The organism is Pseudomonas sp. MF7453 (assembly GCF_016405455.1).
GTDB lineage: Bacteria > Pseudomonadota > Gammaproteobacteria > Pseudomonadales > Pseudomonadaceae > Aquipseudomonas > Aquipseudomonas paralactis.
In genome coordinates this window covers 230,687-288,357 of record NZ_JAEKCN010000004.1, presented here as the reverse complement: position 1 = coordinate 288,357, position 57,671 = coordinate 230,687, and the positions used below count along the sequence as shown (strand labels likewise).

Below are 57,671 nucleotides of genomic sequence, written 5' to 3'. Positions count from 1 at the left end.
TGGTGGTCGGCGATGAGCGTGAACTGACCGACGTCAGCGCGTTCTTCGGTGCCCTGCTGCAATACCCGGCCAGCAACGGCGATGTATTCGATTACCGCGAGCTGACCGAGCGCTTCCACGCTGCCAACGCCCTGGTCGCCGTAGCCGCCGACCTGCTGGCCCTGACCCTGCTGACTCCGCCCGGTGAGTTCGGCGCCGACGTCGCCATTGGCAGCGCACAACGCTTCGGCGTGCCGCTGGGCTTTGGTGGCCCGCACGCGGCGTACTTCTCCACCAAGGATGCGTTCAAGCGCGACATGCCAGGCCGTCTGGTCGGTGTTTCCGTCGACCGCTTCGGCAAGCCGGCCCTGCGCCTGGCCATGCAGACTCGCGAGCAACATATCCGCCGCGAGAAAGCCACCAGCAACATCTGCACCGCCCAAGTGCTGCTGGCCAACATCGCCAGCATGTACGCCGTGTACCACGGCCCCAAGGGCCTGACCCAGATCGCCCAGCGCATTCACCAGCTGACCGCGATCCTGGCCAAGGGCTTGACGGCCCTGGGCTTGAAAGTCGAACAGCAACACTTCTTCGACACCCTGACAATCCACACCGGCGCCCACACCGCAGCCCTGCACGACAAGGCCCGCGCCCAGCGCATCAACTTGCGCGTGGTGGATGGCGAACGCGTTGGCCTGTCGGTCGACGAAACCACCACCCAGGCCGATATCCAAGCCTTGTGGGCCATCTTCGCCGACGGCAAAACCCTGCCAGCCTTTGCTGCAACCGAAAGCACGCTGCCGAACGCATTGCTGCGCCAGTCGCCGATCCTCAGCCACCCGGTGTTCAACCGCTATCACTCGGAAACCGAGCTGATGCGCTACCTGCGCAAGCTGGCCGACAAGGACCTGGCCCTGGACCGCACCATGATCCCGCTGGGCTCGTGCACCATGAAGCTCAACGCCGCCAGCGAAATGATCCCGGTGACCTGGGCCGAGTTCGGCGCCCTGCACCCATTCGCCCCCGCCGCGCAAAGCGCCGGCTACCTGCAACTGACCACCGAACTGGAAGCCATGCTCTGCGCGGCCACCGGTTACGACGCGATCTCCCTGCAACCCAACGCCGGTTCCCAGGGTGAGTACGCAGGCCTCTTGGCCATCCGTGCCTATCACCAGAGCCGTGGCGAAGAACGTCGCGACATCTGCCTGATCCCGTCGTCGGCCCACGGCACCAACCCCGCCACTGCCAACATGGCCGGTATGCGTGTGGTGGTGACCGCTTGCGATGCGCGCGGCAACGTCGATATCGAAGACCTGCGCGCCAAGGCCATCGAGCACCGCGAGCACCTCGCGGCGCTGATGATCACCTACCCGTCCACCCACGGCGTGTTCGAGGAAGGTATCCGCGAAATCTGCGGCATCATTCATGACAACGGCGGCCAGGTGTACATCGACGGCGCCAATATGAACGCGATGGTCGGCCTGTGCGCACCGGGCAAGTTCGGCGGCGACGTGTCCCACCTGAACCTGCACAAGACCTTCTGCATTCCCCACGGCGGTGGCGGCCCGGGCGTTGGCCCGATTGGCGTCAAGTCGCACCTCACGCCGTTCCTGCCCGGCCACGCCGCCATGGAACGCAAGGAGGGCGCGGTGTGCGCCGCGCCGTTCGGCAGCGCGAGCATTTTGCCGATCACCTGGATGTACATCAGCATGATGGGCGGCGCCGGCCTCAAGCGTGCGTCGCAGTTGGCGATCCTGAATGCCAACTACATTTCCCGTCGCCTGGAAGAGCACTACCCGGTGCTGTACACCGGCAGCAATGGCCTGGTGGCCCACGAATGCATCCTGGACCTGCGCCCGTTGAAAGACAGCAGCGGCATCAGCGTGGACGACGTGGCCAAGCGCCTGATCGACTTTGGTTTCCACGCGCCGACCATGTCGTTCCCGGTGGCCGGCACCTTGATGATCGAGCCGACCGAAAGTGAATCCAAGGAAGAACTGGACCGCTTCTGCGATGCCATGATCGCCATCCGCGAAGAGATCCGTGCAGTGGAAAACGGCACGTTGGACAAGGACGACAACCCGCTGAAAAACGCACCACACACCGCGGCTGAATTGGTGAGCGAGTGGACGCATCCATACACCCGCGAACAAGCGGTGTACCCGGTGCCGTCATTGATCGAAGGCAAATACTGGCCACCGGTTGGCCGGGTCGACAACGTGTTTGGCGATCGCAACCTCGTCTGCGCGTGCCCGTCGATCGAGAGCTACGCGTAATAATGCCCTGCTTGTAGGAGCGAGCTTGCTCGCGAAGAACCTGAGATCGCCGCTTTATCCTGATTGAACGTGGCGCCTATGAGTTTTTCGCGAGCAAGCTCGCTCCTACAGGGAAGCGGTTTTCCAATAATAAGAAACCGGAGAACAACCATGTCCCTTAGCGTGTTCGACCTGTTCAAGATTGGCATCGGCCCCTCCAGCTCCCACACCGTCGGCCCGATGCGTGCCGCCGCTCGATTCGTCGAGGGGCTCAAGCGTGACAACCTGCTCAACGCCACCTGCGGCATCAAGGTGGAACTCTATGGCTCGCTGGGCGCCACCGGCAAAGGCCACGGCAGCGACAAGGCCGTACTGCTGGGCCTGGAAGGCGAACACCCGGACACCGTCAATACCGAAACCGTGGCTGCACGCCTGGCGCAGATGCGCAGTGACGGGCGCCTCAACCTGCTCGGCGAACACAGCATTGCGTTCAACGAGAAAGAACACCTGGCGATGATTCGCAAACCCCTCGCCTACCATCCCAACGGCATGATCTTCCGCGCCTTTGACGCCGCCGGTATTCAGATTCGCAGCCGCGAGTATTACTCGGTCGGTGGTGGGTTTGTGGTGGATGAAGACGCGGCGGGCGCCGACCGTATCGTCGAAGACGCCACACCCCTGACCTTCCCGTTCAAACACGCCAAGGACTTGCTCGGCCATTGCGCCACCTATGGCCTGTCTATCAGCCAGGTGATGCTGACCAATGAAAGTGCCTGGCGCCCGGAAGCCGAAACCCGCAGCGGGTTGTTGAAGATCTGGCAGGTCATGCAGGACTGCGTCGATGCCGGCTGTCGCAACGAAGGTATCTTGCCCGGAGGCTTGAAGGTCAAGCGCCGGGCGGCGGCCTTGCATCGGCAGTTGTGCAAGAACCCGGAGTCGGCGCTGCGCGACCCGCTGTCGGTGCTCGATTGGGTCAACCTGTATGCGCTGGCAGTCAACGAAGAAAACGCCAATGGCGGGCGCGTGGTCACTGCGCCCACCAATGGCGCGGCTGGGATCATTCCCGCCGTGCTGCACTACTACATGCGCTTCATCCCCGGCGCGAACGAAGACGGTGTGGTGCGCTTTTTGCTCACCGCCGCCGCCATCGGCATCCTCTATAAGGAAAACGCTTCGATCTCGGGCGCCGAAGTCGGCTGCCAGGGCGAAGTGGGCGTGGCCTGTTCCATGGCTGCCGGGGCCTTGTGCGAAGTGCTGGGCGGCAGCGTGTCCCAAGTGGAAAACGCCGCCGAGATCGGCATGGAACACAACCTCGGCCTGACCTGCGACCCGATTGGCGGCCTGGTGCAGGTGCCCTGCATCGAGCGCAATGCGATGGGCTCGGTGAAGGCGATCAATGCCGTGCGCATGGCCCTGCGCGGCGACGGCCAGCATTTTGTGTCCCTCGACAAGGTCATCCGCACCATGCGCCAGACCGGCGCCGACATGAAAAGCAAATACAAGGAAACCGCCCGTGGCGGTTTGGCGGTCAACATTATCGAGTGCTGACGCCCACAAGCGCGTCGGCACGTTTTTCAGGAGCTGAATATGTCCACCGAAACCCTGTTGAAAACCCCATTGCATGCCCTGCACCTGGAGCTGGGCGCACGCATGGTGCCCTTCGCCGGCTACGACATGCCAGTGCAGTACCCATTGGGCGTGATGAAAGAACACCTGCATACCCGTGAACAGGCCGGGCTGTTCGATGTTTCCCACATGGGCCAGATTCGCCTCACTGGCGCGAATGCCGCCAAGGCCCTGGAAACCCTGGTGCCCGTCGATATCATCGACCTGCCGGTGGGTATGCAACGCTACGCGATGTTCACCAACGAGCAAGGCGGCATTCTCGACGACCTGATGGTCGCCAACCTGGGCAACGATGAACTGTTCCTGGTGGTCAACGCCGCCTGCAAGGACCAGGACCTGGCGCACCTGCGCGCACATATCGGCGACCAATGCACCATCGAACCACTGTTCGAAGAACGCGCCCTGCTGGCCCTGCAAGGCCCGGCGGCAGTGAAAGTATTGGCGCGCCTGGCACCTGAAGTCACCCAGATGACGTTCATGCAATTTGCCACCCTGCGTTTGCTGGGCGTGGAGTGCTACGTCAGCCGCTCCGGCTACACCGGTGAAGACGGTTTTGAAATCTCCGTACCGGCGGCCAATGCCGAGAGCCTGGCCCGCAGCCTGCTGGCCGAAACCGAAGTACAGGCTATCGGCCTGGGCGCCCGCGATTCGCTGCGCCTGGAAGCCGGCCTGTGCCTGTACGGCCACGACATGAACACCGACACCACGCCAATCGAAGCCAGCCTGTTGTGGGCGATTTCCAAGGCTCGGCGTGCCGATGGCGCACGAGCCGGCGGCTTCCCTGGCGCCGACCGCATCTTCACCCAGCAGCAAACCGGTGTGGCGCGCAAACGCGTGGGCCTGCTGCCGCAGGAGCGTACCCCGGTGCGTGAAGGCGCTGAAATTGTCGATGCCCAGGGCACCGTAATCGGCAGCGTGTGCAGCGGCGGTTTTGGCCCGAGCCTGGGCGGCCCGCTGGCCATGGGTTATCTGGACACGGCCTTTACCGCACTGGAGACCGAAGTGTCTGCGTTGGTGCGTGGGAAAAAGGTGCCACTACGTGTAAGTAAAATGCCATTTGTACCGCAACGTTACTATCGCGGCTGATTGGTTGTTTCTATAAGTAACGCGGTTGCGTTAACGTGCACTAAACTGTAACGCAACCGCCATAAAACAGTGCATGTACGATAGCCATTTTTATAGGAAAACCCCTATAACAAGTGAACTACTCTATCGAATAAGTCAGCAGCCCTGCATTCAACAAAGTGTCATACGCCCCAGTAAAACCGGGGCCTGGCGTAGGGCTTGTTTTTTTCATATTAGTTGGCGTAGAGTTTGCCCACTGTGTTTGCATGGGTCGCTTGGAACCTGGACCTGGGCAGTAGCTCAAGTAGTTTGCTACAACCCGTTCGACGTCTCTTACTTTCCTGCAACCCAGCCCAGTACTCTTTCGTGTGAAAGAGGCTGTCATTAATTTTTAGCGTCAAAGGAAAGAAGAAAATGGCTGAGCGTCAGAGCGGTACCGTCAAGTGGTTCAACGACGAAAAAGGCTTTGGTTTTATCACTCCTGAAAGCGGCCCGGATCTGTTCGTGCATTTCCGCGCTATTCAGGGCAACGGCTTCAAAAGCCTGAAGGAAGGCCAGAAGGTCACCTTCGTTTCAGTTCAAGGCCAGAAAGGCCTGCAGGCTGACGAAGTACAAGCAGAAGGCTGATCCTTCCTGCGACAAAAAGCCCCTGATATGACATCAGGGGCTTTTTTATGGGCGCCATTGCGTAAACTGCGTGCTTTCTCCAGAGAGCCCTGCCATGTCCAAACCCCTGTTGAGCCCCCAGGGCGAATTTCCCGCCGTTGGCCTGGGCCGCCGCCTGGCAGCGATGTTCTACGATTTCCTGCTGTGCACCGCCCTGCTGATCGTCACGGCGTTCATCTACAAGCTGGTGTGGATCGCCTTCGTCGGCGAAGCGAAGATGCGCACCCTTACCGAGTCCGGCGCGCTGGACGGTGACCCGTTGCTGTCGACGATCCTGTTGTTTGTGCTGTTCGGGTTCTTCGCCAAGTTCTGGACCCATTCCGGGCAAACCCTGGGCATGCAGGTGTGGGGCGTGCGCGTGCAAAACGCCGACGGCTCGCGGATCAGCCTGTGGCAGGCATTGTTGCGTTTTGTGGTATCGATTGCGTCATGGTTGTGTGTGGGGTTGGGGTTTATCTGGTCGTTGTTCGATAAACAAAAACGCAGCTGGCATGACATCTATTCGGATACCCAACTGGTGCGGATCCCGAAGCAAAAGAAGTAACTCAAGTGTGGGAGCTGGCTTGCCTGCGATAGCCATAGGTATCTACACAATTTCGGTACGACGCTGGACCTGTGGCGAGGGAGCTTGCTCCCGCGACGGCCTGGCAGCCGCCCCTGATATAACTGATGCCCCGCGATCCAATGTGGGAGCTGGCTTGCCTGCGAAGGCGGTTTGTCGGGGTACATATCCATTCCTGCGGTAACGGCCACTTAGGGTTCCGCTTTTACAGCGGGTCACTTTGGAAAAGAGCCGGAATGCCGGCCCAGCCCAAAGTAACCAAAGGGCTCTTGCCCCACCACTCGGCACCTCGCTTAGGCTCGGTGTGCCCGTAATCCGCCAGTGATTTGGGGGGCCGCCGCCACGCGCCATCCATGGCGCGGGGCGGCTAAACCGGCATCCCTGCCGGTTTACCCCCCAAATCCCTGTCGAATTCCGGCCAGCGTGGTTTGACGGGGCGCTTAAGATCAAAAGCGGCTCGCTTCGCATCGTGGTTACCGTTGATCGCTACAGAGTTGTGTAGATACCTATGGCTATCGCACGCAAGCCTGCTCCCACATTTTGATTTGTGTTCAGGCGTTGCCGGCCAGTTTCAACCGTGCAGACTGGGTGAAGTCGAGCATACGCTTGAGCGGTCGCACCGCCTGCGGAATCACCGAAGGTTCGACGAAGATCTCATTACTACCCTCACGCAAACACTGCAGCGTACGCTCCAGCGTGTTCATCGCCATCCACGGGCAGTGCGCGCAGCTGCGGCAGGCTGCGCCGTTACCGGCGGTGGGCGCTTCGACGAAGACTTTGTCCGGGCACAGCTGCTGCATCTTGTAGAAGATGCCGCGATCAGTCGCCACGATGAAGGTCTTGTTCGGCAAGCGCTGCGCCGCAGCGATCAGTTGGCTGGTGGAACCCACCGCGTCCGCCAATTCGATCACCGAAGTCGGTGACTCCGGGTGCACCAGGATTGCCGCATCCGGGTACAGCGCCTTCATGTCTTCCAGCTGCTTGGATTTGAACTCTTCGTGCACGATGCAGGCACCGTCCCACAGCAGCATGTCGGCCCCGGTCTGACGCTGGATGTAGGTGCCCAGGTGTTTGTCCGGGCCCCAGATAATGGTCTCGCCGTTGTCCATCAGGCTCTCGACGATTTCCAATGCGCAGCTGGAGGTCACCACCCAATCGGCACGGGCTTTGACCGCGGCCGAGGTGTTGGCATACACCACCACGGTGCGCTCGGGATGTTGATCACAAAATGCGGAAAACTCATCCACCGGGCAACCCAGGTCCAGGGAGCAGGTCGCTTCCAGGGTCGGCATCAGGATGCGTTTTTCCGGGGTGAGGATCTTGGCGGTCTCCCCCATGAATCGCACACCGGCCACCAGCACGGTCTTGGCTGGGTGGGCAGCGCCGAAGCGGGCCATTTCCAGGGAGTCGGAAACACAGCCGCCGGTCTCTTCGGCCAGGGCCTGAATCACCGGATCGCAATAGAAGTGGGCGACCAGCACCGCGTCCTGAGCCTTGAGCTCGGCGGCGATGGCAGTGCGCAAGCTTGCCTCCTCAGCAGCGCTGAGCACCTTGGGCTGTTTGGCGTCGAGGTGGGCTTGAACCAGTAGGCGTTCGGAAATGTGCGTCATGTTCGCAAGACCTGCAGGCGCAGTAGCGCGAAAGTCGAGTGTACCACCGGCTCGGGAGCCCTTCGGGCGCCGCCGGACGAAGTGTTTTTGTTCATCAAGCACGGGTAAAGCTTAAAGCTGCGCAAGGCTACAGAATATCCAATGGATTCAAAAGCCTAATCTGGCAACGAAGCAAGCTGCCGTGCCTCGATCGCACCGCGACGATTAAGCGCCTTCTGAACAACAATCAAAGCTTCCCCTTCCCCACTCAGGCTTCTCGAAACTCAGGAATATCGGGCCTGAACGACTCACCTCGCACCAAAAATGTGCACAAAGACACTTAATTACACGACCTTTCTTACGTTTTGTGTGATAAATCCTACAACGATGTAACAAACCGTCTACCACTCACTCAAGTGTGGCAAGCCCCGCTGAGTTCACCGTTTGGCTCGGGCGGATGCATCGCGTGTATTTCTACGTTTAAGGAAGTCGAGTGCCACATCAGCTCTCAACCGCACACCTGTGTTGTACCCGGAAACTGGGCCTCGCCCTGCTCTGCCTGTGGGCGCTGCCGGTGGCTGCCGCCGATGGCCCGCAGCCCGGCCAGGAAGCGCTGCGCTTGCAGCAGCAACAGCAGCGCGATTTGCAGCAATTACAACTGGAGCAACGCCAGCGTCAAATGCAGCGCGGCAGTTTCGGCACGCAACCGGCCACACCGGCCTTGCCAAAAGAGGCTGCCAAGGATGAACGTTGCTGGCCCCTGAACGGTACGCGTCTGGCCGGCGTTACGCTGTTCACCCGCAGCGAGCTGGATAAACACATCGAGCCCTACGTGGCCGCTTGCATGGGCGTCACACAGATCAACCGCCTGCTGGCGCAGATCACCCAGCTGTACGTCGACGCGGGTTATATCGCCAGCCGGCCGTACCTGATCAGTGCGCCGGCCGCCGGGCAACCCTTGGATATTCATGTCGAAGAAGGCTACCTGGAGGCCATCGAGCTGGCCGACCAAAGCCTGCCGGTGTCGCTGGGCGGGGCATTCCCCGGGATGCTCGGCAAGCCGCTGAACCTGCGCGACCTGGAGCAGGGGCTGGACCAGCTCAACCGCCTGCGCTCGGTGGACCTGACCGCGGACATCGCCCCCGGCAGCACAGCGGGCGCCTCGCGCATCATCCTGCGCTCGCGCAGCAGTGCCTCGCGCTGGGCGCTCGGGCTTGGGGTGGATAACCTCGGCAGCGCCGGCACCGGGCGTGATCGCAACGCCATCAGCTTGAGCCTGGACAGCCCGTTGCAAATCAACGATTCGCTCAATCTGAGCTTCAGCGACACGCTCAACCATGGGCCGCGCTACAGCCGCAGCCACAGCCTGTTCTACTCCCTCCCTTACGGTTACTGGACCTACAGCCTGTTCGCCAGCCATGCCGAATACCGTTCACCGTTCAAGCTCAGCCGTACGACGCTTTACAACAGTGGCCGCACCGATCAGCTCAGCCTGCGCAGCGACCGCGTGCTGTGGCGCGACCAGGGCCATCAACTGAGCGCCAACCTGCAACTGGCGTACAAAGACGTCGACAGTTACCTGCAAAAGGCTCGCCTGGACATTCAGAGCCCGACGCTGACGGTAGCCGAAGCGGGCCTGAACCTGTTCTGGCTCAACAGTGCGGTGTGGAACCTGGACGTCAATTACGCCCAGGGCCTGACCTGGTTCGGCGCCGATCGGGATGCCGACCAGGTACAGAAAAACCGCCCCAAGGCGCAGTTCCACAAGTACCGCGCCAACCTCACCCAATGGCGCAACGGCCAATGGTCAGCGCAGCCGTGGCAGTGGCAAAGCCAGCTGTCGGTGCAGTACAGCCCGGATGCACTACCTGCCATCGAACAGCTGCTGATCACCGATGACTCGGCCGTGCGTGGCTACCGCGAAAACAGCAGCTCCGGCGCCATTGGCGCGGTGTGGCGCAACACCTTGCGCCTGCCGCTGAACACGAACTTGCCAGTGAAGATCACCCCGCGCCTGGGCCTGGACAACGCTTGGGTCAAGCACGAATACGGCGCCCGGAGCCAACGCCTGAGCGGCGCCAGCGCGGGGCTCAACCTGAGCTGGAAGAACGTGCAACTGGACTTCGATTACCAACGCAACCTCAACACCCCCACAGGTTTTCGCCAGGAGCCGGAGGTCTGGCTGACACGCCTGAGCCTGCAAATATGAACCACCGCTGTTTTTAGCCTGAGACAACCGCCGTACCTGACCACCACAGCAGCGTTGCAACGAACAACGCACGTCGCGGATCAGCCAACACAGAGCGAGAATATTTATGCCGACTACTTCACACAGCTTTCACCTCTCCCCCCAGGGCAAACTGCGCTGGGCCATTGCCAGCCTGTTTCTGCTGCCACAGCTGGTACTGGCTGGCGGCGTGACCGTCGTCACAGGCCCCGGCGGCACGCCGCAGCTGCAAGACCAGGGCGGTGTACCCATCGTCAACATCGTCGCGCCGAATGCCGGCGGCCTGTCCCATAACCAGTTTCTGGACTACAACGTCGACCGCCAGGGCCTGGTGTTGAACAACGCCTTGCAGGCCGGCCAGTCCCAACTGGCCGGGCAACTGGCGGCCAACCCGCAGTTCCAGGGCCAGGCGGCGAGCGTGATCCTCAACGAAGTGATCAGCCGCAATGCCTCGGCCCTCAACGGCGCCCAGGAAATTTTCGGCCAGGCTGCCGATTATGTGCTGGCCAACCCCAACGGCATTTCGGTCAATGGCGGCAGTTTCATCAACACCCCGAATGCCAACCTGGTGGTGGGCCGCCCGGAGCTCAACGATGGCAAGCTGCAAGCCTTGAGCACCCGCGATGCCAATGGCCAACTGACGATTCAGGGCCAGGGCCTGCACAACCGCGAGGGTTCCATCAACCTGATCGCGCCACGCATCGACAGCGAGGGTCGCCTCAGTGCTCGTGACCAATTGAACCTCACGGTCGGTCGCAACCAGGTGGATTTCGCCAGCGGCGAGGTACGTCAGGTCGACCCGGCCGGCAAGACCCAGGACCAACGCATCGACGCGCGCCTGTTCGGGGCGATGCAGGCCGGGCGGATCAATATCATCAGTACCGCCGAAGGGGCCGGGGTGCGTGTGGGTGGCGTGCAGGTGCAAGGCACTGACGGGGTGAAAATCCGTTCGGCGGGCGACCTCGACATCAGCGGCCAGGTGCATGCCAACAGCCTCGACGCCACCCGCGCCGGGGTACAGAGCCGCCAGGGCGATATCGACTTGCACAGCGCCAAGGACTTGAACCTCGCCGCCACCGACGTGAGCGGGCGCAACGTCAAACTCGATGCCGGGCGCAACCTCACCCTCAGCAGCCTGGAAAGCCGCAAGCTGCAGGAAAAACGCGAACAGTGGAACAACAGCAACTTCCTGTTCACCTACGAAACCTACGACCGCACCACCACCGACAAGGATTCGCGCCAGCACGGCAACACGCTCGTCGCGCAACAGGACGCGGCGCTGTCTTCCGGCGCCAAGGCCGACATCAAAGCCAGCCACGTCGAAGCAGGCAACAACTTGCGCGTCAACAGCGGCGCCGACCTTCAGGTGAACGCCGCTACCGAAACCCATGAGACCCGTGATCAGGGCAACCACCGCAAGCACCTGTGGAAAGCCAACTGGGACAAATCCAGCAGCGAACAGCGCAGCATCACCAGCAGCCTCAAGGCCGGCAACACGCTGGCGCTGACCAGTAAACAGACACTGCAATTGCAGGGCGCCGAGCTGAAAACCCCAGGGGACATTCAGTTGGCAGGCCGCAAGGTGGAGATCGCCAGCGCCAGCCGCACCCAAAACAGCAGCGACAACACCTACGCAGGCGACCTCACCGGCGGCAGCTTCTTCGGCAAGAACGGCGACGGCAACCAGGGCAAGACCTTGAACACCGCCAGCAAGGTGAATGCCGACGGCAAGCTGATCGTTCGGGCCGACGATGTGCGCATCAGCGGCAGCCAGGCCCGAGGCGGCAAGCAGGCCAGTGTCATCAGCGACAAAGGCTCGCTGGTGATCGACGGCGTACAAGACACCTCCCATGACAACCGCTACAGCAACGACAGTAAGTTCTTCGGCATCTCCAAGGATGAAAGCCGCAAAAACCTCAAAGACAGCACCGTGGTTGCCAGCAACCTGCGCTCAGACAGCAACCTCAAGCTGCAAAGCGCCAGGGACATCACCGTAAGCGGCTCTCAGGTGAGCGCCGCAGGTGAACTGCAAGCGGATGCCAAGGGCGATATCAAGGTCGTTGCGGCGCAGAACACTGCCCACGACACCACCAGCACCCATACCCGGGGCTTCGATGGCTACGCCAAGCAAACTGAAGGTGTCAGCCGCCAGTACCGTGCGGGCCTGAGCTATGAAGACCAGCAGCAAACCCGTCAGACCGACACCACCGGGCAGCAGGCGTCCAGCCTCAACGGCGCCAGTGTGGCGGTTAACGCCAGTGGCGATGTCAGCATCACCGGATCCCACCTCAAGGCCACCGAAGGCGATGCGAGCCTGAGCGGCAAAAACGTCGAGCTGTTGGCTGCCCACGACAAGCGCAGCGAAGCCATCGACAAAACCACCACCGGCGGCAGTTTCTACTACACCGGCGGCATTGATCGGGCAGGCAATGGCGCTCAGTTCAGCCACCAGAGCAGCCACGACACCACTGAAAAAACCACCGCGCAAACCAGCACCGTAGCCGCGGCCGGCAAGCTGACCATCAACGCTGGCAACACCTTCACCAGCGAGGGCGCACAAGCCAAGGCCGGCACCGAGTTGCGCGTCAACGCAGGCCGGATCGACAACCTGGCCGCCCAGTCCACCGAGACCAGCACCCACAAGCAAAACGGCTGGAGCGCCGATGTCGGCGCCAACGTGGAATACAAAGGCATTACCCGCCCGATCGAAAAAGCCGTCGAAGGCGTGGCCCAGGCCAAGTTCCACCAGCCGGGTTTGCTGGACGCATTCGAACAGCCCAACGTCGGGCTGGATGTGGAAGTGGGGCATACCCACAGCACCCGCACACAACAGGACAGCACCGCCTTGGTCAGCCAGTTCAGTGGTGCCACGGTGCAGGTCGATAGCGCCGGCAAGTTGCAGGATGAGGGCACGCAATACCGCGCCACTGATGGCGGGCTGACCATCAATGCGGGCGAGCATGTGGCCAAGGCGGCTGCCAATACCCACAGCAGCAGCGAGCAAGGCGTGGACGCCAAGGTCGGCGTGCGGGTCTACACCACCACCGGAGAGGATGTGAATGTACGCGGCAGCGGCAGCGGCGGCAGCCGTGATATACGCCAAGCCGGCAGCACGGCGGTGGTCGGCAGCTACGCGGGCACCCAGGGCGTGAGCATCCAGACCCAGGGCGATGCGAGTTATGAAGGCAGCCAGTTCAACGGCGGCCAGGCAGGCGTCAACCTCAAGACCGGCGGCGAGTTGGCGCTCAACCAGGCCAACGACACCCAGAGCAACACCAGCAGCACATTGCGCGGTAACGCGTCACTGACCGTGGGCACCGCGCCCGGCGCCAATGGCACCAACATCAACCTCGGTGCCGGTGTGCAATTGGATAACCAGCGCCTGGACACCCAAGACAGCCAGGCCCACGTCGCGACGCTCCAGGGCAACGGGCCGATCCAACTCGGCAGCGGCGGCGACATGACCCTGCAAGGCACGCAGATCGGCAGCGCCGCCGCCAAGACCGGCGATATCAGCCTCAATGCCGGCGGTAAGTTGGACCTGCAAGCCGCCACCAACCGCCACGTCAGCAGCGGCAGCAACCTGGGCGGCGGCCTGACCGTTGGCGCCGGCAAGACCAGCAGCGCCGAAAGCAGCAGCAAGACCGGCAGCCTCAGCGCCAATTTCAACATTGGCAAAGTGGCGGAAAACGACCAGAGCGCCGTCGTCGGGCAGTTGCACAGCAGCGGCAAGGTCAGCCTCGCCAGCGGCGCTGATGCAACCGATGCCATCCACTTGCAGGGCACTCAGGTCAGCGCAGCCAGCGTTAGCCTCGATGCGCAAAACGGCGGCATCCTGCAAGAGTCTGCGCAATCGACCCAGGCCCATGGCAACTGGGGCGTGACCCTGGGCGCAGGGGGCAGCGTCGGCAAAACCACCTTGGCCGAAGCCGGTGAACACGAGACACCCAAGACCCAGCGCGGCATCAATGGGCGGGTCAAGGTCGATGTGGATCACGTGCAAGGCAACACCCAGCACAACAGCGTAATCACGGCGGGTGACGTCACCCTCAACAGTGCTGGCGATACCCATCTGGCCGGTGCGCGTATCGACGCCGATCAGGTGTACGGCACGGTGGGCGGCGACCTCGTCGTCGAAAGCCGCAAGGATCAGGTCAACAGCACCCAGGTAAATGTCGACGCCAGGCTGGATGTCGAAAAAAACCAGCCGGGGGTGGTGGATAAGCTGGCCAAAGCCAGCGGCCCACTGAAGGACAAGGTACAAGCCAAGGCTGAAGCCGCGTTCGACAAGCATCGCGACAAGCTGGAGAACGTCGTCGACAAAGGCACCGGGCACCTGGCTTCGGCCAAGGACAGCGTGGTCAACAGCGTGGTCAATGCCAAGGAGCGCCTGGGCGAAAAACTCACCCGCAGTGGCAGCTACGACGTGAACCCGGAACCCCGTGGCGCCTTCGGTACTCGCGTGGACAAGGCCAAGGCTTACCTGGCAGACAAGACCGATGCCCTGGGCACGCGCTTGTCTGGCTTCAAGGATAAGGTCTGGCCAAAAACCAGCGACAGCTACACCGTGAGTGGCAAAGACACCACCGGCAGCAAGGTGGCCAATACCGCCGAAAGCGTGTTGTTCGGCGACAAGAGCGGCAACACCAGCTACACCCCAACCCTGTATCTGGATGTCAGCCAGGTGGCCAAGGACAGCGTCGCCCAGGCGTCAGGTATTCGGGGCAGCCAGGGCGTCAACGTGCAGGTGAAGGGTGATACGCAGCTCACGGGCGCGCGGATCAGTGCCCCCAATGGCAAGGTCGAGCTGGGTGGCTCCAAGGTCACCGCAACCACACTGGCCGGCAGCGACTACCGCGCCGATGTCGGGCTGAACGTTTCGAAGTCACCGGTCAACCTGGCCCTGGGCGCCAAGGACGAACTGACCCAGAAACACGACGACGCCACGCGCAAGGATCAAGCCTTCAACCTGGGCCTGCTGCGAGCCGGCGGGCACAGTGAAAGCCAAACCTTGCAGGCGGGGATTGATCAAGCCATCAACTAACGATAATGCCCCCCCACTGTAGGAGCGAGCTTGCTCGCGAAGAACGTAAACGATGACGCCGGCATGTTTGGAGTACGCGGCGCCCTCAGGTTTTTCGCGAGCAAGCTCGCTCCTACACATCAGTTGAAGAGTGCCTGTAGGTTCTTCATTGCGTCATCGGCAAAGCCTTGCAGGAAGGCTTCGAACGCCGGTACGTCTTCCTTGCCGCCCGTGTACGGCTGAGCAATGATGGTCCAGGTCGCCAGGCTCTGGTTCGAGCCTTGTGGCACCACTTCCATCAGCGCCCACAGGTTGCCAATGTTCAGCGAGGTGTAAATCAGCGACCAGGTCATGGTCATGGCTTGGTCGTCATAGCTGTTGAGTTGCTCAACCACCACATTGCCATCCTTGAACAGCTTCTTGCGGACCGAACGCACGCCCTCGCCCGTCATTTCGATATGGGACAACGCCGGAATAAACTTCGCGAAACCGGCGAAATCTCCGACGATGCTCCACACGCTGCGCGCATCGCCATTCACGCTGACGCGGGCGACCACAGGGTTACCGACCGGGTTACGCACCAGGGTATCGGGTTCAAAACCTTGCACGAGAAAGCTCCTTCTTTGTTCAGATGATCTCGATTGTTCGAGGCGGCTATTGTGGCACTGCGCTCCTCTGCCAATCGTGACGACCTCGACGTGGTGCTGTAGGCAATAGCGGAATATTGGCGCGGCGTCGACGGTTTCGAGCTCAGTTCTTTGCCGGTTGCCGTAATGCCAGGGCAGCCACGCCACACAGGATCAAAGCAACACAGGACACATAGAACGCATCGCTGTAGGCCATCAGGTACGCCTCGCGACGCACGGTGTGGAGCAACCCCTCGATAACCTGCTGTTGAGCGGGCAACAACTGATTGAAGATGAAGTCCTCGCTGTCAGCCATGCTGGTGCGCAGGCGCTCCTGCAAGGACGGGGAAAACAGCGTGATCGACTCCCCTACCCGCTCGGAATGAAAGCGTTCGCGCAGGGCGACGATCTGCGTCAGGCCCGCCGTGCCAACGGCGCCGCCAAGGTTACGCAGCATGGAGAACAACGCCGAGGCAGAGCCGGCTTCGTCTTTGGCCAGGCCAGACACCGCCAGTACCGACAGCGCCACCATGATCAGCGGCTGCCCGATGCCCCGCACCACGGTGGAAGGAATAATCACGCTGGCGGCGCTGTTCACGTCCAGGTGCGCGCCAAGGTAGCACCCCAGGGCCATGATGAAAAAACCACTGGCGACCATCAGTTTCGGGTTGAGCCACTTCATCAGGCGCGGCATGAACGGCGCCAGTACCAGTTGCACCATGCCGTAGGCGATCAGGCTGATGCCAATCTCCCGCGCGTTGTAACCCTGCAACTGGGACAGGTAATTGGGCACCAGGAACACCAGGCCGAAAGTGGCCCCGCCGAAGATGAACATCGCTGCGCTGGCCACGCCGAAGTTGTAGCTCTTGAGCAGGCGCAGGTTGATGAAGGAGCGACTGCCATACAACTGCGACAGCACGAAGTACACCAGGGCCACGCCGGCGATCAGCGACATCCACACAATGAAATCGGAGCCGAACCAGTCCTTGCGGCCACCTTCTTCCAGCACGATCTGCAAGCCACCCAGGCCGACGATCATGGCGATGATCCCGCCCCAGTCGCCGCGTTTGAGCAGGCTCAACTGCATGGGCTTGGCATCGATGGACCATGCCACCGCCAACAGCAAAAGAACGCCGGGAGCCAGTTGCAGGTAGAAGATCCAGCGCCAGGAATAGGCATCGGTCAGCCAGCCGCCAATGGACGGCCCGGCGGCCTGGGCGACGCTGTTGGACAACGCGAACAAGGCCATGCCCATCGCGATCTTGCTGGGCGGCAGCTCGGTGATGATCAACTGGAATGACAACGGGATCAGCACCGCGCCGGCAGCGCCCTGGATCACCCGAATGATGATCATCACTTCCAGGTTGGGCGCCCAGGAGCAGGCAATCGACGCCACCAGAAACACGAACGAGCCGACGAGCATCACCCGACGCAGGGAGAACACCTGCACCAGCCATGCGGTCAGCGGAATCATCACGATCTCCGCGACCAGGTAAGCGGTGGAAATCCATGAGCCTTCCTCGAACGTCGCCCCCAGTGAACCCTCGATTTCCGGCAGTGCGGCGCTGGTCACGTGTACGTTCATGCCGGCCATGAAACAGCCGAACAGCCCGCCGATCACCGCCACCCAGGCGCGAAACGAAACGTTTTTTTCAGCCGCTTCAGTCATGTGCAACGCCCTGATTAGCTGGGCGGGTGTCCACCGTGGTGATCACCGACATACCCGGCAGAATAGGCCCGCCTTCGTCATGCTCATCAATGACGATCTTCACGGGAAAGCGCTGCACGATTTTGGTGAAGTTGCCGGTAGCGTTGTCCGACGGCAACAGTGCGAACACCGCCCCGGAACCTGGCGAGAAACTCATCACATGGCCTTTGAGCTTGCGCCCCGAATAGCTGTCGACGCTGATAGCCACCGGTTGGCCGGCACGCATATCGCGCAGCTGGGTTTCCTTGTAGTTGGCCACCACATAAGCCTGTTGCACGGGCACCACAGCCAGCAGCGGCAAACCTGGCGCGACGTATTGACGGGTGCGCACTTTGCGCTGCCCCACCACCCCGTCGATGGGCGAGCGGATCAAGGTGTCCTCCAGGGCATGAGTCGCCAGGTTCAACTGCGCCTCGGCCTGGCTGCGCCGTGCTATCTGCTGCTGGAGCGAGGCTTGGGCCAACTGGCGTCGGGTGACGGCCACGGTCAAGCGGGTGTCCTGTTGGCGTTGCATCGCGTTGGCAATTTCCACCGCGGCAGTGGCCTGACTGTAACGGGCGGCGGCGGTTTCCAGACGCTGGGCGCTGGCGGCGTGGTCGCGCACCAAGCCTTCGTAGCGGCGCTGGTCGAGGCTTGCGCGGCGCAGTTCGGCGGCCACACTGCGGGCGTGAGCCTGAGCCTGGTCAACGCCGGCTTTTTGCTGGGCGATCAGGCTGTCAGTGACTTTCATGTTGGCCTCTTGCGCTGCCACCGAGGCCTGAGTCTCGGCCAGTTCTGCGCGGGCTTGTGCCAAGCGGGCCTGGTAGTCACGGTCCTCGATGCGCACCAGCACATCCCCTGCCTTGACCGGCTGATCATCCTCTACCATCACCTCGGCCACGTAGCCTGAGACCTTCGGGCTGATGGGAATCCAGTCGGCCCGCACATAGGCATCATCGGTTTGCTCCAGATAGCGGCCGACCGTCATCCAGTACACGCCGAACACCACTGCCGCGATCAACAGCACAGCACCGCCCAGCAGGAGCAGACGTCGTTTGCGGCTTGGGTTACGCGTGTGTGCCTGTTCGTCCTGGACAGCAGTTTTTTCATCAACAGCGATATTCATGGCTGGGTACCGGAAAAAGTGGTGTAAGCGTGGGTGGGCGCTGAAGGCTGCCAACCACCGCCAAGCGCCCGAAACAGGCCGATCTGGCGTTGCAGCAACCGGCCATCGGCGTCGGCGCGGGTGGCCTGCAAGCGGATCAGCTCACGCTCGCTGTCCAGCACGTCGAGAAAGTCGATAGCCCCCGCGTCATAGTTGAATTGGGCCAACCTGTAGGCGTGACGGCTGCTCTCCAGCGCCTGGCTCAAGGCCGCGTGGCGCTGGCGCTCGCCGTCGTATAACGCCAGGGCCTGACGCACCTCCTTGAGCGCCTTGAGCACGCTGGCCTCGAACTGCGCCACCTCCACTTGCTCAAGCGCCCGCGCCTGCATGACCCGCGCGCGGTTGGCCTGCCAATTCGGGAACTGCCAGGTGATCAGCGGGCCGATGCCGAACATCAGCGCGCTGCTGTCGCCCAGCTCATGGGGTTTATTGGCCGAGGAGGACACTGAAGCGCCGAAGGTGACCTTGGGGTACAGGTCGGCCTGGACGATATCCACTTGCAGCGTGGCCGCCTGCAACGCTCTCTCGGCCTGCCGGATATCGGGGCGGCGCGCCAATAATTGCCAGCCATCGCCCACCGGCAACTCGGCATTGAGTTGGGGCACCTCTTCACAGGTGGCGGCGCCTTCGCCTTGGTCCAGATCAGCCACGCCGGTCAGCATTGCCAGCTCGTACAGCGCGGCTTGTCGACGCGCCTCCAGCATCGGCAGCAGCGCCTGGGTTTCGCCTTGCAACGCTTGCATACGGCTGTATTCAAGGTCGGTCACCACTCCGGCCTGTCGCTGGCGATCAATCAACGCCAGGCTGCGCCCGACCACTTGCAGCGAGTGGCGCTGAACCTGGGCACGCGCGCCCAAGGCGCAGGCATTCACATAAGCGCGGGTGGTTTGCGCCGCGACCGTGATGCGCAGCAGGTCTTCGGCATCCTGCGCCGCTGCGGCTTGTACCTGGGCTCGTTCGATGGTGCGCTGAACCTGGCCCCACACATCCACTTGATAGGCCAGCTCCAAGCCTGGGTTGAACGCCCACTCCGACGGCGCATGACTATCGGTGGCCCTGGCCAGGGTTTGATCATCGGCGGTCTTGCCGTAAGCCGCGCCCAGTGACGCCTGGGTGGACGGCCAGCGCTCGGCATCAGCCTGCATGATCCCGGCCAGCATCGCCTGCACATGGGCCTGGGCTGCTGCCAGATCACGGTTGTGCAACAACGCCTGTTGCACCAGCGCATCGAGTTGCGGATCGTTGTACAGCTGCCACCAACGCTCGGGTAATGCCTGGGCCGAAACGCCTAGCGGCAGACGACTCAGGGCATTGATGCGTTCCGGATGAGGCTGTGCCGGTGTATGCGCGACCCAGGATGAACACCCCGCCAACAACGCCACCGCCACGCCAAACAGCGAGAGACGGCCATGCCGTGGGGAAAAAGAAGGCGAACCCATCGAAAAAATCCAGAAGGCCAAGTAGAGACGCAGGGTAAAAGCGCAACGGGGTACGCATCTCCCGAGTTCTGGACAACCATCGTTTCGATTGGGACAAGGTGGGGCGGCGCTTCTGAATCGCGCGTCAAACTCGTTCAGAAATGTGGGAGCGGGCTTGCCCGCGAAGGCGGTGTGTCAGTCGGTGCATCTGTTGCTGCACTACCGCTTTCGCAGGCAAGCCACCTCCCACATTGGACCTTCGTCGCCCCTCGCCAAAGTGCCAGTCACGGCTACCGCTGTGAATTCAGACCAGGCGGCAGTGACTCGGCGTGTAACCCAGGGTGCGCTTGAACATCGCGGTAAATGCACTCGGGCTTTGGTAACCGTGCTCCAGGGCCACCTCTAAAATGGAGGCCCCACAGGCCAGCCGCTGCATGCTGAGCAGCAACCGCGTGCGCTTGCGCCACTCGCCGTAACTCATGCCCAGTTCTTTCTGGAACAGCCGAGCGAGGGTGCGTGAACTCATATTCAGTTGTGCCGCCCAATGCTCCAGTTTCGATTCCCGGGAAGGGTCGTCGATAAAGTCCGCGCACAGCGCCTTAAGCCTGGGCTCATCCGGAATCGACACATGCGCCAGTACCCGCTGCGCACGGTCAAGCTCCGAGATAATCAGCTCGACAATCTGCACATGACGCAACGACGCCGGCTGGCTGTCAGGCTCATCGCCCGCAGCCACAATCAGCTCGCGCAGCAAGGGTGAAACCCTGATGACCTCACACTCCTGCGCCAACCGACCGTGCGCCCCCGGCGAGATCAGCAAGGTGCGCATACGCACCTCGCCGGTCATGCGGATCTGATGCTCCACCGCCGGGGGCACCCATAGGGCGTGCCCGGAAGGCAGCACCCAGGTTGCCTGCTGCACCGACACCAGCATCACACCGTTGATGGCATAGACCAGTTGGCCCTCGTCATGTCGATGGGCAGCCACGATGTCGCCGTGAAGATAGTTACCGGCGAGCGCTGCCAATGGGGTATGCGCGTTCATTTCAGCAAGCCGCGAACAGGTTAGGTCGGCCACTGTTGGAAGGATCCTTGGGCATCATGTCGCTTCTCCTTTTTTTGAACAGCGTGACCCATTGGGGCTCAGTGGCCACTGGACTCAATACTAAACAAAGAAAGGGTGCGGGTAATTGCGTATTGATGTGGGTACTGTGAAAAAACGTCGAGTAAAAATTAAAAAAACCGGAATATCGGCGAGTGGATTTCAACAAAGAAAGATTATTGCTTGTGGGGATAACAGGGGCTCTTGAAGAGCCCCTGTTCGGGTTTAACCCTAAAACGCGTAACGCGCCTTGACCATCACACCATCAGCATCAAACCCGCTACGCGCCTGGCGGGTATAGCTGGCGCCTACCGTCAGCGCCGACACCTGATAATTCAGGCCCAGGCTGGCTTCGTAACTGTCACGTGCGACCGAAGCGCCCGTGACGGTAAACGCCGAACCACCCAGCACAAAGCTGGAGGTTTGCGCGACGCGGTCGCCCATCAGGTCGTGATAAGCCATCAAGGTGGCTTCCGGTTGCAGGCTGCCGGTGGCCAACGGGAAATTGCCGGCCAAGCGCACACCCGCACCCAACTCGCCAACCTCATAGCATTGCGAGCCGGTGCTCAGCGCCGCTGAAGAGCCCTTCTCGGTAAAGCTGTCCATGTGCACGTTGGAATAACGCGCCGCCACTCGCGGCTCTATCACGGCAGCATCCGACAGCTTGAAGCTGTAGCCGCCCAGTACGCTGGCCGACAACACATTGCTGTCGTAGCTGCCCTTGGCGGTAGTACCCGCCACACGGCGCTTGCTGTCATTGTCGTTATGGCCGTAGCTCAAGCTGCCGTCGACAAACCAGTTCTGCAGCGACCAGTTGCCGTACAACGACAGCGCATGGCCCTGCACGTCGGTCTTGTTACCCAAGTCCGAATGGATGTTGGAATTGAGATAGCTGTACGCCACACCCACCGTGGTGCTGTCGTTCAAACGACCATCCACACCCACCGCCATGCCGCTGCTGTTGGCTGAATAACCGTTGTCGCCGCCACGACCATCCTGATCCATGTTGCTGCTCAAGCCTTGCAACCACGCACCCACGGCTTCGCGATTATCACGCTGGCCCGAGAGGCGATTGAGGATCGCGCCATTGATCACCGTCTGGCCCGACAAGGCCACGTCCAGCGCACCACGGTTGACGTCCGGCTTGAGTTGCTCGCCCACCTGCGCCAACTGCTGCGCGGTGCCTGCGTTGGCCAGGGCCTGGAACACCGGATCATCCGTTGCCAACTGCCCGAGCACGTCATTTTTTGCTTCGTTGACCACAGTGACAACCGGTTCAGTGGCGCCCGCGCCGGTCAGTTCCTCTTGCACTTGCTGATTGCTCTTCAAGCCCACCACGGCCTTGACCGTTTGCGCGTCGGCCGAATAACTGAGCACGTCCAGCAACGACGAAGTGCTGGCAACCGACAGGCCGTTGTTCTGCACACTGCTGGCTTGCAGCAAGGTGTATTCGGTGCCGCTCGGCACGGGGGTGAAATCGCCTGGGTTGGCGCTCAAGGTTACTTTCGATGCCTGAGCAAAATTCGCCGCACCGTTGACCGTCAGGTATGGCGTGGTCGGCACCACGCTGTTGGCCAGGCGCATATCAATGCCTGCACCGCTGGCGATGTTGAGGTCACCGGTGAGCACCGTGCCCGGGGCCGCAAGGTTTAAGGAGCCCGAGTTGATCGACACCGGCGCGATGATGCGGCTGCCGGAAAAGTCAGCCTGGCCGGCAATGTTCACCGCGCTGACGTTGAGCACATCGCCGACGATTTTGCCGCCGGTCCAGTTCAGGCTGGCGCGGTTGGCTGCGTCGATGGCGATGCCGGAGTTGCTGCGGATTTCACCGGCTTGCTGGTTGATTTCGAAGGTGGAGGTTTGCTCGGCTGCGTCAACAGAGATGGCCGTGCCATCGGCGATGATCGTGCCGCGGTTGATGATGCCGCGAGAGCCGGTGGGGCTGTTTTGGGTGAAGGTGGCGCCCAGGAGATCGATTGCTTTGCCGTTAGTGCCTTGGGCTTGGAGCGTGCCGGTGTTGAGGATGGAGTCGACGGTACCTGCATAAAAAATGAGTCCGGCTGAATCAGAGCCATTCACGGAAACCAGTCCACTGTTTTCGATGCGCAGCGCACTGGTGGTGGTTTCAACCTCTATGCCCCAGGCGCGCTGGCCCGTTGCGGTGATGGTACCGGAGTTGATGATTTTTCCGCCGATATTGATCGGGTACGCTCGCGGGCCATCCACCGCCAGACCCACCACCTCATCACCCGCCATTTCGATCACGCCTGTGTTAGCCACGTCGCCTGCCACTTGGGAGTTATGCAGGAACATGCCCTCGCCGCCAAACGTGCCATTGACAGCAGAGACGTCCGATACAACAGGCGTTGATTTGATAGTGCCAGAGTTGATAACACTGCCACCAATCACTGCATTACCAATCTCAAAACCTTCGTAACCGCCATTGTTCATGGTGATGTTACCGGCCTGAATCACATCGCCCGTAATCGTACTGGGGGTCGAGCCGTCATTTGCAAAACCGAATGGGTCCACGGCAAACGCCCGGATGTAACGTCCGTCGGAGGTCATCACAATATCAGCACGATTGATCAGCGAACCTTGAATGCTGGTACTGGAAACACTCACGCCCATCAACATAGTAGTGCCAGAGTCGGGGGTGGGCGTTTGATTTGTCGCCTCAGTCAGCCTTCCGGTGAAAATCAGAGACTCATTGAACGCCTCGCCCTTCCACGAGGTTTTACCTTGACCCAGATCCACTTCAACGGCCATTGCCTGGCTGCTGATTGCACCGACCACTACGGCCAACAGTTTTTGCTTGAACGGATTTTGCTTCATTTGAAAACTCCATGTACGACAGAAGGCATCGCCCATAAACCCTGGCGATTACAGATATAAAACCAATGACTACAACAAGCGCCGCTGCACCGCCTCATCCAACGTGCTGCGGGTCAGGGCCTGCACCACCTCTTGGGTGTCCTGGCGGAAAGGCACGGCAACGATCAACAGCAATTGCATCCAGGTACGCAGCGACTCGCTCTTGCGCACACGGCCCAGCTCCTTGCCGTCCTTGTCCTTGAATACGGTCTCCAGGGTGAAGGTGTTCTTTGCGGTAGAAGGGATAATGAAGAACGTCACCCCGGTGATGATGGCCGACGCCATGCTGAACTGTTCGTTGTTGTACAAGGTGGCCTCAACATAAAGATCCGCCTCGGCCTTATCCGTACTCACCCACGCAAAACGCCCCGACTCACGAAAGCCCTCGGCAACCGTCGCTTCCCCAACCGCTGCTGCAGCCCCCGCAGCCGTATTGGCCGGCCCACCGTTGACCTGATTCATGACCGTGGTGCGCACGAACACCTTCGGCTTCTGCTGCGGCGCATTGGCCGTGGGTGGCCACGTCTGAACGGGAGGCAACTCGTTTTGCGAATACGTCACGCAGCCAGACAACAGAACCGCAGCGAGCACCACACAGTGCTTGATTGAACCGATCATTTTTGTTCTTCCTTAAGTTGTGGTTGTGCCAACTTCGCCGTGGCGTTATCGAGCAGCGTTGAAACCAGTTCATTCAACTTCTTGACCCCCATCACCGGCGACCAATACTCCCGCCCGTAAAGCCCCACGTTGTGCTCAAACTTGATCTGCTCCTTGGCGGCGGCCAGTTCTTTACCGTTACGGTCAACGATCGCCAGATCACCGGCCATATCGAAACTGTCGACGTAGATGGGCCCGTTTACCCAAATCCAGATCGTCAGGGTCAATAAAGCCCCCGGGATGTAAGCAGGGTGCGGCGCGCGATGGCCCTTGAGCGATGTCATGTTGAACTTGAGCACCACGTCGTTCTCGCCCAGGCGCACCGGGTATTCGGTGACATCCTTGAAATAGCCACCGGCTTTGACGTATTGGTTGAGCTGATGGGTGAGTGAACGGCTGATGGCGGTGCGGGTGGCGTCGTCAGCGTCAGGGATAGCAACGGAAACATCGGCGATTTGTGCGGCTCGGGGGCTGCTGACTTTCGCGGGATGGGGAGGAGCGCTCAATGGACCGGTGACGGTGTAGGAGACGCAGCCGGTCAGGGACAATGCCGTGAGGAGTGCGGCGGTTTTGAGGAGGGTTTGGAGCACGGAATGTCCTTATTGGGGGGATCTGGTTGGTCTGAATGTAACTTTTGGGAAAGCGGAATAAGAGGTTCGCCGGGGGGATGCCATACTCTCTGTATGTGCAGCTTTTATAGACAGAAGGGGCCGATTTTAGAAACGTGGATAATCGTGGACGTTAAGTAAGTGCTATTCAAATCTGCCCCCCCTTTTCTCAACGCCCCTTTTTCTACCTGATCGACAACCGACAATTTAAAACTCAGCGTGCAGCCACGCTGACTACGCTTTTTACTTGATTCCATTGAACCATCTGAAAGGCAGATCAGAAGTTGTGAAACTTATTCAGGATGAGACATAAGCCTACTTTAGGACTAGACAGGATGTGCGCTCGCAGCTACCACCGTAGAACAAGTCCAACTTTTTTCATTTTTTGCAGCTACATCAGCCAGCTAGCTAACCGCTAAGTAAGTGCTATTCCTGGCTGACTCTTTACTCCTTTAAACTCCGCCACATATCATTTAAAACAATTAACACCCTAGAATAGATCAGCAACTGAACCTCAAAAACCAAAACACCCTCCGAAAGATGAATTTCTAAAGGAATTGAAATATTCACATCTTGGGTCGCCGAAGCCTGCGAAAATACCGCCGCAGATAGATGACTAGTAATATTTAATATATCAGAATAAAGAACACCAACACTTTTTTCCTCAAACTTTACAACCACACCCTTTTCAAAAACACTTAAGGCGCAGTCATCTAAACGAACCTCATATACGCCCCGACCCAGTTCGGGGTCACTACTGAAAGGTATAAAGCCTCCATAACCAGATACATTAAGGCTTTTCAGATGCTTGCTCACTGACTTTGGATGGCTCACTACTTTAGCCCCTTCAAAAAATCTCTAAGTCCTTCTTTGGTAGCAGGAAAACTAAAAGAGAATTGCTCGCCCACTTTCCCCGCCCCTAATGCTGCGCCTTCCTCTGACGCGTAATAACCTTTAAGGGTAACTGTCTTAGCTCCCTGAGACTGAGTGTATTCTAGAAGTTTCTTAAGCGGCCCCACTAATTCCGAAGCCCCGTCCGGACCATAGCCAATAAAACCTTTCGATGTACCTACAGCAAAGTCGTCAAATATAACCTCACCGGCATTCATTGTCACTTTCGGGGAGTATATGGTTCCGACCCCGTTAGCAGCATCAAATGAAACTTTCCCAAGATCGGTTGCCACAGGCAAGGTTGTTTTGGAACCAGGAATCAACAGCGGTCGAGAAAACGCCTTGCTATAAGAGCCTACTTCACTTACCCCGTCCGGGTAAACAACCTTCATAGCATCATCAGAAACGGTAACGACACTCCCCTTCGGCAAAATATTGCCATTGGCTAATGTCACCGTCTCACTCAATTGCACCGTGGTATTGGCCTGAACAACCTTGCTCTCGACGTAAGTCGCACTACCACGCAATACCGCACCACCCGCTTGTTCGGCGAGCTCAGCCTCAACAGTAACCGCGACCTTGCGACCCAACACAACAACCCGCCCAATCGGCATGACGTCGAGTAAAGTAACGTCCTTCAGCCCTCCGACAGTCGCATCCTTAACACGCTCGCGAGTGCTATCCGATGCATCACTTGATCCATCAAACACACTGATTTCTGGATGCCGATTTACTGCGGCATTAACACCAAAACGATTGGCATCGGCCTGAAGCGTTCCGCCTGTCGGCCCATAAGACCCGGCACCGTTAGCGGCAAATAATCCGCTGTCGGCCTTTTGCTGGGCGGTAGCCTGGAAAGCTATTACCGGTTTGCCATACGCAGTCACAACCGAGCCGTCTTTCCATCGCAGCGGGGTGCCCTGGGCGCTCATCTGGGTTACAACGGCTTGGGCTACAGCCATATCGTTGGAGAACTTTCCAACCAGCGGATTTCCCTGCTGAGTGCCTTGATTCAACTGGGCACGCAAAGCCTCATATTTTTGTGCCGTCGCGTTATCCAGTTGGCTGTCGCTGGCCAGTGTCAGAAGCTCTTCCCAACTGAATCCCGACAGCGTTGGCTGCTGTCGCTCACGAGTGAGTTGAGCCGCTTTTTCCTTTAGCAGACGCTTCTCTTCAGGATGCAGTTGACGGTTATACGCCGTGGCGTCTTTGGCGATATCGATCCCGGTTTGCAGATCGCCGCCAACTATCGCTGCTGCCGTAAGTCCCACCAACTGCGACGCAGCCAGCTCCAGCTGTTTGTCACCCTTCACCAGCGTGCTTAGGCGTTCGCTCAACGCCTCGTTTGCCCCCGCGGCCATCGCCCCCGTAACAAACCCTTCGCCTGCCGCCTCACTGAGCAAGCCACCGACCAGCGCGTGCAGCGTCGTTTTTTCAACGCTCGCGTTATCCCACTCTTTATGATCCGCAAAGTCGCCGACCGCATTGAAGGCAACCCCGCGCAGAACACCTTGCGCCTGGGAGACCAGCGATTGTTTGAGGTTGTCACCAAGGCTGCCACCTTGTAGCGCGGTACCAAAGCCCGCCTGTGCTGCGCCCTGAGCCCCTGAATAAGCCGCAAACTTGCCGACATCCGATGCGGAACCTGGGTGACCAGCCTTTGCGGCCTAGCCTCCGTAGAAGCGGAATAAATCGTTATGGTTGATTAGAAACTGAATTTTTCGAAGCCTTTCTACCGTATTACCGAGCTTCGGAACTTTCCCACGGCCTGACGAGGTTGAGCCTTGGGAAGTAACTTGGCTAGGATTCGCCGTCGCAGTAAATCCTGTGGCCGGGTGTCGCAACCTGAAGTAGTCTGAGGCGCGGTAGCGCCATAGCTCTGTAGCAGGCGCTTTTTTATGCCTGCTTACCGCATCTATGGTGGACCGTGTGAGGCGGGCTTTTGCCCGGCCGGTACCCTCGGACACCGGTTTGCGACCCTCGCACGGTCCACCACCCACTCGTGTCGCAACGAAGGTGGTGGCCTCTTAACTGTCTGAGGATCGAGTGGATGTCTTCTACAAATCGAAATTGTCGAGATATTGAAGTAAAGGTCGTGGTGAGGTGTTTGCACTCTGCCGTTAACGCTCACTCAATGTGTGGTGCATTGGAGTGTTGCTCATGAAAACACAAATAGATGATGACGATATGACTAACAGTGTTTTCAATGTGAGGCCAGGCTTGAGCTCCGAAGAAGCATTAGTAAATGCAAGTGAGCTTTTAGCTTCGGCGTCAGCCATGGCTAATGAACAGGCGTTTTCCTCAAGCGGATCACAGCGGCTTCAAACCTTCGGGTTGGCCCAGTTAATCGGAAGCGCACACCTTTTAGTAAATGACGCTTTGAAAAAAACGAGTCCAGTAAGCTTTGATCTTAATACATAGGATTAGGTAAGGGTAGATCGCCTCGTCTTTAATCGAAAATCGTGATCTACCCCATCTAACGCTTTAATTTTACAAACATGCACTTTTCATAAATAAATTGATGCTGGCTAGCCAGCATCAAGCTACCGCGCACAAAAAACAAAGCCACATTATTAAAGAGCTAGCCGCCATCATAGAAAAATAAAAGCGTCATACTTTCAAGTCAACCACCATTGCAAACAGGCTTAACAAATAAATTCGCCGCTTTCCCGCTCAAATAAATCCGCCCACTTTTCTGGAACAATATGCGCTCCGTTCTTACCCAAATGTATTGTTCCATATCTTGTCGCCAAGCCCGATGAGCCATCAACACCAATATTTTTTGCAAAATCAACTATTGGCTGCCCTCTTGAACCTTAACCGACGACACGAAACTCTCCCGCCTGAGCGCCATTCAACAGTTATTTGAGGATCGCCCCCTCATTAAGATGGCTGCGTCTTGGAAGAAAATTGTTATGCCCCAGAATATGCTTGCCTTGCTGACCAGCATGGATGCTACTAGCTACGTTGTCCAGCGACGTACCTGTCGCTTTTGCACCAATGATTCGAGAGAAACTCTCGGGGTTTCTCCCAAACTATTTACACTATGTAACCCGCAGATCTCATCTGCGCAAGCACTGCCTCATCGAATTGCCGATCAGATATACCTCTAATCGACTTGGCACTCTTCCATTTCCATATTACAGGAAGGATTCTACTATCCAAACGATAAAACTCTTCCAAAAAAATATCTGCTAAAGCGTATTTATCTAAATCAGGAACGACCTCCAGCATCATGTTCAACACAATGCTTGGCGACTTTCCGTCCAGTATGTGCGCTAACAAATGTCTATTTTCCGAAAGTGACATAGATAATTCCGCCAATGGTGTCAATTTTTTCGACCTTCGTATATCCGTATTTCTGGGATATTTGGCCTGTCCAAGTACTCAAAGCAGCATTTTCTTTTGACATCCCATTGGCAATATTCTGCAGATACTGAGCAGTATTAACGCTGTCAGTACCCGCCTCCCAAGCCCCACGGATTTGATTGACCTGAATGCCTTCATTGTCGAGGCGTTGCATTGCGCTGGCGAACATATCAGTGCCCGATGCATCGTAAAAGGGATGATTCTGTGCTGCCCGAATCTCAAATCCCAGCACTCCCGCTTTATCCACATTCAGGACCAATCCTGCTACACCCTCAGGATTGCCGTACCTAAGAGTAGTCCCCCCATTGGACACACTCATCATAAAATCATTTGTGACATCTACTTTGGGAATGGGTGGCTCAATTCTCCCCAATTCTCCTTTTGCACCTGATCCAACAATTCCCTTCGAGGCGTCCACAACCGCTGCCTCACCCGCAATCGTAGCCTCTTTGACTGCAACCTTGCCAAAAATTGACCCAATGAGCTTTCCGACCCAAGACGTCGGTACTGGGGCGACCGAAGCTGCCAGCAGTATATCTTGGGCGGCTTTCGCATTTACCGCATTTTCCCACCGCATCGTTTCAGGATCACTGCGGTCTATATTGGCTCCACTCGCCACACATGATGCATCCGCACAAGGAAGGCTACGGGGCGTAAATACTTTGCCATCTACTACGACAGATGTGCGGTAGCCACCCTGGGCATCCAACTCCCGGCCGGAGAGCCGGTCACGTTGCGCGTCACTGATAGAAGGCGTTTTGCTCCAATCCGGATTAGGTGTTGCCGGGAATGCAGCCCAGCTGTATGCGTTGGTCGACTCCTTAATATAGGCAACGACATCCAGGTCAAGCTTGGCGAATTGCTGTAGATACTGTCCGTTATCCAACTTGATCCACTTTGCAGCGGGATCGTAGATCTGATCCCTCGAGGCAACTATGTCAGTAGCCGGGCCAATATCGGTGCCATTGACATGAGAAAGTCTCAGTTGCTCCTCGATTTGATCAGCGGTGTATTTTCCACCACTTCTATCAGCCAGCTGCTTTGCGAGCTTGGTGTCGTTCGTGTGTAACTGCCGATTGTAGGCAGTCGCGTCTTTTGCAATATTGATCCCTGTTTGCAGATCCCCCCCAACTAACGCGGCTGTCGTAAGCCCCACCAACTGCGAGGCTGCCAGTTCCAACTGCGTATTGCCTTTCACTAGGGTGCTCAATCGCTCGCTCAACGCCTCGTTTGCCCCCGCGGCCATCGCCCCTGTGACAAACCCTTCGCCTGCCGCCTCACTGAGCAAGCCACCAACCAGCGCGTGCAGCGTCGTTTTCTCAACGCTCGCGTTATCCCATTCTTTATGTTCCGCAAAGTCGCCAACCGCATTGAAGGCAACCCCGCGCAGAACACCTTGCGCCTGGGAGACCAGCGATTGTTTGAGGTTGTCACCAAGGCTGCCACCTTGTAGCGCGGTACCAAAGCCCGCCTGTGCTGCGCCCTGAGCGCCTGAATAAGCCGCAAACTTGCCGACATCCGATGCGGAGCTGAGATTAAAGCCTTTGGTGACTCTGTTGACGTTATCGCCCGTAACCCCGAATGCCGGATCCAAAACCCCAGCAGTGAACCCTGCCGTCAATGCTCCAGAAGCATATTTTTTCAGACTGCTACTTGAAGTTATGTCCTTAAACGTCGATCCAATGTTTCCTCCATTATTGATAAAGCTGACGGCGCTGTTGCTCGCCACCGACGACAATGCGGTGGTGGCCATGACATTGCCCCACCCTGCAGCCGCTGTCCCGGCTGCTGTACCTGCTGATACCATCGCCGAACTACCGGCCGCCGCCATCGCGGTGCCAGAGCCCGCAGACCCGGCTCCCGCAAACGCGGTACCGAGCGGACCGCTAGCCGCTCCAGCCGTCAACACCGATACAATGATAATGATCGCCAGCATCGCCCCTTGCCCGAGGCTAGAGTTGCTGTATTTAAAGCTCTCGTGAACCTCCTTTACCTGGCGCCAATCCACGTCCCCACGCTTTTCAGCATCCTTCAACCAAGCCAACTGCGGATCAGCCTTGACCATCACATTAATCGTCTGGCTAACGGTTTGCTGGTCGATCTGCTTGATGTCGATCTTGAGCCCATCTACCGCCTTGATTGCGAGTTTCCCCTGCGCCACCATTTCCGTCTGGCGTAACGTCTCATCGGTGTTACCCCGGCCTTTGGCACTGGTCCAGGCGAAGCTGCTTTTGCTCTTCTCATGGCTTTCCTGATGAAGGTCTTTTACCCCTTCAAACTCCACCGCTCCGCCGCTGACGAGAGTAAGGTCATCACCGCTGTTGAGTTTGGCAACCTGATACTTCTGGTCCCCCACACTCTGTAGCGTGAGATCACCACCGGTCTTGATCTCACTGCCAATATTGGTGACATTGGTCACTTCATCGCGCTGGGATTTCCCCGATCCCAAGCCTCCCTTTTTCTTCATGTCGTACAACGAGTAATCACTGTCTTCAGCAGCGAGAAGACCAAGATTATTACCGGCCACCAAGTACGCCTCGTCACCTGCGGTTATACGACTCGCGATCAGCGCCAAATCCTTGCCAGCGCTGAGCGCAACATCGCCACCGGCTGTCAATGTGGTAGAGACCTGGCTGACATGATCTTCCTGGCGCTTGGTGCTTGATGTCTTTTTATAGGAGTGCTCTTCGTCAGCGCCGGAGGCCAGGAACATATTGCCTCCAGTGTTCATGGCGATGTCGCGTTTGGCCTCTATCTGGCTGGCGATAACAGTTAAGTCACGCCCGGCGATGACGTTCAGATCGCGCCCGGCTTCAACGCTGGAACCGTTTTGAGTAATGCCCTCTGTGCGATAACGCCTGCCGCTATTTATGGTGTTGTGTTCTTCTGCGGCAATCAGATTGACGTCTCGCCCCGCACGGATCGTCATATCGCGGCCGCTTTGTAATGCACCACCGGGGTTGGTGATATCTCGACCTGCCTTGAGGATAATATCGTTGGCGGCCTCAATACGAGCAGCACTGTCGACGTAATCGTTGTGTTTTGAAAACCCGATGTTATAGCCTGCCCCTGTAACGCTACGCTCGTTGACCACGTCCCCCCTTATGGTCTCCAGTGAAACATCACGTCCGGCGATAATGCCGCCGGACTTGTTGACGATATTGCTACCCGCCAGCAGATTTACTCGATTGCCAGCCTCAATCAGGCCACTGTTGATAATATCGTTTCCGATCTCCGCAGACAGATTGTGACTGGCACGCAAGGTGCCATAGTTTTCCAAGTTTTGGCCGGCGATGAAGTTGATGTTTTTACCCGCAATCAAAGCGCCATTAGGTGCCAATCGGTTATTCGCATGAGCCAGATAAAGCACTGGTACCAGAACCCGTTCACCACTCACCTCATTCGTTTCTAGCCAGACGATGTCGTGGGTCAATGCTGCGACCTGTTCTGAGGTCAAGCTCACGCCGACAGCAAGGTTCAGTTCCTGCTTGCTCTTGATGGCGTTGTCCATCAAATACCTGAACAGTTTTTCATCGGTGTCTTGTCCGGCAAGAAAGCGTTGACCGGTGCGGGCTATCACCGCTTGCTGGATCAGGCGTTGCTCATAGAAGCCATCACCCAGGCGCTTCCAGCTATCATCCGGGTTGTAGCCCAGCTTCGAGAGCAAATAATCCGAGCTCATAAATTGCTTGAGGTCGGTGAGGGCTGGGTTGGTCTCGATCAGGTATTTATTTGGCTGAGAGACAAAGGTGCTGAAAGGCAGGCCTTGTACGCGGTTGATCGTCTGGGTATCTACTTGAGTCGCCAAGGCCCCCAACGGAGCAAGTTGCGTAACTCCACTGGCAACCGCGCGCTCGGGAAGTACTCCGTCCGAGGCTACACTCTCAACCGCTACGACATTAGCGTTCTCAATCGGAGCGACAATACCTCCCGCCTGCTCAGCGACGTGGATCTGATCCATGGTACTGACCGACACCTGGGGCACGGCACTCAACTGAACTTGTCTGCCCTGCGCAATTGGTACAACTTGTTCACGCTGGGTGACACTGACCTCTGCGCGCCCCATGCTCCAGCTTTGGGGGCCGACCGTGACCGGTGTACTGCTGCTTTGCCCACTAAGACGGAATAAGCCATTTTGGCCGGTAGGCAAGTGAAATCCTGGTAGAGCCAAAGGATTGACCTGCTGTTGAGCGAGATCGGCTGGCAGTTGCCGATTTAGATTTATAATGCTCGGACTACCATTACCGACAACCTGGGCATTGACGCTTCGCAACGGGCCGGCTGTTATAGAGCTGAATGAGCGCTCGACACCGTTGGTAATTTTGTTGGTCGCGTTGATAGTGACGTTACCACCGGCTTGAAGGATGGCAGGAACGAAGCTCGCGCCGTCGGAAGCGATTATTTTTTCGGCGAACGGTACTGCATTGATAATTTCTGCCGGTGCTTGACTTGTTACACCTGGAGAATACCGTGATTTAGGAATACTGGCCCCAAGCCCCCCCTTGGCGCCAAAATAATAATAGTAAGTAGCGATAGATTGATTAGTATAAGTTGGATGCTTAAGCCCAACTATCGACTCTTTTTCTGCCGCATTCCAAAAACGAATACTTTTATTATAAGCCGGATCATTAACAGCATTATAATTAAATATCTTCACCCACAAGCCTATTGAAGGGCGCATAGCAATATATTTTAGGCTTGAGTAGCCTCCTAGCGCACTGGCAGTATTTATAAAGTCAACAACTTTAATATCGACATCACCAACAGCCGAAACTGTCGAATTGAAATTCTCGAACTTATCACCACGTACATCTAATTCCCCCCCCGAAATTATACTTGATGTTACTCGCTCACCACTTGCTTCAACATCGAATTTTTGCTGCCAGACGATATGCGAGCGAATGACATTCGCCCCATCCTCTGAATAATCACAATCAAAACATCTAACACCAATAGAGGAGAGTGTTTGATTAGTTGAATTAACACTAAACCCCTCCATCTTATTGCTCACAACCGCCGCCTTCAGCGACATATCACCCATCGACTCAATCCGCCCCGACAGGTTATCCACTCGCGATGCCCTCTCGGTGTCGTTATAGCCCCCCACGTCAATCGCCCCAACGCTATAGATATCGCTATAGGTATTGGTCAGTGTTCCTACCTGTAACCTCATATCGCCACCACTGAACAGCAACGACCCTTCATTCGTTCGAATGCGATCATTAGTCAGGGTTTGTGCATTGATTAGCAGGTTCTTCGTACTGGCCAAGGTACCCAGGTTGCTGACACCCGTAGCGTTGATCCTCATCCCGCTGTCGGAGGTCAAGCGTCCGCGGTTGATCAACTGCCCTTCGACGTTCACCGTGGTCATTCCGCCACCGGCCATACTTGCCGGTTCGTTGAGGGTCAGTTGCGAGGCGGTTACATCAAGGGTCCCGACGCTGCTGACTCGACCACTGCCGCTATAGGCTCCGCCCAGCGTCAACTTGAGGTTACCGTCACTGGCAATCAACCCATCATTACCCCAATTACCACCATCACCTATTAGGCTGTCGGAGGCCAGCAACTGGCCCCCTGCGCTCTGGTTGAGCGTCTTGACGTTGACCGTCAACCGCCCCGCCTGAATCACGCTGCTGTTGGTCCACTCGTCAGCAGTTAGCGTCAAGCCCCCGCGGGTGATGAGGTTGCCCCCAGCACCAGTCAGGTTGGCCATGCTGATGTCGAATGTGCCATTACCGGCGTGCAGCACACTGCCACCAGTATTCTGAAGAGTGCCGTTGAGCGTCAGGTCAGTGCTGGCGGTTTCCAGTCTGCCGTTGCGGTTATCAAACACACCCCCAATCTGAAAGTCAGTCTTACCGCTCTTGCCCAAAGCCCGCAGTTGCCCGCCCTGGTTATCCACGCTATCTGCCTCGACCTTCAGCGTGGTGTCACTTTCAATAATGCCTTTCTGGTTGTTCAGCGCCCCGCCACTGAGCTTGAGGTCCACCTGCCCGCCTGCCACCTGGCCGCGCACATCACCGCTGTTATCAAAACTGTTGCCAATGACCTTGACCATCCCTTTGGCGTACAGCCCGCCATCGCGGTTGTCGAAGGCGCCGGTGGTGACGTCGGTGTCGCCGGTTTGCGCGGCGATGCGGCCGCCGTTGTTGTTGAGGCTGGCACTGGTGAGGATCAGGCTTTGTGCCTGGATGATGCCGGCCTGACGGTTGTTGCTCAGATCGAAGTCGTTGCGCAGCAAGCCACCCAGCGCTTTGGCTTGCAGAGTGCCCTTGAGGCTGGCCAGGGTGCCGCCACGGTTGTCGATGGTTGTGGCCTTGATGTCGACAGCGCCATTTTGCGCGATGACTTTGCCGCTTTGGTTGTCGAGGGCGCCGGTGATGTCGAGGTTCAGGGCGGTCTGGCTTTGGATCGAGCCCTTGGCATTGTCGAGGCTGGCGGCCTTGAGTTTCAGATCGGCGTTCTGGCTGTAGATCAACCCGTCGCCGTCGTTTTGGATGGCGCCGGTGGTGGTGGCCAGCAGCGTGCCGTTGGACGCGATGGTGCCGCGTTTGCGGTTGTCCAGGCTGCCCGCGAACAGGGTCAGCAAGCTTTGGCTGACCAGTTGGCCGCCCTGGTTGTTGACCTCAGTGGCGCGTTTGAGCAGCAGCGCACCGGCGCTGGCAAGTTTGCCGTCGGTGTTGGTCAGGGCGCCGAGCAGATCGAGGGTTACGCTGCCGTTGCCGATCAGGTTGCCGGCGCTGTTGTCGAGGCTGGTGCCGATAAGGCTGAGGGCCTGTTGCGCGTTGACCGTGCCGCCTGCGTTGTTGAGTGTATGCACGTTCAGGTCGAGGGCCGCGCCGCTGTCGATCAACCCACCTTGGGTGTTGTTGAGCACCCCGGTGACGGTCAGGGTTTGCCCGCCCGCACTGGAAAGGATGCCTTTGTCGCTGTTGTCGAGGCTGTCAGCTTTGACGGTCAGGGCTTTTTGGCTGACCAGCGCACCGGCACCGCTGTTGAGCAGGTTGTTGCTCAGCGTGGCATCGACGTTGCCAAAACGGCTGGAGACGGTGCCTTGGTTGCGGTTGTCCAAGTCCACGCCATTGACACTGACACCTTGCCAACCCGAGATCAGGCCACCTTGGTTAGTCAGCTGGGTGCCGACCAGAGTGAGCACAGTGTTGCTGATCAGTTTGCCTGCGCTGTTATCCAGCGTGCGGCCATTGAGGGTGAGGTTTTGCGCGGTGGAAATCTCACCACTCTGGTTGCTCAGGTCGCGCAGGCGTTTGATGGTCAGTTGACCTTCGGTGGTGATCAAGCCCTTGGTGTTGTTCAGGTCACCGCCGCCCAGGTCGATGGCAATCGACTTGCCCAACACAGAACCGCCCTGGTTGTTCACACCCGCGCTGTTGAGGGTTAGAGCATTAGCCGCGTTGATCAACCCCTTATCCTGGTTGGTGAGCTGGCCGTCGACATTAAGCAACGTGTCGCCACGGCTGGTCAGGGTGCCACCGCTGTTGTCCAGGGTGGCGGCGCGGCCGTCGACGGACTGGGCGGCAATCAGGCCTTTAACGTTATTCAGGGCCTGGGTGATGCGCAGGGTCAGGGCCTGGTAGCTGAGCAATTTACCGCTGCTGTTATCCAGGCTGTCGGCGGTCAGTGTGAAGGCTTGGGCACTGGAGATTTCACCGCCCTGGTTGTTCACGCCCTTGAGGTTTTTCAACATCAACAGCGGGCCGTTGATCAGGCCGCCCTGGTTATTCAACTGGCCGTTTTTCAGGTCCAGTGCGACAGACGTGTTGCTGAAGAGCTTCCCGCCTTGTTGGTCCAGGCCGGTGACGTTGGCAGTCAGCGCTTTTTCGCTGGTCAGGCGGCCAGCGTCGTGGTTGGTCAATTGCCCTGCGGTAATATTCAGCGTGTCGCGGGTGCTGACGTTGCCGGAGTGGCTGTTGTCGAATGCGCCGGTGGTGATGACCAACGCACTTTTGCTGCTCAACGTACCTTTCTGGCTGTTGTCCAGGCTGGTGCTGTTCAGGGTCAGACCTGCGTCGGTGACCATCTCACCGCCCTGGTTATCGACGGCGCCGTGGGCGGTGACGTCCAATGCCCCAGCACTGGACAGCTTGCCTTTACGGTTGTTCAGACTCCCAGCGTCGACGGTCAACAGACCTTCACTGCTCAGCCGCCCTTGGTTGTTATTCAGCTCGCCGCTGAGTTCAAGGCCAAGGTCTGTTTGGCTGATAAGGCTGCCGTCGCTGTTGTCCAGCGTGGTGCCTTCCAGGGTCACACCATTCTGGCCGCTGAGTTGGCCCTTGTTACGGTTGAGTACGTCATCGACGTTCAGCGTCAAGTCGGTCGCGGCGAGCACCAGGCCGCCGTCACTGTTATCAAGGCGTTGGCCGGTCAGCGCCACCGCGGCTTTGCTGGAAATCTCGCCACTGCGGTTATCGACCTCACCCACCTTCATGTCGATACGTTGGTTGGCGCCCACAAATCCATTTTGCCGGTTATCCAGGCGCTGACCGGTAAGGGAAAGCGCACCCTGGGCGACCAGGGCGCCGTTGTGGTTGATAGTCGTCGCGACGTTAGCCGTCAGATCACCTTTGCTGGAAAGCTGCCCATCGGTGTTATCCACGCTGGCGGAAGCGAGTTGGACGTTGCCGTCCCCCACCACCGAGCCATTTTGATTGTTGAAAATACCGTCAACCGTAACGCCCAGTTCACCGCGGCTGCTGATCAGGCCGCCGCTGTTATCCAGGCTGGCTGTCTGAACCTGCAACGCAGCCGCAGAGATCAGGCCTTTGATGTTGTTCAAGGCTTGATCGACGCGCAGGGTCAGCGCTTGATTGCTGATGAGCTTGCCGTTGCTGTTATCCAGGCTTTTGCTGGCCAGGGTGAATGCCTGCACGCTGGAAATCTCGCCGCCCTGGTTGTTGACGTCGCTGAGATTTTTCAGCATCAGCAACGGTGCGTTGATCAGGCCTTGCTGGTTGTTCAGTTGACCGTTGTTCAAGTCCAGGCTCAGCGATGTCTTGCTGAAGAGCTGCCCGCCTTGCTGGTCGAAACCCTTCACACTGGCGAGCAGATCTTTGTCGCTGGCGATACGACTGTCTTTGCCGTTGCTGACCTGGCCGGCCGTCAGGGTCAGGGTGTCATTGCTGATCAGGCTACCGGCTTGAGTGTTGTCAAAACCACCGGTGGACACACTTACCGCGCCCTTGGCGCTGAGGGTGCCGGCACGGTTGTCCAGGCTGGCGCTGTTAAGAGTCAAGCCTTGGTCGGTTGTCACTGCGCCGTTTTGATTGGTCAGTGCGTCGGTGACGCTAAGGGCGATGGCACCGGCGCTCGACACCTTGCCCGCTGTGTTATTCAGCACCGCCGCTGTGCCGCTGATGGAGCCTTCGCTGGTGATCAGGCCGGCGGAGTTATTCACGCCGCCGTTGTGGGTCAGGCTCACACCTTGCTGGCCAGACACCGTACCGCTGCTGTTGTCCAGGCTCTGGCCTTGCAGCGTCACTTGGCCCTTGGCAAACAGCAGGCCCTCGCTCTGGTTGATGACCTGCGCCACCGTGAGCCCCAGGTTGGTACCGGCCAATACCTTGCCATTACTGCTGTTATTCAGGCCGCTACCTGCGAGGTTCACGTCTGCGGCGCTGGAGATTTCCCCGGCCTGGTTGTTGATGTCATCGACGGCCAGGGTCAGTGCCTGGGTCGAGCCGACCAGACCGCCGCCGCTGTTATCGAGCGTGTCGCCGGTCAGGCTCATGGAGCCTTGGGCAACCAGCTCACCTTTTTGCTGATTGAGATGGGTCACGTTAGCCGTGAGATCGCCTTTGCTGGAAATCCGCCCACTGGCGTTTTCCACAGTCGTCGCGTCCAGACGCACCGGCCCTACTGCACTGAGCAGCCCCCCCTGATTGTTCAAGGTACCGCCCAGATAACGGATCGCCGCCTGGCCACTGAGCAGACCATTGTTCTGGTTATTCAACTGGGAAACGTTGAGTTGCATGTCCTTATCGGCGCTGACCTTGCCGCCTCGGTTGTCGAGGCTTGCGGCGCTGATGGATACCGCCTGGCCGCTACCGAGCACGCCTTGGCGGTTGTTCAGCGCTCCGCCTACCTTGATCGTTAACGCGGTATCACCGGTGACTTTGCCCCCTGCGTTATCCAGGCTGGCTGCACGCAGGTCAGTAGCGTTGGCGCTGGACACTTCACCGCCAATGTTGGACAACATGCCATCCAGCCGCAGGCTCAAGCCCTGGTCGCTGAGCAATCTGCCGCTGCTGTTGTTCAGGCTATTAGCCGTAACGGTGAAACGCTGGGCACTGGAAATTTCGCCGCTCTGGTTGGCAACGTCAGCGAGGTTGTTCAACGCCAGCAGCGAACCACGGATCACGCCGCTCTGGTTGTTCAACTGGCCCTTGTTCACGTCCAGTGTCAGCGAAGTGACACTGGTCAATTGCCCGGCGTTGTTGTTCAAGCTGGCGACATTGGCGGCCAATGCCTGGTTGCTGGCAATGCGCCCGGCTGCACTGTTATCCACCGCCTTTGCGGTAAGGCTCAATGTATCCAGGCTGGTGAGTTTGCCGCCCTGGTTATTGATGGCGCCACTGGCCGTGATGCGCAGGCCCTGATTGGCCGTGACGACGCCCGCGACGTTGTCCAGCGTGGCGATATTCAGCGTTGCGGCGCCCAGGCTGGACACCTCGCCGCTGCGGTTGCTCAACTGGCCGACAGTAGCGGTTAACGGCCCGCTGCTGGTGACCAGTCCACCCTGGGCGTTGAGCAACTGGTTGGCGTTCAGTTCAAGACCACCCGAGCTCAACACGCGGCCTTTGTTCTGGTTGTCCAGGGTACCTGCGCTAATGTGGGCGGCCTGTTTGGCGCTCAAGGTTCCACCCTGATTGTTCAAGGCCTGCGCGGCGTTGACGGTCAGTTTTCGGCTGGAAACCACACTGCTGCCAGTGTTGTTGAGGCTCTGCGCGCTGAGACTGATATCCCCTGTGGCATTACGGCTAAGGTCCAGGTTAACGCCGGACTCGATAATGCCGCGGTTGTTCAGTTGGCCACCGCTGGACAGCGTGATGTGGTCACGAGCACTCAGGTTGCTCTGGTTGTTCAGGTCACCCTGGCTTTGCACGGTCAGCGTGGTACCGGCATGCACCGCGCCCTGGGTCAGCACGCTGGCCGCGTTGACCGCAATCGCGCCGTTCTCGGCTTTGGCTTGGGCCAGCTTCAATTGGCCATTGGCATCGAGTTGAATATCGCCCCCACTGGCGATCAGCGCCCCGTCGAGCTTCACCCCAACCCCGGCCTCGGTCCCGACCAGTTTGATCGCTCCCGCATACATCCCACCCAACGCCGTCGAGTCAATCGCCAGCTCCGGCTTGGCACTGCCGTCATCGGCGCGGGCAGTGGCGTGCAGGCTTTTAGCATCGACGTCATTGCGCCCGGCAACCACGCTCAAGTTGCGCGCATTGATCTGCGCATTGATCCTGGCCGAGCGGGTGATGATTTCGAAACGGTCGACGTTATCGGCGTTCAAGCCTTGGCCGTCGATGGTCACGGCGCCGCCATCGACTTGGTAACGCTGCAATTGGCCGCTTGCGTCGAGTATCGGTTTGCCGGTGGTCAGGGTGACGTTTGGGGTGTTGATGAAGCCGCAGCCGTTGCAACTGATGCCGTAGGGGTTGGCAACGATGACCTTGGCCGACTGCCCCGCCACTTCGGTGTAGCCGCGCAGTTGGCTGGGGCTGCCGCCGTTGACTTCGTTGAGGATGATGTTGGCGGCGCGGCCTTGCAGGTTCGGGTTGCCGAGGATGATGCCGCCCAGTTGCGTGGATTGAGTGCGTTCGGTGGCGTTGTTGAGGATCACGCCGTTGGTGCCGACGTTGTAGTCCTTGAACTGGTTGTGGGACAGGCCACTGCCATTGGGGGTGGCGATGTTCACCACCGGTACGCCATTGCCCGCCGCGCCCACAGTGGTGCCGGGGGCGCTGACCACGATGCCTTCGGCCTGGGCCAGCAGCGGTTGCCAGAACAGCGCGTTGGCCAGGATCAGTGCCAGGCCACGTTTGGGCAGGCCGAGGAACGCGTCACGGCTTTTCAGGGCAGCAGAGGGCTGGCGAACCAGGAAGGCAAATTGGCGAACATCCATTTCAAATTCTCGTTGCAACTGGGCGTTGAATTACAGGAAGAAATCCATACGGAAGTAGATCGGTGCTTCGCGCTCAAGCATCGCGGCCGGTCGTTCCAGCGAGTGGGCAAAGGTCACGCTGGTGCTCACGTGTTGGCCGCGGGCGAACAGCTCAAGGGAGTTGCTTGAGACGCGGCCGTGCACTTCGCCGTTGTAGCGACCATTGCGGATCACGCCCTGGTCGTAGCCCACGCTGGCACCGTATTCACCGAACACCGGGCGCAGCCAACCGAGGGTCACCGGGCGACTCCAGCGCAGGTCATTGCGCCAGTAGCCGCCGTTGTCACCGGTCAGTTGCTGATCCTTGTAGCCGCGTACCGACGCCGAGCCGCCGAGGCTCATGCGCTGGGGGCTGAACAGCACGTCTTCGCTGCGTTGGCCGGTGGCCAGGCTGGTGAAACTGAACGACTCGCCCCACAGCGTGAAGGGTTGCAGGTAGCTGACGGTGGCGGTGTATTTACGGTAACGCGCATCCGGCACGCCAGGCCGAGGGTTGTGATTGCCTTGGGCGTCGAAGGCGCCGGTGCCGTTTTGCATGCCTACATCGACGTTGACGAACGCGCTGCCGATACGACGACCATGGTTGATGCCCAGTTGCAGCTCACTGAGGCGATTGCTGCTTTCTTTGAGGCGGCTGCTTTCGATGTAGTTGTTGGTGCGCAAGTGGGACAGGCCGACGTTGACCGACGTTTTGCTCACGGCATCGCGGTGGATCACCCGTTCGGCGCGCATCTGATGGTTTTCACTGCCCCCGGTTTGCTTGAAGTCGAAACCATCGCCCTGAACGACCGAACGGTAGTCGCTCTGGTTGTAGCTGTAGCTAAAGTTCCACCAGCCCCAGGGCACGTTGTAGTAGAGCATCGCGTTCTTGGCGGTTTTCTGGTGGTCGCTGACCGCGTCGTGGCCGCCGCGCAAAATCAGCTGATCGGCCAGGCCCAGCGGGCTGTCCCATTCAAAGCCGGTGCCCCACTGCTGTTCGCCGGTGCTTTTCTGGCCATCGTTGTTACGCGACAGGCTGGCACGCCATGGCTTTTGCGGGTTGTTTTTGACCAACACTGAGCTGCCGCCCACGGCATCGCCTGGGGTCAGTTCCATTTGGGCTTGGTTGGACGGCAAACGGTTGAGCTGGTCGACGGCCTGTTCGATTTCTCGCAGGTTCAATATCTCGCCGCTTTTGCCGGGAAAGGCCATGGCCAGTTCGCGATCCGACAACTTGCTGCTGTCGGCGCCCTTCAGGCCTTCAAGCTTGCCTTCCACCACCAGGACTTGCAGATGCCCTTTGGACATATCCTGCTGCGGCAAGTAGGCGCGACTGGTGACCAGGCCTTTGTCGATGTAGTAGTTGGTGATGTCTTTGAGCAGGGCATTGAGTTGTGCGACGCCCAGGCACTGACCGGCGTACGATTTGAGCAGACGCTCGCGTTCAGCGGCAGGCAGGTGGTCGGCACCCTGGAGTTCAATGGTTTGGATCGGGAAGCAACGGCTGTCCACCGGGGCTGCCGGCGCTTCGGGCCTGGCCTCTTTGCCGGGCAGTTCCTTGAGCTGCTCAAGGCGGCGCTGTTGGTCTTCCAACAGGCGGTTTTGCCGCTCGCGGATCAGGTCCTGATCACCCGGCAGGGTTGCCGCCATCACTCCGTGGGAAGCGAGGCAGGCAAGCAGGGCAATGCTCAGTGAATACCGAGTCCGTGGCAGTGAGGCAGGCATGTTCGATCCATCGCGTGACGAAGGATGGCAAACTAACATCACTGGACGGGCGCGCCAATAAACTGACTAAACTTTAGGAAATTTCCTACAAACAACTAACACTATGATTTTTAACGTAAATATTAAAAATAAATAAATATCGACTGAAATCTTGAAGGATTTTCCGACAAGCGGTATCAGACTTGATACACATTGAACACGCACACAAACGATCGGACTATTCGGCCAACGCCGGTCCGCGCATGAATATTTGATTGATTTAAGGAATGTCTGGGCGACAACGGGAATCTGAGCAGACGCTGACCCAAGGTCGACTCGGCCAGGCCAAATGACAGGCAAAAAAAAACCCGGAAATCCTCACTTGCGTGGGCCTTCCGGATTTTCTAAACCGCCAAAAATGGTGGGTCGTGTGGGATTCGAACCTACGACCAATTGGTTAAAAGCCAACTGCTCTACCAACTGAGCTAACGACCCGCTGTGTGGTGGCGCGTATAATACTGATTTCTAAGGATTATTCAACACCTTATTTGAAATAAATCAGAAAAAACGCATTTGAACGGTAATTCGGTGGGTAGAACGCCTCTCGCAGCCGCCTGATCAGCGCCCTGGCTCGTCGTTCCACAGGTACTTGTGCAGCTGCAATTGCAGGCGCACCGGCAGGTTGTCCGCCACTACCCAGTCGGCCAGGTCGCGGGCGTTCAGGTCGTGATGGCTGGGCGAGAACAACACCTCGCCCGCGCGGCGCTCCAGGCCATACTGGATCAGCTTGGAGGTGGCCCAGTCATAGTCGTCGCGGGAACAGATGACGAACTTGACCTGATCGTTGACCGTCAGCAAGTCGATGTTCTCGTAGCGGTTGCGGTGGGCTTCCTTGGAATCCGGGGTCTTGAGGTCGACCACTCGGCTGACGCGCGGGTCGACCGCAGAGATGTCCAGAGCGCCGCTGGTTTCCAGTGACACCTCGTAGCCGGCGTCGCACAGTTGCTTGAGCAAGGGGATGGCGTTGGGTTGCGCCAAGGGCTCACCGCCCGTCACGCAGACGTAGCGTGGCCGGTAGCCGGCAACCTGTTCCAGGATGTCGTCGAGGGTGCGCACGGTGCCGCCACTGAAGGCGTAGGCGCTGTCACAGTATTGGCAGCGCAATGGGCAGCCGGTCAACCGTACAAAGACAGTGGGCAGGCCAGCAGTGCGCGTTTCACCCTGCAACGAGTAAAAGACTTCGGTAATACGTAATGTGTCTTGCATAGTCGCCACGGGCGTAACAGCTAAACAGGCTGTCCGCCTCCGTCAGGCACTTCAAGGGATTGCGCCAACGCGTCAACCCCAGGAAGCGTGTTTCATAAAAGGGCGTGGATTCTAACGAAAAAACCCGCGCCAGGCGCGGGTTTCTTCTAAACGGGCGGTATTGCTTACAAGCGTTGCAGATCGCGCTGGGCCAACTGCGCGGCGGAGGTACCCGGATACTGGGCAACCACCTGCTGCAGAATGCCTTTGACCTTGTCGGTATGACCCAGGCGGCGCTCTACGTCAGCAAGCTTGTACAGCGAGTCCGGCACCTTGGCGTGTTTGGGGTACAGCTGGCTGACCTTGGCAAAAGCCTGGCCTGCCCCCTGCAAATCACCCTTCGCCAGGTTGACCTCACCCAGCCAGTATTGAGCATTGCCCGCGTACTGGCTGTTGGGGTATTTGCGCAGGAATGCGGTAAAGGCCTGACTGGCCTTATCGAAATCCTTGGCCTTGATCAGGTCGAAGGCTGCATCGTAATACAGTTTTTCCTTCGCCGGATCGCCCGGTTCACTGCTGGCAGCAGGGGCAGCCGCGGCGGCCCCTGCTGCTGCGCCACCGGCAGCGGCGCTTGGCGCGCCACCGGCAGCAGAATTATCAGGAGTAGCGGCAGGTGCAACACCGGCTCCAATACGACGGTCAAGATCCTGGTATCGCTCCAGGCCTTCTTGTTTGAGCTGGTTCACCTGGTTCTGCAGCACTTCAATGGCGCCTTGTTGCTGCGACAATTGATCCTGCATGCGTTGCAGCTGGTTGAACAGCTCGCCCTGTGCCGAGGGAGCGGACGTAGCCGCTCCCCCCGCATAGGCGCCGTTCGTGCCATAACCTGCTGGCGGATAACTGCTCCCGCTATTGTTATAGCCTGAGTTGCTATCCGTTACAGGAACCGCAGCCCACACCGCAAGCGGTGCGAAGCTGAGAGCCAATACAGTTAGAGCACGACGGCACGTTCGCATGACGAATTACTTACGCAGTTCGACGCGACGGTTCTGAGCCCACGACTGTTCGTCGTTGCCAGTTGCAACTGGACGCTCTTTACCGTAGGAAACCAGTTCCAGTTGGCCTGGAGCAACACCTTGCAGTACCAGGTAGCGCTGAACGGCTTTCGCACGACGCTCGCCCAGTGCCATGTTGTACTCACGAGTACCACGGGCGTCAGTGTTACCTTCCAGAACAACGCGAGCGCCGTTAGCTTTCAGGTCCTTGGCGTGAACGTCCAGAGCGCGCATGGCTTCTGGCTTCAGGTCCGAACTGTCGTATTCGAAGTAGAAAGTGGTGATAGCGCGCAGAGCAGCTTCTTCGCTCAGGGAGCCGTCGACCGCACCAGTGTTAGCGCCGTAACCAGCGTTTGGATCAACAGCTGCGCCTTCACCGGCATTGTCGCCGCCTTTAGAGGAGCAACCAACGGCTACGGACAGAGCCAGAGCCAGAGCAGCAAACTTACCAAACTTCAGCATTTCCATCGTGAAACTCCTAATGAACCCCAGTGTGTTAAGTACTTCTTTTTGTAGCGCCGCGTCAGTTCAGGTAAGGGGACCAGGATGGTTCTCTGACTTCGCCTTGTGCGGTAGGAAGTGGGAGCCTTACGCGTCCATTGATGGACACGAGCATCAAGACTCCCCGGCCCTGCTGGCGGGTGGCGTAGATTACCATGGTGCCGTTGGGCGCAACAGTGGCTGACTCATCAAGGTTGGTGTCTGTAAGGATTTTTACCGTTCCACGCTGCAAATCCTGGGCCGCAACCCGGAAATTAGTGAAACCATCCTGACGGTGAATCATCACCAACGTCTTTTCATCGGCCGAAAGCTTCGGGTTGGCGTTGTAGTTACCAATAAAGGTCACACGCTCCGCGCCGCCGCCATTCACGTTTGCCTTGTAAACCTGAGGCTTGCCGCCACGGTCGGAGGTGAAGTAGATGGTCGAACCATCCTTACCCCAGAACGGTTCGGTGTTGATGCCCGGGCCGCTGGTTACGCGACTCAGTTGGCGCGAAGCCATGTTCATCACGTAGATATCCGGGTTGCCGTCCTTGGACAGCACGAACGCCAGGCGCGAACCATCCGGCGACCAGGCCGGCGCACCGTTGAGGCCTTCAAAGTTGGTGATCTGCTCGCGACGACCCGTATCAATGTGCTGCACGAAGATACGCGGGCGACGCTGCTCGAACGATACGTAGGCAATACGCTTGCCGTCCGGCGCGAAGCGCGGCGACAGGATTGGCTCACGGGACTGCAGCAAGGTCACTGCACGTGCACCGTCGTAGTCCGAACGCTGCAGGGTGTAGCGCGTGTTGTCTACCGAGAAACGCTCAGCGGTGACGTACAACAGGCGCGTCGAGAACGCCCCCTTGATACCGGTGAGTTTTTCAAACGACTGGTCCGAGATGTAGTGAGCCATGTCGCGCAGTTGTTCGGCGGTCCCCGATACGCTGCCGGTCAGAACCTGCTGCTCGGTGGCCACGTTGAACAACGTGTACTGGATCTGCAGGCGACCGCCGGCCGGGGTGATGCTGCCGACCATCAGGTACTGGGCACCGACCGCCTTCCAGTCACGGAAGATGACTTCGCTGGCCTGGGTTGGCTGGCTGATCATGTTGCCTTTTGGAATCGGCGCGTAGTAACCGGAGTTACGCAGGTCGTCGCTGACGATCTGGGCCATGTCGTCCGGCAGCACGCTGCCGCCCTGCCAACCGAACGGAACTACCGCAATCGGTGTGGCCCGATCACTGCCGCTGGTTACCAGGATGTTCTTTTCATCCGCCGCCGCTATCCCTGCCATACAGCAAATAACGACAAGCATTCCTCGAAGAAGGTTTCTCACAAGGCTAGATCCTCAGGTGTGAATGTCATCTTGAATGAACGATAGGGAGCGAAGTCACTCGGTTTCATTCCCTGCATCTCGGTCAACCGGCCAATATTCTTGACTGCGGCAACCGCCGAACTGTCGAACGAACCGTCACCACTGGACTTGGCCACGCTGACCGAAGTCACCGTACCGTCCGGCAACATGCCGATCTGCAGCACTACTGTCATGCCTTTGCGTGCCGAAGGTGGACGTGTCCAGCCTTCTGCTGCCCGTGCCCGAATCAGGTCGTCGAAACTGCCCGCGACTTCATCGCCACGCTCATCGGCCAAGGCTTGCTGACGCTGCGGCGTGTCGGAAAGCAAATCTGCCAGGGCCTGAGCCTTTTTCTCTTCGGCGGATTTGCGTGCTGCTTCCTGGGCCTTTTTCTTGGAGGCGTCGGCGGCAGCTTTCTTCTTCGCTTCGTCGGCGACTTTCTTCTTCGCCTCGTCTGCTTCAGCTTTTTTCTTGGCGTCTTCGGCGGCTTTCTTCTTCGCGTCTTCGACTATCTTTTTCTTGGCTTCTTCAGCGGCCTTTTTCTTGGCCTCTTCTTCGGCAGCCTTTTTGGCTTCTTCTTCCGATTTCTTCTTGGCTATATCAGCCAATTGTTTCTCTTCGGCCTTTTTCGCTTCGGCAGCTTTCTCGGCTTTCTTGGCTTCATCAGCCTTTTTCGCCTCGTCGGCTTTCTTGGCTTCGTCAGCCTTTTTCGATTCCTCGGCCTTTTGAGCCGCCTCTTCTTTCTTTTGTTCCGCAGCAGCCTTCACCGCTTCCTGCTCGACCTTCTTCTGTTCCATCTGCTCGACTTCAGTCTGGCGCGCAGCCGACTTCTGGGCCTCACCCGCAATCTTCTGATTGGTCTGGGTGGTGGCCTGGCTTTTCGATTTCAGCTGATACAGGGTCGCCTGCACGATCGGCTTGGCTGGCGGCAGGTCCGGGGTCATGGCAAAGCTGACAAACAGCATGCCGAACACCAGGACGTGCAGGGCAATTGCCCACACGCCAGGCCAGAAGTAGCTTTCCGAGGCGGACGGCTCTCGCTGTTGCTGCATCAGGGCGCCTCGGTAATCAAGCCAACGTTACCGACGCCGGCCTTCTGCAGCCCGCCCATGGCACCCATGACGGAGCCGTAGTCGACCGATTTGTCGCCGCGGATAAATACCTGGGTGTGCTTGCCGCCTTCGTTGCCGGAGCGAATGATCTTGGTCACCGCATCAGTCATGGCCGGCAAGGTCAGGGCCTTGTCCTGCTGCTTTTGCGTGTCGACTTCGCTGCCAAGGTTCCAGTAATAGGTCTTGTCAGCCTTGATCGAAATAGTCAGGACCTGAGTGTTGTTGTCCTGCGGCAAGGCTTCACTGGAAACCTTGGGCAGATCAACCTTCACGCCCTGGTTGAGCATCGGCGCGGTCACCATGAAGATCACCAGCAGCACCAGCATCACGTCGATGTAGGGCACTACGTTCATCTCGGCGACCGGCTTGCGCTTTTTGCGAGCTCGAGCGATTAAAGCCATTGGGAATTACCTGCTTATTCTTCGCTGGTGTGCACTTTACGGTGCAGGATCGCCTGGAATTCATCGGCGAAGGTGTAGTAACGGCCGATCAAGGTTTCGCTGGTTGCGGCAAAACGGTTGTAGGCGATTACTGCGGGGATAGCGGCGAACAGGCCGATCGCGGTGGCGATCAACGCTTCGGCAATACCCGGGGCCACGGTGGCCAGGGTGGCTTGCTGCGCCTGGGCCAGGCCGCGGAAGGAGTTCATGATCCCCCATACGGTACCGAACAGGCCGATATACGGGCTGACGGAACCGACGGTGGCGAGGAACGGCAGGCCCTGCTCAAGTTTCTCTTCTTCACGGGAGATGGCCACGCGCATGGCACGGGCCACACCTTCCATCACCGCTTCAGGATCGACACCCGGCTGTTGGCGCAGGCGCGAGAACTCCTTGAAGCCGGCACGGAAGATCTGCTCGACGCCCGAATCCGGATCCGGGTTGCTGCCGGCCTGGCGGTACAGTTTGGACAGGTCGATACCCGACCAGAAGCGCTCTTCAAAGCTCTCCAGGGCACGTCGACCGGCGCGCAACATGTTGCTGCGCTGAAAAATCATGACCCAAGAGGTAACCGATGCGGCTACCAGGGTCAGCATAACCAGTTGAACCACAACACTGGCATTGCTGACCAGGCTCCACATGGAGGAATGGTCGACGACGGTAGGTTCCACGCTAAATCTCCTGCTTTGATTGTTGACCCGCGCCGCTCACGGCGGCAAAGGCCGCGCGTAGAGTTTCGGGAATGGCCCGAGGTTTCAAGCTGTTGGTGCGCACACACGCCACCAGGAACTGCCCCTCACAGAGCAGCGTTGCATCCGTGGCCCGCCTGACCTGCTGTTTGAAACGCAGGCTGGCACGGTTCAATTCGATGACTTCAGCGCTGACCAGCAACTCATCGTCCAGTCGCGCCGGCGCGTAATACCGCGCCTCGCTGGAGTGCACGACGAATAACAGGTCCTCGCCTACAAGCTCGGACTGGGCAAAACCCAACTCCCGCAGCCGCTCGGTTCGAGCCCGTTCCATGAATTTCAGGTAATTGACGTAATAAACGATGCCGCCGGCATCGGTGTCCTCGTAATAAACGCGACAGCGATGTGCGAACGACTGATCCCCGTTTTGCGCGCGCATACTCTAGTGCTTACTCCTCAGGTTGCCAATTGGCTGGGCAACTGTTTTTTCATTCCTGAACGCTTTCAAATGACGACGCCAGACACTGGGACAGCACAAAGCTCAGATAAATCGTCCGGCGTAAGCTTTTTAATCGTCTACCGCATCGAGGAATTCGTCTACCACGGGCATCTCTCCCAATCGTGACGGAATGTTTAGCCCGAAGTGCAAATAAGCATGGCGCGTCACCACCCTGCCCCGCGGGGTACGCATGATGTAGCCTTGCTGAATCAGGTACGGTTCCAGCACATCCTCAATGGTATGGCGCTCTTCACTGATGGCTGCGGCCAGGCTGTCCACGCCGACCGGGCCACCGTCGAATTTCTCGATCATGGTCAAAAGTAGGCGTCGATCCTGGTGATCAAAGCCATGCTCGTCCACATCCAGCAGGTTCAAGGCCAGGTCCGCCACCGCCTTGGTGATGTGGCCCTTGGCGCGCACCTCGGCAAAGTCGCGCACGCGGCGCAGCAGGCGGTTGGCGATTCGTGGCGTGCCACGGGCGCGTCGAGCGATTTCAAAAGCGCCTTCCGGGTCCAGGGGCAAGCCAAGGATGCTCGCCGAACGGCTGACAATGGTCGCCAGATCGGCGGTGCTATAGAACTCTAGACGTTGAACAATGCCGAAACGGTCTCGCAACGGGTTGGTCAACATACCCGCGCGGGTGGTGGCGCCCACCAGGGTAAAGGGCGGCAGGTCGAGCTTGATCGAACGGGCCGCCGGGCCTTCGCCGATCATGATGTCGAGCTGGAAGTCTTCCATGGCCGGGTAGAGCACTTCTTCGACAATAGGCGACAAGCGATGGATTTCGTCGATAAACAGCACGTCATGGGGTTCAAGATTGGTCAGCAGCGCGGCCAAGTCGCCAGGACGCTCAAGCACCGGGCCGGAGGTGGACTTGATCGACACGCCCATTTCCTGGGCGATGATATTGGCCAGAGTGGTCTTGCCCAAACCCGGCGGGCCGAAGATCAGGGTGTGGTCCAGGGACTCACTGCGCCCGCGCGCGGCCTGGATGAACAGCTCCATCTGCTCGCGCACGGTGGGCTGGCCGATGTATTCGGCCAGGCTCAGGGGGCGGATGGCCCGGTCCTGGACTTCTTCACGGTCACGCGGGCCGGTGGCCGCGATCAGACGATCAGCTTCAATCACTTAAATCATTCCCTTCAGGGCTCGGCGGATCATGTCTTCGCTGCTCAGGTTCTTGTCCTTGATGGCCGATACCGCCTTGCTGGCTTCCTGAGGCTTGTAGCCCAGGGAGATCAACGCACTGACGGCATCGTTTTCGGCACTGGCGACCTGGCCTGCCGGTATATCCGGCTGGTTCGGCACCAGGGCGAACATGCTCGGCACCACTTCCCAGGCTTTGAAGCGGTCCTTGAGTTCTACCAGAAGGCGCTCGGCGGTTTTCTTGCCCACCCCCGGCACCTTGGTCAGGGCCGAGGTGTCCTGGGCTGAAACGGCCCGCACCAGCTCATCCACTTCCAGGCTCGACATCAGCGCCAGGGCCAGTTTGGGCCCCACGCCATTGAGCCGAATCAGCTCGCGGAAGAAATCGCGGTCACGCTTGCCGATGAAACCATAGAGCAGTTGCGCGTCTTCACGCACCACTAAATGCGTGTGCAAGGTTATCGGTTCGCCGACCGACGGCAAACGGTACAACGTGGTCATGGGCACTTCCAGCTCATAACCCAATCCATTCACATCCAGAATCAGGTGCGGCGGCTGTTTCTCGGCCAGGGTGCCGCGCAAGCGTCCAATCACGGTTCACATCCTTAAAACTTGGGGGTCAGATCAGCGCCTGACCGCAAATAACGAATGCGCTGATGCTATCAGAGACGCAGCCGCCCGCCACGACTACGTGCCGTACCCAAGCCGTGAGGCAGCAGGCTGGAACGAGTGTGCGCATGGCAAATGGCGATGGCCAGGGCGTCGGAGGCGTCGATTTGTGGTTTTGACGTGAGCTTGAGCATGTGCATCACCATCATCTGCACCTGCTCCTTGTTGGCGCCACCGGTGCCGACCACGGCCTGCTTGACCTGGGTCGCGGTGTATTCAGCAATCTCCATGCCCTCTTCGGCGCCGGCCACGATAGCCGCACCTCGGGCCTGGCCGAGCTTAAGCGCCGAATCGGCGTTTTTGGCCATGAAGACTTTTTCAATGCCCATGGTGACCGGGCCGTAGGTCTGGATGACTTCACGTACGCCGCGATAAACGATCTGCAGCCGCTCGGCCAATTCCCCTGCGCCGGTGCGGATGCAGCCCGAAGCGACATAGACACAGCCGCGCGGGGTCTGCTGCACCACGCCAAAACCCGTGATGCGCGAACCGGGGTCGATACCTAGGATTAAAGTCATAACGCCTGCGGGTTGGATTTACAACGGTATGTGCCAGGCACACATGTGTGCAACAGCATAGAACCCCTGTGGGAGCTGGCTTGCCTGCGATGCGGGCACCTCGGTGCTTCTGTCAAATCGAGGTGATGCTATCGCAGGCAAGCCAGCTCCCACAGTGGATACTCATCGTTCTTAAGTGAGCTGTTCGGCCACAGACTCAGGGATGTCGGCATTCGAATACACATTCTGCACGTCATCCAGGTCTTCAAGCATGTCCAGCATCTTCAACACCTTCTGCGCCCCCTCCAGGTCCAGCTCGGCACTGGTGGTCGGCAGCATCACGATTTCGGCGTCGGTGCCGCTGAAACCAGCGGCTTCCAGGGCATTACGCACGGCATAGAAGCTGGCGAACGAGGTAAACACGTCGATGGAGCCGTCTTCATTGGTGACCACGTCGTCGGCGTCCGCTTCCATCGCGGCCTCCATCAGCGCGTCTTCATCGGTGCCGGGTGCGAAGGTGATCTGCCCCTTGCGCTCGAACAGGTAGGCTACCGAGCCATCCGTGCCGAGGTTGCCACCGCACTTGCTGAACGCATGGCGCACGGCTGCCGCGGTACGGTTGCGGTTGTCGGTCATGCATTCGACCATCACCGCCACGCCGCCCGGGCCGTAGCCTTCATAGGTCAGTTCGACCATATCGTCGGTGTCGGCCGCACCGGCACCACGGGCCACGGCGCGGTCGATGATGTCGCGGCTCATGTTGGCGCCCAACGCCTTGTCCAGCGCCAGGCGCAGACGCGGGTTGGAGCCCGGGTCACCACCGCCCTGACGGGCAGCGACGGTCAGTTCGCGAATCCACTTGGTGAAGATCTTGCCCTTCTTGGCATCCTGACGCTCTTTGCGGTGCTTGATGTTCGCCCACTTGGAATGGCCAGCCATAACACAACTCCGAAATTCTCTAGAAACCTTATCAATCCCGCCCAGGCGAGATTTCCCTCTTTTAAACGCAAAGGCGCATCCGAAGATGCGCCTTTTTGACTGCGTACAACCTTATCGCGCTTTCACGCTGCAGCCTTACTCAGCCTTCGGCGTCTCGCGCAGACGGATGTGCAGTTCACGCAAGGCCTTGGCATCCACCACACCCGGGGCCTGGGTCATGACGTCCGCAGCGCTCTGGGTTTTCGGGAAGGCGATCACTTCACGGATCGACTGGGCGCCGGTCATCAGCATCACCAGACGGTCCAGGCCGAACGCCAAACCACCGTGCGGCGGCGCGCCGTATTTCAGGGCGTCGAGCAGGAAGCCGAACTTCTCTTCCTGTTCCGCTTCGTTGATGCCCAGCAGGCGGAACACCGCTTGTTGCATCTCTTTGCGGTGGATACGGATCGAACCGCCACCCAGTTCAGTACCGTTCAACACCATGTCGTAGGCACGGGACAGCGCGCCTGCCGGGTTGGCTTCCAGCTCTTGCGGGGAGCACTTCGGCGCGGTGAAAGGGTGGTGCAAGGCGCTGAAGCTGCCGTCGTCGTTCTCTTCGAACATCGGGAAGTCCACAACCCACATCGGTGCCCATTCGCAGGTCAGCAGGTTCAGGTCATGACCGAGCTTGATACGGAGCGCGCCCAGGGCCTCGCTGACGATCTTGGCCTTGTCGGCGCCGAAGAATACGATGTCGCCGTCAACCGCACCGACGCGATCAAGGATCGTGTTCAGGTTGGCTTCAGGGATGTTTTTCACGATCGGCGATTGCAGGCCGTCAACGCCGTTGGCACGCTCGTTGACCTTGATGTACGCCAGGCCCTTGGCACCGTAAATGCCCACGAACTTGGTGTAGTCGTCGATCTGCTTGCGCGGCATGCTCGCGCCGCCAGGCACGCGCAGGGCGGCGATGCGGCATTTCGGGTCGTTGGCCGGGCCGCTGAACACCTTGAAGTCGACGTCCTTGAGCTGGTCGGCCACGTCCACCAGTTCCAGCGGGTTACGCAGGTCTGGCTTGTCGGAACCGTAGCGACGCATGGCTTCTTCGAAGGTCATGTGCGGGAATTCGCCGAACTCCAGGTCCAGCACTTCCTTGAACAGGTTGCGGATCATCTGCTCGGTCAGGCCCATGATCTCTTTTTCATCGAGGAAGCTGGTCTCGATGTCGATCTGGGTGAATTCCGGCTGGCGATCGGCACGCAGGTCTTCGTCGCGGAAGCACTTGGCGATCTGGTAGTAGCGGTCAAAACCGGCCACCATCAGCAGTTGCTTGAACAGCTGCGGCGATTGCGGCAAGGCGAAGAAGCTGCCGGCGTGGGTGCGGCTCGGTACCAGGTAGTCGCGCGCGCCTTCCGGGGTGGCCCGTGTGAGGATCGGCGTTTCGACGTCGAGGAAGCCGTTTTCATCCAGGAAGCGGCGGATGCTGGTGGTCATGCGCGAACGCAGGCGCAGCTTCTCGGCCATTTCCGGACGACGCAGGTCCAGGAAGCGGTAGCGCAGGCGGGTTTCTTCGCCAACGTCGGAGTATTCGTTGAGTGGGAACGGCGGGGTTTCCGACTCGTTCAGCACTTCCAGCTCATAGCCCAGCACTTCGATGCCGCCGGACGCCATGTTCTTGTTCACGGCACCGGCCGGACGCAGGCGTACCTTGCCGGTGATCTTCACTACGTATTCGCTGCGCACGCGGTCGGCGGCGGCGAAGCTCTCGGCGCGGTCCGGGTCGAACACTACCTGGGCCAGACCATCGCGATCACGGATATCGAGGAAGATCACCCCGCCGTGGTCGCGGCGACGGTGAACCCATCCGCAAAGGGTGATTTCCTGACCTTCCAGGGTCTCGTTCAGTTGGCCGCAATAGTGGCTGCGCATCATGGTCGTGGTTTCACTTCTCGTAATTCGAAATTCGGTGGCAGGCCCGCCTCGTCACCGTACATTAAAGCAGGGGACGGATAATGCAGGACCCTGCGCGTAGAGTTCAACTCAGTCTGCTTTGTCGCCGCCGGCCAGGTTCTTCTTGGCACCGGTCTTGAAATCAGTCTCGTACCAGCCGCTGCCGCTCAGGCGGAAGCCCGGCATGGACAACATCTTCTTCAACTCAGGTGCCTGGCAGGCAGGGCAATCGACCAGCGGCGCTGCGCTGATCTTCTGAATGGCTTCCAACTGATGACCACAGGAAGCGCATTGATAGTCGTACATGGGCATGGAGATGTCTCGGCGATCAGATCGTTACAGCGCCACGCCCTGCCCTGTGCATAAAGCCCCGGCATGCGCAGCAAAGCGCGGGATTATATCTGGTAAATCGACACAGCGCAGCCGGCTTTCTGCCCCGGGCCCGGCCCCCAAGGATGAAGGCCGGGCTCGGGGCCGCCGGGCTACGGCGCAAAGGTGCCCTCGGCGGCGGGAGCGACCCGGCCCTTGAGCACATGCACCACGCATACCACCCTGACCAGCCCGCTGAAGTTCTTCACGCCTCCATAGCGCAAATGCACTTCCCGATCGACATAGGACAACAAGGCACTGACCGAACAGGTGTTGATCCTGGCGATCTCCGTGAGGATGTTCCAGTAGATCTGCTCAAGCCGCAGACAGGTCGAAAACCCATTGAGCCTGACCGACCGCGACAACGGCTTGGCCAGCCCCATATCGAACCCTTTCGCAAAAGGGTCGACCTTTATCTTGTGAAAACCACAGGTTTCCATCACTCCCTTACCCATTCCACGTGACATACACCCGACACTCCATTGCCAAACAGCAGCCAATGGGCTTCTCCCATTGAACGATGGGCCTATAAAACAGCACCAGGCGTGCAGCAGCCAGAAGACGGGGAGTCGTTAGTCGTAGGACAAAGCCAGGAAGCGCAGGGAAACAAGCAGGCAGCGCCGAAACAGCGCCGCCCGGGTTCGACAGTTACTGGTTTTCGAGCAGGGAACGCAGCATCCACGCGGTTTTCTCGTGTACCTGCATACGCTGGGTCAACAGGTCGGCCGTCGGTTCATCGCTGACCTTGTCGAGCAACGGGAAGATGCCTCGCGCGGTACGGGTAACGGCTTCCTGGCCGGCCACCAGTTGCTTGATCATCTCTTCGGCACTCGGCACACCCTCTTCTTCCTTGATCGAAGACAGGCGGGCATAGATCGAATAGGCGCCCGGCGCCGGGAAACCCAGGGCACGGATGCGCTCGGCAATGGAGTCCACCGCCAGCGCCAATTCGTTGTACTGCTCCTCGAACATCAAGTGCAGCGTACGAAACATGGGGCCTGTGACGTTCCAATGGAAGTTGTGGGTCTTCAGATACAGAACATAGGTATCGGACAGCAGTCGTGAAAGTCCGTCGACGATGGACTTACGGTCTTCTTCACTGATACCAATATCGATTGCCATGTTTTTCCCCTTCAATTGACGAGTATTCATTGATCAGGTGCAGGACCACTCTAGCAAGAGAGTGGGCGGCATGCAGCCCGCCCCCCCCCCAGGCGGCCTGCGACAAATCGCCCCGCATCGCTTGCAAGTCGCGAATTGGCAAGCCTTTTTGCCCGTAGGAACGGTCTCGCAAAGCCCGCCAAAAAATCCTGCACCTGTCTAGGACAAGCGTTTGCCGCACAAATGCCGTTGCCGTCGCAACACCCAGAAATGCTTGATTTGAGTAGGCACGGCCTTTGCTGTTAAATAGACGCGGTGTGGCTGCCGTTTATTCCTGCGGCACGTCACATAGGCTGATACCCGCGCACGTGCTCAACGCCTCCCATTGTTCAGAAGCGAACCGTGCCAGTCAGCTCTTCCTTGTGATCCGTCTTAACGTGAGTTAATCAAAATGTTGAAAATCGTCCACCTGCTAACGGGCGTTGCAGCTTTGCTGCTGTCCTTTATCCCGAGCCTGCAGCCTGAAAGCCTGCCCTACCTGCAACAACATGACGCTCTGTACCTGGCCTTGTTCGGCCTTCTTAACCTGACGCTTGCACCGGTAATCCCTTACTGGAACAAAGGCACGCGTCATCAACTGCAAAACCTGGTCAGTGCGCTGCTGGTGCTGACTGTTGTGGTACAAACCCTCACCCTCCTGGCGCCCATGCCTGAAGTCGGCGGCCATCCGGCCATCCTGCTCAGCCTGGTGATTGCTGTGGTTGCCATCGTTCTTCACCTGGCCATCAGCTTCTACCGTTCGTCCCCGGCGGCCGCGTCGCAAAACTACGACATGACCAACCGCGATACCGGTACCGTCAAGTGGTTCAACACCTCCAAAGGCTTCGGCTT

General features: G+C 58.8%; 39 protein-coding genes, 1 tRNA gene and 2 pseudogenes (2 of these 42 running past the window's edge). 9 read left to right on the top strand and 33 right to left on the bottom strand.

The window, feature by feature from the left end; genetic code table 11:
- From gcvP to JFT63_RS09055, 5 genes are all read left to right on the top strand, one after another.
- Positions 1-2,255 carry the 3' portion of an aminomethyl-transferring glycine dehydrogenase gene (gcvP, locus tag JFT63_RS09075; protein ID WP_198843813.1) on the top strand. The gene continues 583 nt to the left of window position 1, outside the view, so 2,255 of the gene's 2,838 nt are visible here — the last part of the coding sequence; the start codon falls outside the window, past its left edge; its stop codon occupies positions 2,253-2,255.
- A gap of 150 nt (positions 2,256-2,405) precedes the next feature.
- Positions 2,406-3,782 carry an L-serine ammonia-lyase gene (locus tag JFT63_RS09070; protein WP_198843812.1) on the top strand — a complete coding sequence of 459 codons (1,377 nt, stop codon included), beginning with the start codon at positions 2,406-2,408 and terminating at the stop codon, positions 3,780-3,782.
- A gap of 39 nt (positions 3,783-3,821) precedes the next feature.
- Positions 3,822-4,946 (top strand): glycine cleavage system aminomethyltransferase GcvT, encoded by a 1,125-nt coding sequence (gcvT, locus tag JFT63_RS09065; protein ID WP_198843811.1) that lies wholly within the window; start codon positions 3,822-3,824, stop codon positions 4,944-4,946.
- Between the two features lie 393 nt (positions 4,947-5,339).
- On the top strand, positions 5,340-5,552 hold the full coding sequence (locus JFT63_RS09060; protein ID WP_007253000.1) for a cold-shock protein: 213 nt from the start codon (positions 5,340-5,342) through the stop codon (positions 5,550-5,552).
- A gap of 94 nt (positions 5,553-5,646) precedes the next feature.
- On the top strand, positions 5,647-6,135 hold the full coding sequence (locus JFT63_RS09055; RefSeq protein WP_057704283.1) for an RDD family protein: 489 nt from the start codon (positions 5,647-5,649) through the stop codon (positions 6,133-6,135).
- Between the two features lie 569 nt (positions 6,136-6,704).
- On the opposite strand, the gene nadA is transcribed toward JFT63_RS09055, so the two are convergent.
- On the bottom strand, positions 6,705-7,763 hold the full coding sequence (gene nadA / locus JFT63_RS09050) for a quinolinate synthase NadA (protein WP_198843810.1): 1,059 nt from the start codon (positions 7,761-7,763) through the stop codon (positions 6,705-6,707).
- Between the two features lie 472 nt (positions 7,764-8,235).
- On the opposite strand from nadA, the gene JFT63_RS09045 reads away from it, so the two are divergent.
- Together JFT63_RS09045 and JFT63_RS09040 are read left to right on the top strand one after the other, a co-directional pair.
- Complete coding sequence (locus JFT63_RS09045; RefSeq protein ID WP_198843809.1) at positions 8,236-9,951, top strand: ShlB/FhaC/HecB family hemolysin secretion/activation protein; 1,716 nt, start codon at positions 8,236-8,238, stop codon at positions 9,949-9,951.
- A 106-nt stretch (positions 9,952-10,057) separates the two neighbouring features.
- On the top strand, positions 10,058-15,013 hold the full coding sequence (locus JFT63_RS09040; protein ID WP_198843808.1) for a hemagglutinin repeat-containing protein: 4,956 nt from the start codon (positions 10,058-10,060) through the stop codon (positions 15,011-15,013).
- A gap of 119 nt (positions 15,014-15,132) precedes the next feature.
- On the opposite strand, the gene JFT63_RS09035 is transcribed toward JFT63_RS09040, so the two are convergent.
- The 11 genes and pseudogenes from JFT63_RS09035 to JFT63_RS29550 all read right to left on the bottom strand — a co-directional run.
- Positions 15,133-15,600: an SRPBCC family protein gene (locus JFT63_RS09035; protein ID WP_198843807.1), complete on the bottom strand. Its 468-nt coding sequence runs from the start codon at positions 15,598-15,600 to the stop codon at positions 15,133-15,135.
- Between the two features lie 142 nt (positions 15,601-15,742).
- The gene (locus JFT63_RS09030) at positions 15,743-17,287 is read right to left on the bottom strand and encodes an MDR family MFS transporter (protein WP_198843806.1); all 1,545 of its coding nucleotides are present in this window, start codon (positions 17,285-17,287) and stop codon (positions 15,743-15,745) included.
- Entirely contained in the window at positions 17,280-18,431 is a 1,152-nt protein-coding gene (locus tag JFT63_RS09025) for an HlyD family secretion protein (protein WP_198843805.1), read from the bottom strand. Before JFT63_RS09025 ends, JFT63_RS09030 begins: the two co-directional genes overlap by 8 nt.
- Entirely contained in the window at positions 18,428-19,909 is a 1,482-nt protein-coding gene (locus JFT63_RS09020; RefSeq protein ID WP_198843804.1) for an efflux transporter outer membrane subunit, read from the bottom strand. The genes JFT63_RS09025 and JFT63_RS09020 overlap by 4 nt, the downstream gene beginning before the upstream one ends.
- 283 nt (positions 19,910-20,192) lie before the next feature.
- Positions 20,193-20,933, bottom strand: coding sequence for an AraC family transcriptional regulator (locus tag JFT63_RS09015; RefSeq protein ID WP_198843803.1), 741 nt, complete (start codon positions 20,931-20,933; stop codon positions 20,193-20,195).
- Between the two features lie 288 nt (positions 20,934-21,221).
- Positions 21,222-23,825: an autotransporter family protein gene (locus tag JFT63_RS09010; RefSeq protein WP_198843802.1), complete on the bottom strand. Its 2,604-nt coding sequence runs from the start codon at positions 23,823-23,825 to the stop codon at positions 21,222-21,224.
- Positions 23,826-23,894: 69 nt separating this feature from the next.
- On the bottom strand, positions 23,895-24,482 hold the full coding sequence (locus JFT63_RS09005; protein ID WP_057704291.1) for a hypothetical protein: 588 nt from the start codon (positions 24,480-24,482) through the stop codon (positions 23,895-23,897).
- Positions 24,479-25,111: a hypothetical protein gene (locus JFT63_RS09000; protein WP_057704292.1), complete on the bottom strand. Its 633-nt coding sequence runs from the start codon at positions 25,109-25,111 to the stop codon at positions 24,479-24,481. Before JFT63_RS09000 ends, JFT63_RS09005 begins: the two co-directional genes overlap by 4 nt.
- Before the next feature lie 462 nt (positions 25,112-25,573).
- A complete protein-coding gene (locus JFT63_RS08995) occupies positions 25,574-25,963 on the bottom strand; it encodes a hypothetical protein (RefSeq protein ID WP_198843801.1) in 390 nt (129 codons plus the stop codon).
- Positions 25,963-27,423 (bottom strand): hypothetical protein, encoded by a 1,461-nt coding sequence (locus JFT63_RS29885; RefSeq protein ID WP_269835569.1) that lies wholly within the window; start codon positions 27,421-27,423, stop codon positions 25,963-25,965. Before JFT63_RS29885 ends, JFT63_RS08995 begins: the two co-directional genes overlap by 1 nt.
- 9 nt (positions 27,424-27,432) lie before the next feature.
- Positions 27,433-27,606, bottom strand: a pseudogene (locus JFT63_RS29550) (DUF637 domain-containing protein); the annotation flags it as partial.
- Between the two features lie 574 nt (positions 27,607-28,180).
- Here JFT63_RS29550 and JFT63_RS08985 point away from each other — a divergent pair.
- Positions 28,181-28,441, top strand: a complete 261-nt coding sequence (locus tag JFT63_RS08985) for a DUF6124 family protein (RefSeq protein ID WP_198843800.1) — start codon at positions 28,181-28,183, stop codon at positions 28,439-28,441.
- Positions 28,442-28,665: 224 nt separating this feature from the next.
- Here the strand turns inward: JFT63_RS08985 and JFT63_RS30060 are convergent.
- The 21 genes and pseudogenes from JFT63_RS30060 to JFT63_RS08880 all read right to left on the bottom strand — a co-directional run bounded on the left by JFT63_RS30060 (position 28,666) and on the right by JFT63_RS08880 (position 56,801).
- Positions 28,666-28,974: pseudogene (locus JFT63_RS30060) on the bottom strand (polymorphic toxin type 50 domain-containing protein).
- Positions 28,975-29,059: 85 nt separating this feature from the next.
- On the bottom strand, positions 29,060-29,329 hold the full coding sequence (locus JFT63_RS08975; protein WP_198843799.1) for a hypothetical protein: 270 nt from the start codon (positions 29,327-29,329) through the stop codon (positions 29,060-29,062).
- Positions 29,310-41,525, bottom strand: coding sequence for a two-partner secretion domain-containing protein (locus JFT63_RS08970; RefSeq protein WP_233102258.1), 12,216 nt, complete (start codon positions 41,523-41,525; stop codon positions 29,310-29,312). Before JFT63_RS08970 ends, JFT63_RS08975 begins: the two co-directional genes overlap by 20 nt.
- A 30-nt stretch (positions 41,526-41,555) precedes the next feature.
- Entirely contained in the window at positions 41,556-43,268 is a 1,713-nt protein-coding gene (locus JFT63_RS08965; RefSeq protein ID WP_198843798.1) for a ShlB/FhaC/HecB family hemolysin secretion/activation protein, read from the bottom strand.
- Positions 43,269-43,666: 398 nt separating this feature from the next.
- Positions 43,667-43,742: transfer RNA gene (locus tag JFT63_RS08960), tRNA-Lys, on the bottom strand.
- Positions 43,743-43,865: 123 nt separating this feature from the next.
- Positions 43,866-44,513 carry a 7-carboxy-7-deazaguanine synthase QueE gene (gene queE, locus JFT63_RS08955; RefSeq protein ID WP_057704423.1) on the bottom strand — a complete coding sequence of 216 codons (648 nt, stop codon included), beginning with the start codon at positions 44,511-44,513 and terminating at the stop codon, positions 43,866-43,868.
- A 164-nt stretch (positions 44,514-44,677) separates the two neighbouring features.
- Positions 44,678-45,508, bottom strand: a complete 831-nt coding sequence (gene ybgF / locus JFT63_RS08950) for a tol-pal system protein YbgF (RefSeq protein WP_057704422.1) — start codon at positions 45,506-45,508, stop codon at positions 44,678-44,680.
- A gap of 6 nt (positions 45,509-45,514) precedes the next feature.
- On the bottom strand, positions 45,515-46,015 hold the full coding sequence (gene pal, locus JFT63_RS08945) for a peptidoglycan-associated lipoprotein Pal (RefSeq protein ID WP_003193861.1): 501 nt from the start codon (positions 46,013-46,015) through the stop codon (positions 45,515-45,517).
- 55 nt (positions 46,016-46,070) lie between these two features.
- Positions 46,071-47,351: a Tol-Pal system beta propeller repeat protein TolB gene (gene tolB / locus JFT63_RS08940; protein ID WP_032874245.1), complete on the bottom strand. Its 1,281-nt coding sequence runs from the start codon at positions 47,349-47,351 to the stop codon at positions 46,071-46,073.
- 17 nt (positions 47,352-47,368) lie between these two features.
- On the bottom strand, positions 47,369-48,442 hold the full coding sequence (gene tolA, locus JFT63_RS08935; RefSeq protein WP_003193863.1) for a cell envelope integrity protein TolA: 1,074 nt from the start codon (positions 48,440-48,442) through the stop codon (positions 47,369-47,371).
- Entirely contained in the window at positions 48,442-48,894 is a 453-nt protein-coding gene (gene tolR / locus JFT63_RS08930) for a protein TolR (protein WP_161793227.1), read from the bottom strand. Before tolR ends, tolA begins: the two co-directional genes overlap by 1 nt.
- 23 nt (positions 48,895-48,917) lie before the next feature.
- Entirely contained in the window at positions 48,918-49,613 is a 696-nt protein-coding gene (tolQ, locus tag JFT63_RS08925; RefSeq protein WP_003193865.1) for a protein TolQ, read from the bottom strand.
- A 1-nt stretch (position 49,614) separates the two neighbouring features.
- Complete coding sequence (ybgC, locus tag JFT63_RS08920) at positions 49,615-50,070, bottom strand: tol-pal system-associated acyl-CoA thioesterase (protein ID WP_014719714.1); 456 nt, start codon at positions 50,068-50,070, stop codon at positions 49,615-49,617.
- 129 nt (positions 50,071-50,199) lie between these two features.
- Positions 50,200-51,258, bottom strand: coding sequence for a Holliday junction branch migration DNA helicase RuvB (ruvB, locus tag JFT63_RS08915; protein WP_003193867.1), 1,059 nt, complete (start codon positions 51,256-51,258; stop codon positions 50,200-50,202).
- Positions 51,259-51,870: a Holliday junction branch migration protein RuvA gene (gene ruvA / locus JFT63_RS08910; protein ID WP_198843797.1), complete on the bottom strand. Its 612-nt coding sequence runs from the start codon at positions 51,868-51,870 to the stop codon at positions 51,259-51,261.
- Positions 51,871-51,938: 68 nt separating this feature from the next.
- Positions 51,939-52,463, bottom strand: coding sequence for a crossover junction endodeoxyribonuclease RuvC (gene ruvC, locus JFT63_RS08905; RefSeq protein ID WP_003193869.1), 525 nt, complete (start codon positions 52,461-52,463; stop codon positions 51,939-51,941).
- Between the two features lie 171 nt (positions 52,464-52,634).
- On the bottom strand, positions 52,635-53,381 hold the full coding sequence (locus JFT63_RS08900; RefSeq protein ID WP_057704421.1) for a YebC/PmpR family DNA-binding transcriptional regulator: 747 nt from the start codon (positions 53,379-53,381) through the stop codon (positions 52,635-52,637).
- Between the two features lie 135 nt (positions 53,382-53,516).
- The gene (aspS, locus tag JFT63_RS08895; RefSeq protein WP_005790914.1) at positions 53,517-55,292 is read right to left on the bottom strand and encodes an aspartate--tRNA ligase; all 1,776 of its coding nucleotides are present in this window, start codon (positions 55,290-55,292) and stop codon (positions 53,517-53,519) included.
- A 108-nt stretch (positions 55,293-55,400) separates the two neighbouring features.
- Positions 55,401-55,622: an FmdB family zinc ribbon protein gene (locus JFT63_RS08890; protein WP_003193872.1), complete on the bottom strand. Its 222-nt coding sequence runs from the start codon at positions 55,620-55,622 to the stop codon at positions 55,401-55,403.
- A 170-nt stretch (positions 55,623-55,792) separates the two neighbouring features.
- A complete protein-coding gene (locus JFT63_RS08885; RefSeq protein WP_057704420.1) occupies positions 55,793-56,146 on the bottom strand; it encodes a ribbon-helix-helix domain-containing protein in 354 nt (117 codons plus the stop codon).
- A 181-nt stretch (positions 56,147-56,327) separates the two neighbouring features.
- Entirely contained in the window at positions 56,328-56,801 is a 474-nt protein-coding gene (locus JFT63_RS08880) for a Dps family protein (RefSeq protein WP_003193874.1), read from the bottom strand.
- 430 nt (positions 56,802-57,231) lie between these two features.
- On the opposite strand from JFT63_RS08880, the gene JFT63_RS29880 reads away from it, so the two are divergent.
- On the top strand, positions 57,232-57,671 hold the 5' portion of the coding sequence (locus JFT63_RS29880) for a cold-shock protein (RefSeq protein WP_005790922.1). It continues 163 nt past the right edge of the window; 440 of the gene's 603 nt are visible here — the first part of the coding sequence; its start codon is at positions 57,232-57,234; the stop codon falls past the right edge of the window.

What these genes read in the sequence shown, in the direction of transcription:
- JFT63_RS08965 (WP_198843798.1), bottom strand. Translation starts at nt 43,268, where the DNA reads ATGCCTGCCTCACTGCCACGGACTCGGTATTCACTGAGCATTGCCCTG.
- JFT63_RS08890 (WP_003193872.1), bottom strand. Translation starts at nt 55,622, where the DNA reads ATGCCCATGTACGACTATCAATGCGCTTCCTGTGGTCATCAGTTGGAA.
- JFT63_RS08970 (WP_233102258.1), bottom strand. Translation starts at nt 41,525, where the DNA reads ATGGATGTTCGCCAATTTGCCTTCCTGGTTCGCCAGCCCTCTGCTGCC.
- ybgC (WP_014719714.1), bottom strand. Translation starts at nt 50,070, where the DNA reads ATGCGCGCGCAAAACGGGGATCAGTCGTTCGCACATCGCTGTCGCGTT.
- queE (WP_057704423.1), bottom strand. Translation starts at nt 44,513, where the DNA reads ATGCAAGACACATTACGTATTACCGAAGTCTTTTACTCGTTGCAGGGT.
- tolA (WP_003193863.1), bottom strand. Translation starts at nt 48,442, where the DNA reads ATGCAGCAACAGCGAGAGCCGTCCGCCTCGGAAAGCTACTTCTGGCCT.
- JFT63_RS08885 (WP_057704420.1), bottom strand. Translation starts at nt 56,146, where the DNA reads ATGTCACGTGGAATGGGTAAGGGAGTGATGGAAACCTGTGGTTTTCAC.
- JFT63_RS09030 (WP_198843806.1), bottom strand. Translation starts at nt 17,287, where the DNA reads ATGACTGAAGCGGCTGAAAAAAACGTTTCGTTTCGCGCCTGGGTGGCG.
- JFT63_RS09005 (WP_057704291.1), bottom strand. Translation starts at nt 24,482, where the DNA reads ATGATCGGTTCAATCAAGCACTGTGTGGTGCTCGCTGCGGTTCTGTTG.
- nadA (WP_198843810.1), bottom strand. Translation starts at nt 7,763, where the DNA reads ATGACGCACATTTCCGAACGCCTACTGGTTCAAGCCCACCTCGACGCC.
- JFT63_RS08900 (WP_057704421.1), bottom strand. Translation starts at nt 53,381, where the DNA reads ATGGCTGGCCATTCCAAGTGGGCGAACATCAAGCACCGCAAAGAGCGT.
- JFT63_RS09010 (WP_198843802.1), bottom strand. Translation starts at nt 23,825, where the DNA reads ATGAAGCAAAATCCGTTCAAGCAAAAACTGTTGGCCGTAGTGGTCGGT.
- JFT63_RS08975 (WP_198843799.1), bottom strand. Translation starts at nt 29,329, where the DNA reads ATGTCACTTTCGGAAAATAGACATTTGTTAGCGCACATACTGGACGGA.
- JFT63_RS08880 (WP_003193874.1), bottom strand. Translation starts at nt 56,801, where the DNA reads ATGGCAATCGATATTGGTATCAGTGAAGAAGACCGTAAGTCCATCGTC.
- JFT63_RS09040 (WP_198843808.1), top strand. Translation starts at nt 10,058, where the DNA reads ATGCCGACTACTTCACACAGCTTTCACCTCTCCCCCCAGGGCAAACTG.
- JFT63_RS09055 (WP_057704283.1), top strand. Translation starts at nt 5,647, where the DNA reads ATGTCCAAACCCCTGTTGAGCCCCCAGGGCGAATTTCCCGCCGTTGGC.
- JFT63_RS09025 (WP_198843805.1), bottom strand. Translation starts at nt 18,431, where the DNA reads ATGAATATCGCTGTTGATGAAAAAACTGCTGTCCAGGACGAACAGGCA.
- gcvT (WP_198843811.1), top strand. Translation starts at nt 3,822, where the DNA reads ATGTCCACCGAAACCCTGTTGAAAACCCCATTGCATGCCCTGCACCTG.
- JFT63_RS09020 (WP_198843804.1), bottom strand. Translation starts at nt 19,909, where the DNA reads ATGGGTTCGCCTTCTTTTTCCCCACGGCATGGCCGTCTCTCGCTGTTT.
- aspS (WP_005790914.1), bottom strand. Translation starts at nt 55,292, where the DNA reads ATGATGCGCAGCCACTATTGCGGCCAACTGAACGAGACCCTGGAAGGT.
- JFT63_RS09070 (WP_198843812.1), top strand. Translation starts at nt 2,406, where the DNA reads ATGTCCCTTAGCGTGTTCGACCTGTTCAAGATTGGCATCGGCCCCTCC.
- JFT63_RS09015 (WP_198843803.1), bottom strand. Translation starts at nt 20,933, where the DNA reads ATGAACGCGCATACCCCATTGGCAGCGCTCGCCGGTAACTATCTTCAC.
- tolB (WP_032874245.1), bottom strand. Translation starts at nt 47,351, where the DNA reads ATGCTTGTCGTTATTTGCTGTATGGCAGGGATAGCGGCGGCGGATGAA.
- JFT63_RS09060 (WP_007253000.1), top strand. Translation starts at nt 5,340, where the DNA reads ATGGCTGAGCGTCAGAGCGGTACCGTCAAGTGGTTCAACGACGAAAAA.
- ruvC (WP_003193869.1), bottom strand. Translation starts at nt 52,463, where the DNA reads ATGACTTTAATCCTAGGTATCGACCCCGGTTCGCGCATCACGGGTTTT.
- ybgF (WP_057704422.1), bottom strand. Translation starts at nt 45,508, where the DNA reads ATGCGAACGTGCCGTCGTGCTCTAACTGTATTGGCTCTCAGCTTCGCA.
- JFT63_RS08985 (WP_198843800.1), top strand. Translation starts at nt 28,181, where the DNA reads ATGAAAACACAAATAGATGATGACGATATGACTAACAGTGTTTTCAAT.
- pal (WP_003193861.1), bottom strand. Translation starts at nt 46,015, where the DNA reads ATGGAAATGCTGAAGTTTGGTAAGTTTGCTGCTCTGGCTCTGGCTCTG.